This window comes from Paeniglutamicibacter cryotolerans, assembly GCF_014190875.1.
GTDB lineage: Bacteria > Actinomycetota > Actinomycetes > Actinomycetales > Micrococcaceae > Paeniglutamicibacter > Paeniglutamicibacter cryotolerans.
This window is the reverse complement of sequence record NZ_JACHVS010000002.1, coordinates 977,948-1,035,618: the sequence shown is the minus strand read 5'-3', so window position 1 is coordinate 1,035,618 and position 57,671 is coordinate 977,948. Positions and strand designations below refer to the sequence as shown.

The window sequence follows — 57,671 nt, the reverse complement described above, 5'->3', positions numbered from 1 at the left end:
GGCCCCGAGCCTGGAGGGACCGGGTGAGGATCGTGGCGATGGACATGTCAGCCGAGTTCCGCAAGGCGGTGTGCGAGGCGCTGCCTGAAGCGGAGATCACGGTGGACCATTTCCACGTTGTTGCCTTGAGTAATCGGATGGTCACCGCGGTGCGTTTGCGCCGTTCCCACGAGACGGTAGGCCGCCGCGGACGGATGACCGAACCGTCATACAAGTACCGGAAGCTGCTGACCTGCAACGTGGAGAACATGAGCTCCAGACAGCAGGTGCGGTTGGAGGAAATCATCGCCGCCGATATTGAGCTCGGTGTCGTGTATGCGGTGAAGGAGAAGGTCCGCGAGCTGCTAAAAACCACCGATTTGGAGGCGTTCGGAACGGCTTGGGAGGCGCTGGAAGCCGGCGTGCAGGCGACCACGATGCCGGAGGCAAAATCGCTGCTGCGGACCCTGAAGTCGTGGAAGGCGGAGCTTCAGGTGTTCTGCGTGACCCGGTTGACCAATGCCCGTAGTGAGGCGGCGAACCTGACAGCGAAGAACATGAAACGGATCGGTCGGGGCTACCGGAATCACCGGAACTATCGGCTTCGTATACTGTTGTCCACGGCGGGCCTCCGGCCGTGCTGAACACCCGCACCACGTCCAAAGTTCAAGAGCCGAATATCAGGAGTGTTGCATGATCAGCACTGCAGCTGACTTTGCATTAATTATGTTGGATCCGGGCCGACCTGACAGATATCGGGCTCAGAGAAACCACGGGTTTCCGCGGTTTCTCTGAGCTGGAACTTGGGTACCTCAGGAGTCCTGAAGATGGCATGCGAACGGCTTCTGTTTGGTTCTGAGTCTTGACAACTAAGAATCAAGCAGAGGCCGTTCGTCTTTAACAAGTCGTGTCCATATCTTAAGACGACCTGGTCAGGTCATGGTTTCAGCGACTACGCAACAGCCCTGACTTCGCACCAAAAGAAAACCCCGGCTTTCCGGGGTTTTCTTTTGGTGCGAAGTGCATAGGACCGGAGCCCTGGAATTCGTCTCACATTTTAAGATTCGTGGCCATGGCCCGACTTTGCAGAAGCCCTGAGGTCAAGAGCCCTGTACATGAGAAATGAACTGAGCCAAAGCCGTCGCCTGATAGTCATCAACATTAAACTCCACAGAGCGTTGATGCGACCGACCAAGCTTGAGTCCGTCAATCAGGCCATTAACGGAATTTTCGACCAACGAACCAAGTCCGGAACCAAGAACACCACGACTCCCAACAATGTCTGTTGCCACCGTCGGGAGCCCCATCACAAGTGCTTCAAGAAGTACCATCGGCTGCCCCTCATGATCTGATGCCAGAATAAAAGCATCAGCTATAGTCATGATTGAAAATGGATTAGATCTGCGTCCTGCAATGAAAATATTTTTTTGTAGATTATTTTTTTGAACGAAGTAATCCAATTCTTGTCGCAGCGGACCGTCGCCCAACAACAATAATTTAGCATTAGTTTGGATCTTAATATGTTCTTTAAATGCCGTGAATAATTTTAGATGTGATTTCTCCGGAGATAGGCGACCTATCGTCAGCCATATCTCATCGCTATCTTTAATAAATTCCAAGATATCTGCGTCAATTACATCTTTAGACATCTCAATAATATCATTTGGTTGGAGAAGGTTGTCAGCGTGGACAAAACGCGACGAATCGAGATCAAAGTTACCTGACAATTCATTCATATTAAGATCTGAAGTTGTCTTTGAGACCGAAACAAATTTATCATACCAGGAAATAAGTGAAAATGTATTCTTAAGTTCGCCATATTTTGTTGACCATTCTTGCTTCATTCTATTATGCATGTAAATTATTCTATTGTTAACTAACTTATCTCCTGCCCCTAAAAGTGCGACCCAAAACGGTGCATAACCATCAAATTCAATAACTGAATCAAATTTGCTACACCCAAAAATTCTTTTAAATTCTCGCTGAAAACCTTTGCGATAGATATCTTCTTGCTCGCCACTCGACCACTCGCCTTGAGTGTTAAATTTATCAATCACCCACCGCTCCTCGAGTGAAACAAGTTGTGAACCAATGCGAGAAATTCTTTGAACATAATTTGGTAAAAGATTGAACTTATTCATCCGATCATTGTCATTAATTAATGATTGAGAATCAAAAAGAAATATAATACGAAATTGTAATGGGTCTAAATTATTTAATAAATTTAGAAAAGAGCTAGTTATTCCATTTGGCATCAGGCTTTGATGAATAAGGAGTATACATTTCTGATCCACGATCAGGTCTTTTCTGTGATCATGTGCCTCTGAGAAAAAATACCTGACAGCACGATCGGCCGCCTTACCATCCTCCATCGGCGTGAATTCAATCTTCGCTACCTCATACTTTTCTGCATCAGTAACCCCAGATACGAGCGCAGTAGACACACACCCAATAAGTTCATCAATTGACAAAGCAAGCGCTCCAGGCAAGCTTTCCATTTCAAAATAGAGCCCGCGTTCCTGGGTGTATGCGTCTAGGTCATAAGCGTAAAAGACCATAGGTTTTCCGGTGGCTAAGAAGTCAAATAGAAGACTAGAGTAGTCGGTGATCAAGACATCAGCAATTGCCAGAACGTCATACGTGTCGATTTCCGCGGGAACTACCTTTACGCCAAGCTTCAGGTTATAGAGTAAGGCCTCTGTGAGGTGATGGGCTCTGAAAAGCACATGAGCATCCAAAGCCTCCAATCGTGCTAGATCATCCACTAGACGCTTCTTATCAAAAGACTTCTCTCGATGAGAACCCCTCCACGTGGGCGCATAAAAAACTACAGCTTTTCCATCATCGGGAATGCCCAAGGTGGCTCGAAGCTTGCCGCAGGACTCCGGCGAGGCATTCAGGGTCTTGTCCAGCCTGGGTGACCCCACTCGCGCCACAGTTCCAGTGTAAAGGCCTTCTATTTCATACCTAGAAATAAGAGTGTCTTGTGTGTGTTGATTAGGTGCAAGCATGTGAGTCGCCTGTAAGAAATTACGACTGACATTTGCGTGTTCCATGAATCCAGTTTGGATATCTCGGCCAAGGGTCTTGAGCGGAGTGCCGTGCCACGTATTAAGATAGTTTTGGCCATCTCTACGAGTGAAGAAGCTAGGGAAGGTCACGTTATTGATCAAATACTTTGCAGTCGCAAGGTACTTTCGATATAACGTTGATCCTCGGAGGACTAAGGCGACACGAGGGTCATTCGCGACGTCACTTGGCACACTTGTTCCAGGCGTAATCACCCAAACATGCAAGAAATCTACATATTTTGGATTATTTCTCATTTCACGATAGATCGCAGCCGGGTTGCAATCAATTTTTGTTCCAAAATAGCTCTCGTAGAGGACGACATTGGAACGTACCGGAAGCGTTTCTAAGAACTCCACATATTCCATCGATTCATACTGCCATTTATGCTTAAAGTACTGATCTGTTGTGATCCCATCTGGACGGGGGAAGGAACTTGTGCTGAGGAATGCACGAATCGCATCTTCGTTCCTGCCCAATGCCATATATGTCACGGCCAAACGGAAGAATCCCAGAGGGCGTTGGCGACTATCGCGAACCACAGCGGTTTCAAATCCGCAGAGAGCTAGCTCAAACTGGCCGAGCTTTAGTAGAGCAGATGCCCGTTCGAACAGCAGGCTTGCATCTTGCATCTGGCATGCATATTCAAGGTTTTCCCGAAGAAGTTCTGATTCGTATGGGGTTAGGTGTTCGTCACCAGATTGTTCCACCCATTTAAGCGAATCATCATTCGGAAACAGCTGGCGAAACACTTGCAACGCAAGTTCGACTTTGTTCGCTTTCTGTAAGCAAAATCCCCAACGGTACACCCAATTCTGTTGTGGCTTATCCGAACGGCGTACAGCGACGCCGTATGAGTCTGCCGCAGATTCATAGAGCCCCTGGCGCTCTCTGGCTAGCCCGAGACGGTAGTGCCATGAAGCAGCTTCAGGTCGTGCAATAACCGCTTGCCTCAAGTAACGTTCGGCGGATGGCCAATCGTAGGTACGATCACATGCCAATCCTGCTCGGTACCGAAGCTCGGCCGAAAATGGGTTTTCGCCTAATGACTCCTGGTAAGAATATGCTGCTGGCTGCCACTGACCACGGCTTTGAAAATATGCTCCGGGGCCCAGCTCCTTTGTGCGGAATTTGACGTCAACTTCGACACCCGCCTCAAGAGCTTCCTTTGCTTCTTTTATTTGGCTTCCAGCAAGCCTCAAAGAAAGACCAAGTTTAAAAGCAATTTCTGGATTGTTTTTATCAATTTTATGTGCATAATTGTATGATTTTGCAGCATCGTTAAATTGACCAAGTTCCGTATACGCGTTTCCTAAAGCTGTGTACCAAGTGCTTTTCTGACTATTTTTTGCTATCGCAAAGTTAAGAACTTCAATTCTCTGCCATGTTGGTGCCGACTTAAGAACTGCGTCAACGTAATCAGCCAGAATTTCAGAACTATTGTCATCATATTCAAGTAGGGCCCGAAGAGTCCGACTTGCATCCTGGTGTTTCTTATTCCGAACCTGAGCACTCGCTAAGCGCTTCAACCAGTCCGCGTTACGTGACCCTTTGGCAATAGCAAATTCATAGCACTGAATTGCGGCATCATCCCGATTTAGACGCTCGTATAGCGAACCAAGCCGTATATGCCACTCCGGATTCGAGCCATCAAGTCCCACCGCAGCCTCGGTAGATTTCAGCGACTTTGCATAGTTACCAAGCTGAAATTGCGCGTTGCCCAAAAGATAAAGCGCCCGGGCATTTCGTGCTTCAGTAAAGTCCACGGCACGCCGAAACGCTTTCTCTGCATCCACCCAATTCCCACTGCGGGCAAGCAATCTACCGGTTTGTAGGTTGGCGTCAGATTTGAGTGAGCGTTTATTCATTGAAATGTTTTTTCCTATCGTGTTCCCTACTCACCATCAATACAGCGAGCCTATACCCGATTTGTCGGCGCGATTTCCCTCCCGAAGAAACGCAATACCGATAGATTCGCTGTCGTATATGCAACAGTTGACAACCGGTCACTATGCATTATGAGGCCGTTCAAATCGTGTCAATTCTATCTCACTTACCATCGCCAACACATCAAATCGTTGTGATAGATCTATTCGATGCTACTCTTAGCGCAGTCCCAGGGCCGGGTGGCTGGAGGGGATTTCACCCTCCGGCTCCCACAGATCCCGGCGTGACAGTCTCCCGTCACCGGGCTCTTCTCAACCTCTTCACCACGCTGTGGTGACCCAGGGCTAATGCAAAGTCGCTGACGGGGCGATGAACCCGATGCGTTCCAGCGGCAGGGCTGATGCAAAGTCGTGGGCGGCCTGCCACGAACGATTCTTCCGACACGACCCAACGGTCCTTTTGATGACGAAGTGTGATGTCTCAAGACACCGGTGACAGTTCTGTACCAACACATCGGTGACACTCGGTGTCTCAAGACATCGGTAACACTCACCCCATTTCTGGTGGGTTCTGGAATTTCGCTGTGGCATGCTTCAAGCTCAGATACGTGACGCCGTCTGGGAATGGATAATCGTATTTCGTGATCAATTCACCGTCCATTGAGATCACCATCAAATCCGCCTGATCCCAGAGGACCTTCACCATGGTGCTGCGGAGCAGTTTGCCCAAATAGAGCTCCACGCCAGCAACCCGCAGGCACCTGTTCTTATTGACCCGCATCAACTGACTGCCCGTTGCCGCCATGTGCTCGGTCCGCAGCGTGGCAGTGAGCTTGGCCGGCTCCGGGGTTGAACCGTTCTGTGGCGTTGGTGATTGCTCTTCACCCGGCGGTACGGCCAGGACAGCCTCGCCGACGCCCGGAGCGGGCTTGGTGCTGAGCTTCACCCATTCCCCAGGCGCGAGATGCTCAGCGACCGGTGTGGCATCCCAAGCCTCCTGCGGTGTCATCCGATCCTCCAAGGACTGATGACCACGCTGCGTGTTGTAGGCCTGGTCAAAGACCTCAACCTGCGCTTGCAATTCAGCGAGGTCCTTGGCGAAAGGCTGCTTCTTCAACCACTTGAACAACGTCGAATGAAACCGCTCATTCTTCCCCTGAGTCGTGGGCTTATACGGCTTGCCGGTCATCGTGGCCACTCCCAGACTGTTGGCGTACGCGACCAATTCGCTGATCACGCCCCGACGGATGGGGTTCAGGGCATCGCCATTGTCGCTGAGCAAGCGCTGTGGCATCCCGCGGGCGGCGACACCCATGCGGAAAACCTTCACCGCATCCGGACCGTTCTCCGTCCTGGCCGCTAAAGAAGCCACGGCCACGCGGGAATGGTCATCCAGCAGCTGGAAGATCACGCATTTGCGACCGCCTTCCAACACGTATTCGGTAGCATCCAGCTGCCAGCAGGCGTTGGGCATCGGATAGCGGAAGGAGCGGTACGAGGAGCGGGGACGCTTCTGCGGGGCCGGGATGACCAGGCCACGTTCGCTGAAGATCCTGGCCAGGGAAGCAATTGAAGGGGTTTGCATGCCCAGCTTGCGCATCTGGTCGTGCACGCTGATCGGTCCATGGTCCCAGCCAGCGGCTTCCATGGACTTGCGCATGGCGACGGCTTGGTCGTTGAGGGTTTCGCTGGTGGAGCTGGGCGAGGTTTTCGGGCGGCGCGAGCGGGGTTCGAGTGCGGCTACCTGTCCTTCGGTGCGGGCTCGTTTGAGGATTTGGTAGAACGTTTTGCGGCTGAGGTGGTGCTCGGTACAGAACGCGGTGACAGCTCCTCTGGGTGCGTCTTGTGGCCATCGGGCGATGGCGAGGCGTATCGTCGGGTCAACTGGATCATTTTTCACACTTTCCAGTTCATCAGCCCGCCTGCTGGCCTTCGTGCCGGCGGCGGGCGGCGAATTCTAGGGGTCGATGCAACACCCGTGGTTATGTCGTGACCAGTAAATCACGTAGACGCTCGGCCGGGGTGTCCCAATCCAACGTTTTACGTGGCCGGCTGTTGAGCTCCTGGGCGACATGCTCCAGATCCTCCAGCCCATAAACACCTAAATCGGTGCTCTTGGGGAAGTACTGACGCAGCAGCCCGTTGGTGTTCTCGGTGGACCCGCGCTGCCAGGGGCTATGTGGATCGCAGAAGTAGACATCCATGTCGGTCGCGTCGCTGAAAGCCAGGTGTTTGGCCATCTCCGACCCCTGATCCCACGTCAGCGAACCACGCAAGTGTTCGGGCAGGGTGAGCATTGCTTCGATGAGCCCGTCACGCACCGATGCGGCCGTGTGATCCACCGGTAGATGTATCAGCATCACGTAGCGGGTGGTGCGTTCCACCAGGGTCCCGATCGCCGAGCCACTGTGCGCCCCGATGATCAGGTCCCCTTCCCAATGCCCGGGCACGGCACGGTCCTCAACCTCTGCCGGGCGCTCAGAAATATTGACCATGGGATCCCGGAAACGCTCCGTACGCTCCCGGGGATTCTTGTGCTTTTTGCGTCGGGTGCGCCCGGTACGCAGGGCCGATTTCACCTCCAGGCTTAGCCCACCACGGGCCTGAAGATAGAGGGCCTGATAGATCGTTTCGTGGCTCACGCGCATAGAGGGGTCATCGGGGAACTCCTTGATCAACAAGTTCGAAATCTGCTCCGGGGACCAGTGCTTACGTAGCTTGGCAAGCACGTAATCACGCAGTTCTCCCGGCGCTGCCAGCTTACTGGGCTTGGGCCGCTGGCGCTGGGCGGTGGAGGTTCGCTGGGCGGTGTAGGGGCGGTATCCCAACACAGGGTGGGAGTTGCGCTTGATCTCCCGGCCAATCGAGCTGGGGCTACGCCCCAGCTCCCGGGCGATGGCCCGCTGCGAGGCACCGGCTTGGAGCATGTCCCGAATCGTTTCGCGCTCGGGCAGCGACAGGTAGCGGGTGCTGTTCGTGGCTTCGAGGACCTCCAATGGAATCTCGGGGATCAGCGCAGGTTCCAGGTTCCCGGGGTCGAGGCTGGCCGGTGAATCGGGCACCCGAACCTCTAAAACGGGCAAGCAGGTTTCGAGCGCAGGTGTTTCGCAGACGAGTGTGGTCACCTCCTGTTTATACGCGTCTGATGAAAGGTTTGGGGTATCAAGACGATCTATGACCGGCATCAGTGCCTGTTCCCAGCGGGCTGCATTCTTCCGCTTTGCGCCCGTGGCGGCTACGGCTGTCTTCTGGGGCATGCCCTCACGGCGTAGTGCCAAGTATTGATCGCGTTGACCCGAGAGCCGGGGGATGTTGCGGATCCCGGCGGCCCTGGCCCAACTGGCGCCTTGGCTGGGTTCCACGCCCACCTCCCGGGCGGCGACGGTGACGCTTCCCACGCGCGCCAGTGTGGTGAGGAACCCCTCGCGCAAGGGTTTGAGTTCCTGTTCTCTGGCGCTCAGGGCGCGCTGGGGCCTGCGGGTGACCGCCTTGATGGAATAGGCCCAGTTGAATGCAGTTTGGACGTTGATCCCCAGCTGCCGTGCAGCATTGGCGACGTTGTTCAGGCGGTCGTGCAGGACGAAGAACTCCTCGCGCTGCGCGGGGGTGTATTCCTGTCCCGGGGGCTGGGCAGTGGTGCGGGACCACATGGTGCAAGTGGCACGGTTGAAGCCCAGTTCCCGGGCTGCGGCCGCGATGGTGCCCAGACGGTCCAGCGCCTCGAAGAACGCGGTCTTATCTTGGGGTGTGTGGCGCCGGTTGGGGCGCTTAGCCGGGGCCGGGGGTGTGGCGGCTGTTTTTCCCCTTAAGGAAGCATTATTTGATGGTGAGGGTGCGGTGTTCATGGTTGTTGCATCTCCCGAGGGATTCGGGGGTGTTGCAACGATCACTAGAACTCAAGGGCTGCGTGCTTTACGCGGTTAAAGGTGGGGTGAAGTGTTACCGCTTTAATCGTGGAAGTGTCACCGATGTCGTGAGGCAGAACTGTTACCGATGTCCCGAGAGAAAACACTTTTGATGACGAAGAACCCCTGTTAAAACTGGTGATTGTCTAGATCATCGTTCCAACAGGAGTTCCTCCATGCCATCTTCCCCCATCAGCATCCTCCACGGCCAACTGGAAGACATCCCCGAAGACCTCCACCACTTCGTGACACCGCAATCCATCTTCCAGGCACTCGCCTCATTCCCGGACCACCGCAAACGCCGCGGCATCCGCCACCGGCTGGGCTGGATCCTGGCCGTAGCCCTCTGCGCCGTGCTGGCCGGGGCGAAGTCCTTTGCAGCCATCGCGGACTGGTCAACGTACGCAGCCTCAACCTCCCTGCGCAACACCGGATTCACGGCACCGCACGTGACCACCTTCCAACGCGTTCTGGCCCACGTGGATGCCGAACCCTTCGACCAGGCCTTGGGCGCATGGATGCAAACCCAGGTCCAGGCGCAGGTCATCGCCGTTGACGGTAAGGAAGTCCGCGGAGCGAAAAACGGTGGGGCGGACCGTGTGCACCTCATGGCGGCGCTGGACCACGAAACCGGCACCGTGATCGGGCAGGTGGACGTGGGCGTGAAGACCAACGAGATCACCCGGCTCGATTCGCTCCTGGAAAGCCTCGGCGACCTGCAGGGAAGGATCATCACCATCGACGCACTACACACCCTGGGACGACACGCGGAGTTCCTGCATGCACGAGGGGCGCACTTCCTGCTGACGGTGAAAGGCAACCAACCCAAGCTGCTCAGGCAACTTCAAGCCCTGCCATGGAAAGAGGTCCCGCAAGGGAACCAGCAACGAGACACCGGGCACGGGCGCAGGAGCATCCGGCGGATCAAGGTCGCCACGCTCACCGGGGGAATCACGTTCCCCCACGCCCTTCAAGCTGCCCAACTGACCCGGAAAACACGACCGCTGAAGGGAACGAAGTGGTCCGTCGAGGTCGTTTACCTCATCACCTCGCTGCCGGCCCACCAGGCAAGCCCGAAGCAGTTGAACACCTGGATCCGGGGCCATTGGCGAATAGAGAATTCCCTCCATTGGTGCCGGGACGTCACGTTCCAGGAGGACGCGAGCCACGCCAGGACCGGGGTGGCGCCACGGGTGACGGCCAGCCTGCGAAACCTGGCCATCAGCCTGCACCGCCTGAACCACAGCAGCAACATCGCCAAATCAAGCCGCTACCTGTCCAAGCACCCCGCACGACCGCTGGAACGCATCGGGTTCATCGCCCCGTCAGCGACTTTGCATTAGCCCTGGGGCAGGGAAGAGCGCCGCCACCCTGGATCGCTTCTTCATCGAAATCGGTCCCGAAAACACGGCCTCGATCGAGGCCGTGAGCATGGACATGGGAGCAGCGTTCAGCAAATCGGTGCGGACCAACGCACCGGACGCGGTGATCTGCATCGACCCGTTCCACGTCGTCCAGCTCGGTACCAACGCGCTCGAAGTGGTGCGCCGGGACCAGTGGCAACGGGCCAGGGCACTGCCGGACCAGTCCTTCGCCAAGAAATACAAGGGCCACCGGTTCGCCCTGTTGAAAAACCCCGGAACCCTCACCGAAAAACAGTCAGCCACCCTGGATCACCTGCGCGAGGACGGCGGGACACTTTGGCGGGGGTACCTGCTCAAGGAATCCCTGCGTGAGATCTTTGCCGGGGACCTGAGCTCCGCTGAGGTCATGGCGATGATCCAGGACTGGTGCGATGCGGCCTCCGACAGCGGGCTGGGTCCGTTCATGAAGGCCGGGGCAACCCTGCGCGGGCACATCAACGGGATCCATGCCGCGGTGAGCCGGGGACTATCCAATGGCAAGCACGAGGGGCTGAACAATAAGATCCGCACCATGACCCGCCGCTCCTATGGATTCCATAGCCCGGAGGCGGCACTGGCCTTGATCATGCTCGCCTGCGGGCCGGTGGAGGTCAGGCTCCCGTATCAGAAATAGCGGGACCCACATTCACGTCAGGAGAACCCAATGTTTCTCCTCAAATAGTTGGTCAGCTTCCGACTCTTCAAGCACAGCATGAGCTAATGATTGATTGAAGCCGGGAATTAGATAAGCAGGATCACTCTGCGCTCTTCGTTTTCAGCGTGTGATACTTCAACTGATTTGGCGTAATCTGGTAACTCACTGTCATTCAAAAAGCGGTCATGTGAGCGTGCCACCAGCGCCCTCACCAGGGGGACTAATGAACAAGCCGTCAGGCCATAGGGGCGACTAGGTGCCGACTTTGAATTCACTTAAACCGCGCGCAAAACTCGTGGAAAAGGTCAATCGGGCGCTCGTCCGAGAACGTAAAAACCGTTGGCTGCAGTCCAAAATCGCACCTGGAACGGTGCTCTATGAATCATTTTCGGGCAAGGGCATGCTCTGTAACCCAGAGGCGCTATTTAGATACCTGCTCAACGAGCCGACGTTTTTGAAGCTGAGTCATATCTGGGTTCTGAACGATTTTGATCGGTTTGCGGCAACGATAGTTGAGTTCGCATCTCACTCGAATGTCACCTTCGTCCAGCATGGAACTCCCGACTACTTCAAAGCGCTCTCGACGTCGGAGTACTTAGTTAACAATGCGAGTTTTCCCGCAGAGTTTGTCAAGAGACCCGGGCAGATATATCTGAACACCTGGCATGGGGTGCCGCTCAAAAAAATGGGTTATGACGTCTCCGGTCACGTCGCCGATACCCGAAATGTTATGCGCAACTTCCTGAGCGCCGACTATCTCCTGTCGAATTCCAAGGCAATGACAGAATGCATGTATCTAGACGGGTTCAAGCTCCGAAACATCTTCCAAGGTGCGATCGTTGAAGAAGGTAGCCCACGGACCGATCGACAATTTAGTACTCGAGAATCTCGGCAGGAACTCGAGTCGCATCTCAGCTCAACAGATCTCCGCATTGATGACCGTGAAATCATCCTCTACGCACCCACCTGGAAGGGTGAGACCTACTTTAGTCCGCTCAATGATGCTGCCAACCTGAGTAATTTGGTCAGGCACCTTGAAGCTAGTGTGGACACTAGTCGTTTTCGAATCCTAGTTAAAGCGCACCATATTGTTTCGGATGGTTTGCATCGAGATGCGGAGCTGGCCGCGCATCTGATGCCAAACAGCGTGCCTACCAACGTTCTGCTTGGTGCAACCAGTATCTTGATCACCGATTATTCAAGTATTTTCTATGACTTCCTCGCACTGGACCGTCCGGTTTTGTTCTATGTTCCCGACATAGATGAGTATCGCCGATACCGTGATCTCTACGTTGAGCCGGAGGAGTTACCCGGTCCAGTTATCAGGGAGCTTGATCACCTTGGCGAACAGATTTCAAAGATATGTGTTGGGTTCCCCGGCAGCTGGACAGCGTCGCCCCAGCACAAAGCGACGCGCGAAACATTCGCGCCGTATGAAGATGGCCAGGTATGTAAACGTATCGCCGACATTGTCTTCCGGAAGAACGAAGATGCGCACCGCGTCCGACGAGGTTTTGCGGACGGACGTAAGCGCATTCTTCTCTATGCGGGTGGGATGGCACCGAACGGAATCACGACATCGGCGCTGAACCTGTTGGACAATATTGATTACACACGTTTTGACGTCACCGTCTTGACCCCGTATTCAACTGAGCCGGCAAAGACACATAACCACGCTCAGGTCAATTCGAATGCACGACTGATGTTCCGCTTTGGTTCTTTCAATGGTGGTCATCTGGCCAACCTCCTGAGAAGAAGGGCCCTGAGCAAGGGTAAACGTTCGTATGTATCCGACCAGGCGAGTGTACGCCGGCTCTGGGATCTGGAATGGACCAGATGTCTCGGAAACGCAGAATTCGATCACATGGTTGATTTCAGCGGATATTCAGCATTCTGGGGAACCCTGTTTCTGAGCGGTCCGGTGGCCACCAGATCAATCTGGTTACACAATGACCTTGCGGCCGATGCTCACCGTTCTATTGCTGGGGAGACGCCTCTGAAGCACGGGCTTCATGCGACGTTTGATATTTATCGTCACTTCGACAATCTGGTGTCTGTGTCGGAGGGCCTTAGTGACATTAATCGGGAATCGCTAAGCAGCTGGGCGCCGTCGACTAACTTTACCTGGGCATCGAACACTATTAACGCGCGCAAGATCCGTAAGCTTGCGGGACCCGAGCGAGCAGCAAGCCGGCGAGGCGCTGCCCGAACGTCGGAACTGAGTTTTGATGAATTGGGTCGAATGGTTCACAACATGTTGAATCCCGATGAGAAACGGATTCGACCGATCAAGAACAGCGGGAAAGACCACGAAGCAGTCGAGAGCCCGACGTTTTTCAACTTCATTTCAGTTGGCAGGCTGTCTCCGGAGAAGAACCATGCAAGATTGATCGCAGCATTCGCACAGGTCCACCGGGAGGAGCCATTGTCGCGGCTTGTTATTGCTGGAAATGGTCCGTTGCGAGGTGACCTTGAGGCTCAGATACATTGCCTCGGGCTCGGGTCCTCGGTCAAGTTGGTCGGGCACACCAAGAACCCCTTCAAATTGATGGTGCATTCGGATGTTTTTGTTCTTTCAAGTGACTATGAAGGACAGCCCATGGTCCTCTTGGAAGCGCTCGTTCTAGGGCTTCCGGTGATCACGACGTCATTCGGTTCGGTCTCTGGCGCACTTCCACCAAACGTCGGCACCATCGTGGACCCTAGCGTGGAGGCCCTGGCCAACGCCATGCTCGCGGCTATGTCGGTCTCCGGAGAGACTGTGAAATTCGATGATGATGCCTACAACCGACGGGCAATTTCTGAGTTTGAGAGAATCATTGATTCCTAACGCATCGAATGAATGCAGGGTTTCAGGTGTCCATCTGGACTGAAGATTTGCCTTTAATTCCCAACATGTGAGACGCCTTGCTCACATGTTGGGATGATTGATTAGAATCGGCTCATGAGTGAATCCCTGAATATTGCCGTTATTCCGGGCGATGGAATCGGTCCCGAAGTCATCGCCGAAGCAGTCAAGGTCCTGAAGAAGGCCACCGAGGCAGAGCCCGTCAAGCTGGTCCTCACCGATTACAAGCTCGGTGCCGAGCACTGGCTGCGGACCGGCGAGACCCTGCCCGAGGAGACGCTCGAGGCGCTGCGCAGCCACGACGCCATCCTCTTTGGCGCCGTCGGAGCCGCTCCGGGCGACACCCGGATTCCTTCCGGCCTGATCGAGCGCGAGATGTTGCTCAAGCTGCGCTTCGCGCTGGACCACTTCGTGAACCTGCGCCCCTCGCGCCTCTACCCGGGAGTGCCCAGCCCGCTGGCCGAGCCGGGCGACATCGACTTCATTGTCGTGCGCGAAGGAACCGAGGGGCCCTACGTCGGCAACGGCGGGGCCCTGCGCGTGGGAACCGAGCATGAGATCGCCACCGAGGTCTCGGTGAACACCGCCCACGGCGTCCGACGCGTCGTCCGTGACGCCTTCCGTCGGGCCAACGACCGCCCGCGCAAGAAGGTCACGCTGGTCCACAAGCACAACGTGCTGGTCCACGCCGGCCACCTGTGGCGCCGCACGGTGGAGGAGATCGCCACCGAATTCCCGGAGGTTACCCACGATTACCTGCACATCGATGCGGCGACGATCTTCATGACCACCAACCCGTCGCGCTTCGACGTAATCGTCACCGACAACCTGTTCGGCGACATCCTCACCGACCAGGCCGGCGCCATTACCGGCGGCATCGGGCTGGCGGCATCGGGCAACATCAACATGGACCGCACGGCTCCGTCCATGTTCGAACCGGTGCACGGCTCGGCTCCGGATATCGCCGGACAGCAGAAGGCCGACCCGACGGCGGCCATCCTGTCCGTGGCACTGCTGCTTGACCACGTCGGACTCTCCAAAGCGGCACGTCGCGTGGAACTGGCGGTGGAAACCGACATCGCCTCGCGCGACGAGCTCACCGATGAGCGCGCCACCTCGGAGATCGGCGATGCGATAGCGGCCGCGCTGTCATAAGCTAAGTAAGGTCCGCATGGCGGACACCGCGAGGTCCTGCCGTCACGAGGCCGGGCCCGACCCGACGAAGAAGGAAGCCTGTCGGCATCATGGAATTCAATCAGCAGCAGTCCCAGCACCCCAAGAGCGCTGAAGAGCGCGCCGCAATCCTGGCCAATCCGGGCTTCGGTGACTACTTCACCGACCACACGGCGGTGATCGACTGGACTGCAGGTGAAAACGGTGTCGGTGGGCAATGGCATGATGCGCGGATCGAGCCCTACGGCCCGATCGCCCTGGACCCGGCTGCCTCGGTGCTGCACTACGGGCAGGAGATTTTCGAGGGGCTCAAGGCCTACCGCCACGCCGACGGCTCGGTGTGGACGTTTCGTCCGTACGCCAATGCGGCGCGGCTGAACAAGTCAGCGGCCCGGTTGGCGCTTCCGCAGCTGGACCAGGACGCCTTCGTCGAATCTCTGCGCCGGATCGTGGCCATCGACCAGCAGTGGGTCCCGACCGGCGACGGCGAGGCGTTGTACCTGCGACCGTTCATGATCGCCACCGAGGCGTTCCTCGGGGTGCGGGCCGCCCGCAAGGTCTCCTACCGCGTCATCGCCTCCCCGGCCGGCAACTATTTCGGCGGCGAGCTGAAGCCGGTGGGCATCTGGGTTACCCATGCCTATGCCCGTGCCGGGCGCGGGGGTACCGGGGCAGCTAAATGTGGCGGCAACTATGCTGCATCGTTGATCGCCCAGCTCGAGGCGGAGGAAAACGGCTGCAAGCAGGTGCTCTTCCTTGACCCGTTCAATAACGAGGCCGTCGAGGAACTAGGTGGAATGAATGTCTTCTTCGTCACTTCGGCGGGCAAGCTGATGACCCCTGCGCTGACCGGCACGATCCTTGAGGGTGTCACCCGCTCCTCGATCATCCAGCTGGCCAAGGACCGCGGCATGGAGGTCGAGGAACGCACCATCACCCTCGATGAATGGCGCCAAGGCATTGCCAGCGGGGACATCGCCGAGGTCTTCGCATGCGGCACTGCCGCCGTGATCACACCGATTGGGCTGCTGAAGAACGGCGAGGAGACCATCGGCGATCCCGACGCCGTCGCCGGTGAGGTCACCATGGCACTGCGTGCCGAGCTGCTGGGCATCCAGACCGGCACGGTCGAGGACCGCCACGGCTGGCTCGAGCGACTGGCCTAACCGCAACACCGTGCACAGAAATGGCCCCGGACATTGTTCGGGGCCATTCTTGTGACTGGAAAATGCGTACTACGATGGATGCTCGGCGTTCCGCTTCGGCGAGAGTACGCAAAATCGTAGGTGAAGGCCACCGAACGGTGGCTTGGCGTGGAAAGAGGCGGTAGTGCGACTGAAGTCGTGGGCGATCGGGAAAGCTCGTAAGGCAGTACGTACCAAGACCGGGATCAAGGTTCGCAACGCCCTCGGTCTGACGCAGACCCCGAGCGGAAACCACGAATTGGATGCGGTGCCCATCCCCGGGCAGATCGTTGTCTACTTCAGCGACGTCTCCACCAAGGCCTATCAGCTGCGCCAGTGGCTGCCCGTGTTGGAACGCCTCCACCAGGAGCGGCCCGTGCTGCTGGTTTTCCGCAAGGTGGCGACCATGCGTCATTTCGCGGACCTGACGACCCTGCCCAAGATCTACGTCCGCAGGCTCGAAGACCTCGTTACCCTCTACGATGCGAACGACTTCTCACTGTGCCTGTACGTCAACAACGGCGTGGCCAACTTCCAGTCGCTGAGCAGCTCGCGGCTCGTCCACGTGCACATCAACCACGGTGAGAGCGACAAGCTTTCGATGGTCTCGAACCAGGCCAAGGCATATGACTACGTGATGATCGCGGGAAACGCGGCATTGGAGCGCCACCGTGCCGTGCTGATGGACTTCGACGAACGTCGGCTGCTGCCCGTCGGCCGCCCCCAGCTGGATGTCGACTACGCCTCGATCCTGCCGGCCTTCGAGGGGCGCACCGTGATGTACGCGCCGACCTGGGAGGGTGAAAACAGCGCCAACAACTACACGTCGATGGATCTCTATGGCGCTCAGGTCATCGAGCGGCTCCTGGCCGAGCCCGCAACGCGCGTCATCTACAAGCCGCACCCGCGGATCCGGAATTCCACGGATGCGGGCGTCAAGAACGCCCACCTCTCGATCCTGGCGTCCCTGGAGGAGGCTAATGCCCACGGCGGGGAGCACGTGGTTGCCCTGACGGAGGACATCCTTGCCCTGTTCGGTGATGTCGATGCCCTGGTCGCCGATGTTTCCAGCGTTGGCCTCGACTTCCTTTATCTGCGCCCGGAGCGTCCGTTGATCCTGACCGATCGCCGCAACGACCGCGAGGCGATGAACCGCGATGCGCCCATCAGTGGCGCCTGCCCGGTCATCGACGGGCAGCCGGGCAATGACGTCGTCGAACTCCTGATCGAGCTCATCGACCAGGACGCGTTCAAGGAACAGCGCCTGGCCATGCGCGAGCACTATTTCGGGCAGCGGGACAAGGGCGAGTCCACGGCCGAGTTCATCAGGGCCATCGGTGAGCTTATCGACGGGCGGCGGGCGCAGCTGGTGGGACACCCCTACTATGCGAACGCAGTGGAGTCCGCAGACTAGAATCGGACCACTTCCACACGAAGGAGCCAATCAGTAAGGCTCCTGTACCTCTGAACTGCTCCCCGAAAGCATGGACCTGAATTATTCAGTCCAACTTTCGGGGAGCAGTTCACTTTTGCTTGGTCGCAGATAGTGGTTCCAAGACTTCTTTGCCGAGGAGGCTTTCACAGTGGCGACATGCACATCGCTGACCCACCCGGTGCGTTTGGCGTCTTTTACCCGGTACCAACCGGTAGCGGCAGCTGGTTGCCTGGCTGCCAGGGCGCGGCGCCGTGCCTTGTGGGCTGGCGAGCCGATTGCTACCGGCATAACAGCCAGAATGCAGGTCGAGGGCCACTGTGGCGAAGGGGCGCGCGACATGGGGGCGGGGGGCTGCAGGCGGTGCAATGGCCTGGATGCTGGGCGGCGAATCTGGAAGAGTTGCTGCTGGAGTGGTGAGAACGGGTGTGGGACCGGCAAGCACCAGAGCTAAAGCCAGCGAAGCCGTCACCATCATCCAGGAGGCGCCACGGCCAATGCTTGCGAGGTACGGATTGCGCAAGCGGAACACTCAAGAACCTGATGGCCGAATGCCTATTCTGCCAGTTGCCGCATGCCGCAAGCCATCCTTCGGCAGGTCACACCAAGGTGGTGGCCAGAGCGGCGTCTGGCATCGGCAGAGCCGTCTCCGATTCCCGGGTGCGTTACTCGCAGGACATGCGAAAGGCCGGTGGTGGCTTCCCCCCTGCGAAGGAATCCAGCACCGGCCGCGCCAATGGAAGAGTTACTTCTTGACGACCTTTGACGTTGATCCCGTGACAGTTGTGGTCTTCGGGAAGGTCAAGCGGAACTGAGCCGCCTTCGAGGACTTCAGTGTGGCCGTGGTGGTTGCCTTACCCTTTGAGAACTTGACGGTCTTCAACGTGACCCACTTGGATCCCTTCTTGACCTGGATTTTGGCTGACTTCGGATTGTATGCGAGATTGGTGTATTTCTTGGTGCTGTAGTACTTTGCGGCGGACTGGAAAGTTACCTTTTTGCCGCTCCGCTTGGCCAGGAGGCTGGCGTAGCCCTTGCCCCGGACGTAGAACGTCTTGGTGGTGCCGTCGGTCTTGTTCATCCAGGAGTATCGGTAGTCACCGCTGTAGGCGGAGATCTTGGACTTACCGATCACGAATTTTCCGGTGCCCTGGAACGGACAGGTTTGAAGTTTCTCCACGTTCTTTTTGGTGCGGTCGCTGAAGAACAAGGTGGTGAGGAGTTTGCCGTTCCTGGTGACGGGGGCCTGCACGCTGTAGTACTTGTAGGCGGAGGACTTCTTGATGGTGGCCTTGACCGGGGTTTGTGTGCACCCGAGCTGGCCCTTGGTATAGGTGACGTCCGAGATCGTGTACTTGGTCACGTCGACCGGACGACTTGCAGCCTGTGCGGGGGCGCCCATGAGCGTCAAGCCCAGCGCCGCGGTCATGGCAGTTGCTGCAAGCGTCTGCAGCAGTGATTTTTTCATCATGGTCTCCCTGGGGGTTTCGAGTTTTAAAGCAGATCGACCGATTTCGGAGCCATGATTCATGGATTTCCGGTTAGTCGGTGCTCCGTTCAAGGGAAGACATTACGGGCGAGAAAAGTGATCATCAACCGAATGTTCGAAAGGCGGCACGTGAAAATGAGATATGCGTCACATAAATTCAGGTGCGAAGCCAATGTGTGCCGCGTGGCTGCTGGATTTGTACTTTGCTGTTCGCGTCCGCACTGCGGCATGGGGAGAACTGCCCGGTCTGGGCTAGCTTTCGTCCTGGGTATCCGTGGTAATCGGGTGCGAATCATCGCGGAATTTCCAGCCGATGCCTGGAATCCGGGTGCAGTTCCGCGGTGACGGGATCCTGCAGGTCCAAGGCACCCCTGCCGCGTGGGAGCGCGGGACAAAGAGGCGAACCAGCAAGGCGCTTTGCACTGGTTGGCCGAGCCAAAGCCCTGGCAGGCAACTGCGCCGAAGAGCCGTCCAGGATTCCCGAACGCACCTAGCCAATGAATGCAAGGGTGTGGGTCGATCACTAGGTGTGTGGGTCGGTAGTCGGGGGCCGGGCTCAAATGATTCTTAAAACGCCGAGGAATTAACCAGGGCCGCAAAGGGGTCGCTGGAAGAATGAGGGGTATGAACTCCCCTTCTTCTTCCATCCCGCAGGACGGCTTGTTCGACGCATCCCTGGTGGAGCGCCTCGAGCCCGTTGATGACGGGCTGATGGATGCCAACGGCGGGGAGCGGAAGCGGTTCAGGGCCTTTGAACCCGATGCGGTGATGCTGGTGCCACCCTCCCTGGAGGAGTGGCTGCCCGAGGGGCACCTGGCCCGGTTCATCGCCGAACTGGTCGAGAACGAGCTGGACCTGACCCGGTTCTACGCCTCCCACAAAAAGGCCAAGGGCCAGCCGCCGTACGACCCGCGGCTGATGCTGCGCATCGTGCTCTACGGCTACTGCACCGGGGTCCGCTCCTCCCGCCAGCTGGAGCGCGCATGCACGGACGTGGTGGCGTTGCGCTGGCTGGCTGCCCAACAGGCCCCGGATTTCCGATCCATCGGCCGCTTCCGCCAACGCCACCTGGCCGCCTTGGCCAACGTGTTCCTGCAGGCGCTAGAACTCTGCCGGGCCGCGGGCATGGTCAAACTCGGGATGGTCGCGCTGGACGGAACGAAGCTGCGGGCCAACGCCTCTCGGCACCAGGCGATGTCCTACGCGCGGCTGACCGAAAAGCAGAAGGTCCTGGCCCAGGAGATCAGCGATCTGATGGCGGAGGCCAAGACCGTGGACGAGTCCGAGGATGCGAAGTTCGGTCCCGGTAAGCGCGGGGACGAGCTGCCGGTGGAACTGGCCAACCGGCAGGCCCGGTCCAAGGCCATGGCCGCCGCGCGGGCTTCCTTGGAGCAGGAGGCCGCGGACAAGGCACGGGTAGAAGCCGAAGAGAAGGCCGCCAAGCGCGGGGATGACGATGATGAGATCACCGGTGCCGGTGACACCGCAGCCCGGGAATCGGAACCGAGGCCCACGGCGCAACGGAATTTCACGGATCCGGAAGCGCGGATCATGAAGACCGCCGACGGGTCCTATCACTATTGCTATAACGCGCAGGCGGTGGTGGACGCCGGGCATCAGGTCATTGTTGCCGCCGAGTTGGGCCAAGGGGCCAACGATTACGGACAGCTGGTCCCCATGGTCGAGCGGGTCCAGGAAAACCTGGGCATGATGCCCAAAACGTTGAGCGCCGATGCCGGGTACTGCTCGAAGGCGAACCTGGTGGAGGCGGGGCGGATGGAGGCGGAGCATGGGACCGGGTTCTTCATCTCCACCGCCCGGGTGAAGCACTCCACCCCGATCCCGGAGTCCCCGCGGGGCCGGATCCCGGCCAACGCCACCTTGGGTGAGCGGATGGCCCGGAAGCTGAAGACCAAGCCCGGAAAGAAGATCTACTCGCGCCGGAAGGTCATCGTGGAACCGGTGTTCGGGCAGATCAAAACCCGTCAGGGTAAGCACTTGTTGTTGCGCGGACTTCAGAACGCGCAGGCGGAGTGGAAGTTGTTGGCGGCAGGGCATAACCTGCTCAAGTTGCATGCGTTCCGGGCCCAGGGTGCCGGATAGCCAGGGTCGGAGGTGGGCCCTGGCGCTGCGCGCCAGAACCCACTGGTCCGGTTTGAGGGCCCCGGGGAAGGGCGGATGCGCCCGAAGGCCTTTTTCTCCGTGGTGTGACCCTGCGGCGGCCGGGCCGGGCCGGTATTCCTTCGTGGGTGGTGCCGTTGGTCAAACGACTACCGACCCACGCACCTAGGATATACATATGCGCATTCTCGTTACCGGCGGCGCCGGCTATATCGGTTCACATACAGTCCTGCTCCTGCTCGAGGAGGGGCATGAGGTCCATGTGCTTGATAATTTCTCGAACTCGTCGCCTGAGGCGCTGGAGCGTGTTGCGGAGATCACCGGCAGCCGAGCCCTGATGCACGAGGCGGACCTGCTGGACACCGAGGCCATGGACGCTGTCTTCGCCGAGGCTCGGCCGGAGGCAGTGATCCACTTTGCCGGACTCAAATCGGTGGGGGAGTCCGTGGCCCAGCCGCTGAACTACTACCGCAACAACGTCGTCGGTACGCTCAATCTGCTCGAGGCCATGGAAGCCCATCAGGTCCGCACCCTGGTCTTCAGCTCCTCGGCCACCGTTTACGGGGACACCGAAGTCCTGCCCATCACCGAGGACACCGCCCTCTCGGCGACCAACCCCTATGGGCGGACCAAGCTGCACATAGAATTCATGCTCAATGACTTGGCGGCTTCGGACCCTCGCTGGGCTATCGCCAAGCTTCGCTATTTCAACCCGGTCGGAGCGCACGAGTCGGGTCGGATCGGCGAGGATCCGCAGGGGATCCCCAATAACCTGATGCCGTACATCGCGCAGGTGGCAGTGGGGCGCCGCGAAAAGGTCAACGTCTTCGGCAGCGACTACAACACCCCAGACGGCACCGGCGTACGCGACTACATCCACGTCCTGGACCTCGGTGCCGGACACCTGGCCGCGCTTGAATACCTGCGCGTGCACGGCGGGCTGCATGCCTGGAACCTGGGCACCGGAAACGGCTCCTCGGTGCTTGAAGTCATCGCCGCCTTCGCCCGCGCCTCCGAGAAGGGGATCCCGTACGAGATTGCCGACCGCCGCCCCGGCGACGTGGCGGCCTCCTATGCGGACCCGACGCTGGCCCGGGAGCAGATCGGCTGGAAGTCCGAACGCGGGCTCGAGCAGATGGTCACCGACATGTGGCGCTGGCAGTCGGGCAACCCCGAGGGCTACCCGGTAAGCGAGCCGTCCGAGGAGCTCCCCGACCAGGACCTGCCGGCTAAGCCGGCGGCGGACGCTGCGGGGGACGACGAAGAAACCAGTAAGCTGTAGTCCATGCGTATTGCTCGATTTGTACTCGATGGTGACCCCCTTTATGGCGTAGTGGAAGACGATGAGGTGGCCGTGATCTCCGGCGACCCCTTCTTCCAGGGCGTCCGGCCCACCGGCGTCCGCCATGCCCTGGAGGACGTGCGTCTCCTGGCCCCGATCATTCCCCGCTCCAAGGTCGTCTGCTTCGGCCGGACCTATGCCGACCATGCCAAGGAGCTCGGCAACGAGGTCCCGGCCGCCCCGTTGATGTTCCTGAAACCAAACACCGCCGTTGTCGGTTCGGGGGATCCGGTCACGCTTCCCTCCTTCTCCGAGGAGATCTCCTACGAGGGCGAACTGGCAGTGGTCATCGGTCGGATCTGCAAGGACGTGCCGGCGGAAAAGGTCGACGAGGTCATCTTCGGCTTCACTTGCGCCAATGACCTGACGGCCCGCGATGCCCAGCGCAGCGATGGCCAGTGGGCCCGCGCCAAGGGCTGGGACGGCTCCTGCCCGCTGGGTCCGTGGATCGAAACCGAGCTGGATTACGACGACACCGAGATCACCTCCCGGCTCGACGGGAAGATCGTCCAAGAAGGCAACACCTCGCAGCTGGTGTGGGGCGTACGTGAACTCGTATCGCTCGCATCCCAGGCCTTTACGCTGCTGCCGGGCGACGTCATCCTGACCGGCACGCCGGCCGGCGTCGGCCTGCTCACCGAGGGGCAACGCTTCGAGGTCGAGATCGAGGGCATCGGAACGCTATCCAATACGTTCCGGCGCTAGGCCTTTCGGAACCTCACCGGATCGGCTCCTGAAGGGAGGCGCCGGGTTGCCGCGGATCACCGCAGGCACCCCGGCGCCTCCTTCGCTTTTGCCGGGAACCGGGGAAACGCAGATCCGACATAGAATGGTTTCATCATGACTGACGCAGCCCTCATTCCCACAGTGACCGATGAAACCCCAGTGCGCGTGCGCTTCTGCCCGTCCCCGACCGGCACCCCGCACGTTGGACTGATCCGCACAGCCCTGTTCAACTGGGCCTACGCCCGCCACACGGGCGGCAAAATGATTTTCCGCATCGAAGACACGGATGCGAAGCGCGACTCCGAGGAAAGCTACAACCAGCTGCTCGACGCGCTGGACTGGCTCGGCATCACCTGGGATGAGGGCGTCAATGTCGGCGGCCCGCACGAGCCCTACCGCCAGTCACAGCGCAGTGACATCTACCAGGATGTCATCGCCAAGCTCAAGGTGGCGGGCCACCTCTACGAGTCCTACTCCACCCCGGAAGAGGTCGAGGCCCGCCACCGGGCCGCCGGCCGCGACCCGAAGCTCGGCTACGACAACTTCGACCGGGACCTTTCCGAGGAGCTGCTGGCCGCCTACCGCGCGGAGGGCCGCGAGCCGGTACTGCGCGTGCGCATGCCCGACACGGATCTGACCTTCACGGACCTGGTCCGCGGCGAAATCACCTTCAAGGCCGGAACGGTGCCGGACTTCGTGGTGGTCCGGGCCAACGGCCAACCGCTCTATACGCTGGTCAACCCGGTGGACGACGCGCTGATGGGCATCACCCACGTGCTGCGCGGCGAGGACCTGCTCTCTTCCACCCCGCGCCAGATCGCACTGTACCTCGCGCTGATCGACATCGGCGTCGCGAAGTACATGCCGCTGTTCGGACACCTGCCTTACGTCATGGGCCAGGGCAACAAGAAGCTTTCCAAGCGCGATCCCGAGTCAAGCCTCTTCCTGCACCGCGACCGCGGCTTCATCCCCGAGGGGCTGCTCAACTACCTGGCCCTGCTCGGCTGGTCGCTGAGTGCCGACGAGGACATTTTCAGCCGCGAGACGCTGGTGGAGAAGTTCGACGTGAAAAACGTGCTCTCCAACCCCGCCCGCTTCGACCTGAAGAAGGCAGAGGCCATCAACGGCACCCACGTGCGTTTGCTCGAGCCCGCGGACTTCCGCGAACGCCTTATTCCCTACCTGCGGGCCGCCGGCCTCGTCGGGGCGGAACTTACCGAGCGCGAGCACGAGGTCCTCACCGAGGCGGCTCCTCTGGTCCAGGAGCGCATCACCTTGCTGGGCGAGGCTCCCGACATGCTCGAATTCCTCTTCCAGGCCGATGGCGACGTCGAACCCGCTGCCGATTCGCTGAAGGGCCTTCCGGAGAACACGGCAGAGGTGCTGGATGCCGGTATTGCCGCCCTGGAAGCGGCTCCCGAGTGGAGCACCGAGGCCATCCAGGCAGCCCTGCGGGACGCGCTGGTCGAGGGCATGGGCATCAAGCCCCGCCACGCCTTCGGCCCGATCCGCACCGGGGTATCGGGGAAGAAGATTTCCCCGCCGCTCTTTGAGTCGATGGTGATCCTGGGCAGGGAATCATCGTTGGCCCGGCTGCGCGCCTTCCGGGCCACCCGCTAACGGACGGGCGCCAACACCAATGAGCAGCAAAGAGAACGCCCCCGATCTGGCGGCCACCCTCCACCTGGCGGGGGTCACGAGGATCGGGGGTGTCCTCTTTGATATCGACGACACACTGGTTGACCTGCGCTCTGCAGCGCTGGCTGGATTCCACCGGCAGACCGCCACCGACTTCGCCGGCGTGCGGGCGCAGGACCGGAACGCGGCCGCCGACGACTACGCCCGGGATGGCGGGGGGCACTATGAGCGCTATATGGCCGGGGAGCTTTCCTTCATCGGCCAGCGCATCGAACGCATCCACCGCGCCTACGCCATGGTTGGCGTCCCCTCCCCGGAGGCGGCTGGGTTGGAAACCTGGAGCTCGGACTACGAGAAAGCCATCCGCGCCTCCTGGGCGCCGTTCGACGACGTGCACGCCTGCCTGGACGAACTGGACGCCCTGGGCATTCCCTACGGCGCGGTGAGCAACAACGTCGAGGAATACCAGCGCGGCAAGCTCAAGGCCGCCGGCCTTGAACGCATTACCGTGCTGGTCGGCTCCGATACGGCCGGGGCCCCGAAGCCGGATCCTCGTCCATTCCTTGCCGGGGCGGCCTTGTTGGGCACCGCTCCCAGCGAAACCCTTTATGTGGGGGACAACCCGATCAACGATGTGCAGGGAGCTAAGGCTGCGGGGTTGCCTGCCCTACTGCTTGAGCGTGACCCAGATCTCAAAATAAACGTCTTCGGAACCCTGTCTGACCTGACCTTTCTGGGCCTCATGATCCGCGGAATTCAGGGGTTTTAGTGCAGCCCTAAGGTGGGGGAGGACCCGATTTGTGGTTTCCCGGAAAGCTCTGTAAAGTTATTTCTCGTGCTGAGGCGCAGGAAAGCTTTCGAAAAGAAAGCCGGAGAGCAGATCAGCGCTGTGGGGTATGGTGTAATTGGCAACACACTGGTTTCTGGTACCAACATTCTAGGTTCGAGTCCTGGTACCCCAGCGCTACGGTCTTCGCGAAAGCGAAGGCCGGTCTGCTTGGGGGGTGAAAGCCCTTCGAGCAGAGCATACGGTCCCATCGTATAGCGGCCTAGTACGCTGCCCTCTCACGGCGGTAACGCGGGTTCGAATCCCGCTGGGATCACGATTCATTTGAATCGGGCTGCAATAGCCCTAAAACATTGTCAGTATCAAGGTCCCATCGTATAGCGGCCTAGTACGCTGCCCTCTCACGGCGGTAACGCGGGTTCGAATCCCGCTGGGATCACATAAAAAAGGTTTCGGATATTTTCCGGGACCTTTTTGCCATGCCCGGGATGAATGATCCTGCGGACCAGACCGAATGCCGGATTCATTTGGCATGATGTAACAGTGACTACTGCACATGGCGCCGACCCGGGCGCGACCCCGGAGACCGCGCCGGCCGACCAGAGGGCCCTCGCGCTGCTCGCGGACGTGAGGGCCTCACTTGCCAGGATTTCGCTGCCACTGGCTGTTCCCGGCGTTGCCGAGGCCCGGCGGGCGGCTGCTGCCGCACTGGAACAGCTCGACGACTACATCCTTCCCCGCTACGCATCACTGGAGGCCCCGTTGTTGGCCGTGGTGGGAGGATCCACCGGCTCGGGGAAGTCGACCTTGGTCAATGCGCTGGTTGGACGCCCGGTCACCCGGGCCGGTGCCATCAGACCCACGACCCGCCAGCCCGTCCTGCTGCACCACCCCTCCGATGCCCGTTGGCTCACTGACGGACGCATCCTGCCCAGCCTGGCCCGCGTCACCGACCCGCCGCAACCAGGCGGTGCGCCGCTGCCCGCCGACCGCGTCGGGGCGAACCCGGACACCGGCGCCATCGGCTCGCTGATCCTGATCGCCGATTCGGAGGTCCCTGCGGGCATAGCGCTTCTGGATGCGCCGGACATCGACTCGGTGTCCGATGAGAACCGCCGCCTGGCCAACCAGCTGCTGGCGGCGGCCGACCTGTGGATCTTCGTGACCACGGCCAACCGCTACGCTGATGCCGTGCCCTGGAAGCTGCTGGCCGAGGCGGCGCGGCGCCGGATCATGGTCTCCGTGGTGCTTGATCGGATCCCCGCAGGAGTTGAGTCCGAAATCACCGCCGACCTGCGTTCAATGCTTCGATGCGAGGGACTGGGCGAGGCGCGGATTTTCGCCGTTGCCGAGGCCGAACTCGATGGATTGGACATGCTCCCCGCCACCAGCGCGATTGAGCTCAAGTCCTGGCTGGATGGACTGGCGGCCGATGCCGGGGCCCGCCGCTGCGTCGCCCGGCAGACACTCGCCGGAACAGTGGCAGGGCTGGCAGGCACGGCGGCGGCCATCAGCGAGGCCCTCTCCGGCCAGGAGGCGGCGCGCCGCGACCTGGCCAGGGTGGTCGATGCCGCCTTCGACGTCGCGGGGGAAACGATCGTTGCTGCCACCACCGACGGCACGTTGCTGCGTGGTGAGGTCCTGGCCCGATGGCAGGACTTTGTGGGAACCGGGGAATTCTTCCGGTCACTGGAAACGGGAATCGGTCGGATGCGGGACCGCATCGGCGCGTTTTTCAGCGGCAAACCCAAACCTGCAGCCACCGTGGGCGAAGCCATCGAGACCGGGCTGCACGCGGTGATCGTCGAGGCGAACGCCAATGCCTGCGAGGAAGCGGCCCGGCACTGGCGGTCCGATCCCGCTGGACGCCGCCTGCTGGAGGCCGTCGATCTGGCGGCCCCGGACGAGGGATTCGGTCCCCGTGCGGCAGCGGAAATACGTGCCTGGCAAAAGGACCTGATGGACGTCATTGCCGCCGAAGGCGCCGACAAACGCAAACATGCCCGCATGGTCTCCTTCGGCATCAACGGTGTTGCGGCGGCCCTGATGATCGTGGTCTTCGCCTCGACCGCCGGGCTCACCGGCCTGGAGGTCGGCATCGCCGGGGGTTCGGCGGTGGTCGGACAGAAGCTGCTGGAGGCGATCTTCGGAGAGGACGCGGTGCGACGACTCTCCACGCGAGCCAGGCAGTCGCTCGAAGAGCGTACGCAGGCACTGCTCGACACGGAGGCCGAGCGCTTCCGGAAGCTGCTTTTGCCGCCGCCCGGTGCGCCGACGGCGGCCGATTTCGACAGCTACTCCGGGCAGTTGGAAAAACTCTCCTCGGGGGAGCGCGCATGAGCCGGCGGCGTCGGGAAGCGCCCGACACGCCCCTGGTCCAGCGTCTCGAGGCGCTGGAAGCGGCCCATGCCCTGGGCGAGGGGCGGATCGCCGAGGTCGATGCAGATGCTGTGCTCGAATTATTGGAACGGGCTTCGACCCGGCGCTCGCTCTCCGGGGAGCACACGGTGGTCGGGTTCTTCGGTGCCACGGGCAGCGGAAAGTCCTCGCTGTTCAATGCCGTGGCCGGCGCCGAACTGGCCCGTGTCGGCGTCATACGACCCACCACCTCCGAGGCCAGGGCAGCGATCTGGGGACCGATCGGCAGCGAACCGATCCTGGACTGGCTGCGCGTGGCTCAGCGCCACGTGATTGCCGATCCGTTGCTGCTGCGCAAGGGCGGCTTCTTCGGCGGGGACCGCGAGGTCGGCGGGCTGATCCTGCTGGACCTCCCGGACTTCGACTCCACCGCCGCCGAGCACCGTGAAACGGCGCAGCGCCTGGCCGGACAGGTCGACGTGCTGGTGTGGGTGTTGGACCCGCAGAAATACGCCGACGCCGCCATCCACCGCGGTTTCATCGCGCCGCTGGCATCCCATGGCGCCGTGACGCTGGTGGCGCTGAACCAGATCGATCGGTTGCGCGATCACCAACGGCAACCGGTGCTCGACTCCCTGGCCGACATCCTTGCGGCTGACGGGCTGGACGGAGTCCGGGTCATCCCGACATCGACCACGACAGGAAACGGCATCGATGTGCTGCGTTCGACCATCGCAGCCGTGACAGCCGAACGCACTGCCTCCACCGCTCGGTTGCTGGCCGATGTGGGGGACAGCGCCGCAAGGATCGGCCGCGGTGTGGCTGATCCGCCGGTCCTGCATACGGCGCCGGGCACCGGGGCCGAGAAGCTGTTGGCCAGCGAGCTCGGCGAGGCTGCGGGCATCGGGACCGTGACGGATGCCGTGGCGAAGTCCTACCGGATGGACGCGGCGGCACGGACCGGGTGGCCGGTGACCCGTTGGCTCGGGCGGATCCGGCCGGATCCGTTGCGCCGGCTCAACCTCAAGGCTGCCGGGGTGAACCCCGAGGTCAACCGGACCTCGCTTCCGGCACCGGGCGCGGCGGCGAACGCGCGCAGGGACGCGACGGTACGTGGTTATGCCGACGCGGCGGCACGCACCGCGCCGGAGGCCTGGGCGCCGGCGATCCGCGCCGCTGCACGCTCACATGCGCGTTCGCTTCCCGGGGACCTGGACCGGGCCATCGCCGGCACCCCAATCGGTGCCGGCCGGGGATCCTGGTGGTGGCCGGTGGCCTCGGTGATCCAGTGGCTCTCGCTGCTGGCCGCCCTCGGCGGTGCCCTTTGGCTCGGCGCCTATGCCGTCGCCGGGTTCCTGCAGGTAAAGCTGCCCGACGTCCCAGCGGTTCAGGGATTCCCGGTGCCCACGCTTATGCTGGTGGGCGGCGTGCTGCTGGGAATCATGCTGGGCATCCTCACCGGATTCGCAGCACGGATTTCGGCTGCGGCGCGTGCCCGTGCGGCGCACAAGAAACTTGAAGCATCCATCGGGCTGGTAGCCCTGCAGGATATCATCCTGCCCGTGAAGGAAGAGATAGAACGCCTCAATGAGTTCCAACAGGCAGTGGCCCGTGCCCGCGGATGAGCAGTCGACCGTCGGAAAACTGGGTGAATCGGGGCTCCTGGCCCGCATCCTGCCGCGCCTGCGCGGGGCGCAGGCGCTCCTGGGCCCCGGTGACGATGCGGCAATGATCGGTGCACCCGACGGCCGATTCGTCTTCAGCGTCGACACCCTGGTCCAGGACCAGGATTTCCGGCTCACGTGGGCCTCGGGCTACTCCAGCAGCGGATACGACGTGGGCTGGAAGTCAGCAGCGCAGAACCTCTCGGACATCAATGCCATGGGGGCCGTTGCCACGGCGGCGGTGATCAGCCTGACGCTGCCCCACGAAACCCCGGTTGGCTGGGTCGAGGACCTCGCCGATGGATTCAGTGCGGCGGTGCGCGAGCTGGGAGCGATGCGCTGCGCGATCGCCGGGGGAGACCTCGGCCGTGGACGGGAAATCTCCATCACAGCCGCTGTGACCGGTGACCTGGCGGGCGCGGCGCCGCTGCTGCGCTCCGGTGCGCGTCCCGGCGACGTGGTGGCCGTCTGCGGGATCCTGGGCGCCGGCGCGGCTGGGCTCGCGCTGCTCGAATCCTCCCGGGGGCCCGGTGGCTGGAATGAACAGGAGGCGCGGCTCGTGGGCCTGCAGGCCCGTCCGCGTCCACCGCTGGCAGCGGGACCAGCTGCCGCAGCGGCCGGTGCCACGGCGATGATGGACCTCTCGGACGGGCTGGGCCGCGATGGGGCCCGGCTCGCTGCGGCCAGCGGTGTCGTCCTGGCCCTGGAATCGGCGGCGTTGGCCCCCGATGCCCTGGCCCTGGAACCGGTGGCCGGGGGCCTGGGCGTGGAGGCCCTGACGTGGGTGCTCGGCGGGGGAGAGGACCACGGGCTGCTGGCCACCTTCGGCCGGGACGTTGAATTGCCTTCCGGGTTCAGGCAAATCGGAGATGTGGTGGCAGGAACGGCCGGTGGCTGCACCATCGATGGGGCGCCGCTGGGTGCGTTCCTGGGCTACGACCACTTCGGCGGCTAGCAGCCGCGCCGATCCGCCTATTCGCTGGACTTCTTCAACGCCTCCGAGAGCGTGTTGGCCGTCTGCACGACGACCTCCTGGTGCACGCGGCCCGGCTGCCGGGAGAGTCGCTCGATGGGACCGGAGATCGACACGGCGGCAATGACCCGGCCGGAGGGCCCGCGGACGGGGGCCGAGACCGAGGCGACGCCCGGTTCGCGTTCGCCCAGGGACTGGGCCCACCCGCGCCGGCGCACACCGGCCAGGATGGTGGGGGTGAAGCGGGCGCCGGTCAGTCCGTCGAGCAGCCGCTCGTGGTCCTCCCAGGCAAGAAGCACCTGGGCGGCGGAGCCGGCCTTCATGGAGAGCTGGGTTCCGACGGGGATGGTGTCGCGCAGGCCCACGGGCCGTTCGGCGGAGGCGACGCAGACGCGGAAGTCGCCTTGGCGGCGGAAGACCTGGGTGCTTTCGCCCGTGGCGTCGCGCAGGGCGATGAGCAGCGGTGCAGCTGCGGCGATGAGCCGGTCCTCCCCGGCCGCGGAGGCTAGTTCGACCAGGCGGCTGCCGAGCACGAAGCGGCCGTGGATGTCCTTGCCGACCAGCCGGTGGTGGGCAAGCGCCTGCGCCAGCCGGTGCACCGTGGGCCGTGAAATGCCGGTGGCAGCCACGAGCTGAGCCAATGTCGTGGGTCCGGCCTCGAGTGCGTTGAGCACGAGGGCCGCCTTGTCGATCACGCCGACTCCGCTTGAAGTGTCCATACTATGATATTGCCGTCTCATTATTTGAGATGCAAGTCTGCGTGTTGGATATTACGCCCGCCTCGGTGGTTTGCTTGAGGCAAGAGGATGTCTACCCAAGGAGGGAGTCGGTTATGGCCGCTCATCAGGCAGCGCAAACGTTGGCCGAAAAGGTATGGGGTGCACACGTGGTGCGCCAGGGCGAGGGCTCCGGAGAGGCGCGCCAGCCCGACCTGATCTACATCGACCTGCACTTGGTGCATGAAGTCACCTCGCCGCAGGCGTTCGAGGGCCTGCGCTTGGCCGGTCGCGGGCTGCGCCGCCCCGACCTCACCATCGCCACCGAGGACCACAACACCCCCACGCTGGACATCGACAAGCCGATTGCCGACCTGACCAGCCGTACGCAGATCGAAACCCTGCGCAAGAACTGCGCCGAGTTCGGCGTGCGCCTGCACTCCCTGGGCGACAAGGAACAGGGCATCGTCCACGTGGTCGGCCCGCAGCTGGGTCTGACCCAGCCGGGCATGACGGTGGTCTGCGGCGACTCCCACACCTCCACCCATGGAGCCTTTGGTGCCCTGGCTTTCGGCATCGGCACCTCCGAGGTCGAGCACGTCATGGCCACCCAGTCGCTCTCGCTGAAGCCCTTCAAGACCATGGCCATCAATGTCGAGGGCGCGCTGAAGCCCGGCGTCAGTGCCAAGGACATCATCCTGGCGGTCATCGCCAAGATCGGTACCGGCGGCGGCCAGGGCTATGTGCTCGAATACCGCGGTTCGGCGATCCGCGCGCTGTCGATGGAGGCGCGCATGACCATCTGCAACATGTCCATCGAGGCTGGCGCCCGCGCCGGCATGGTGGCCCCGGACCAGATCACCTTCGACTACCTGCAGGGCCGTCCGCACGCGCCCCGGGGTTCCGACTGGGATGCCGCCCTCACCGACTGGAAGGCGCTGCACACCGATGCGGATGCCGTCTTCGACGCCGAGGTCTACCTCGACGCCGATAAGCTGGAGCCGTTCGTCACCTGGGGCACCAACCCGGGCCAGGGTGTCTCGCTCTCGGAGAAGGTCCCCTCGCCCCAGGACTTCGATGACGAGAATGCCCGCGCGGCCTGCGAACGCGCGCTGGAGTACATGGGCCTGAGCGCCGGTACCCCGATGAAGGACATCCGCGTCGACACGGTCTTCCTGGGTTCCTGTACCAATAGCCGCATGGAAGACCTGCGCGCCGCAGCTGCCATCATCAAGGGCCGCGAAAAGGACCCGGCAATCCGCATGATCGTGGTTCCGGGCTCCGCCCGCGTCCGCCTCGAGGCCGAGGCCGAGGGCCTGGATAAGGTCTTCAAGGACTTCGGTGCCGAGTGGCGCTTTGCCGGCTGCTCGATGTGCCTGGGCATGAACCCGGACCAGCTGGCCGAGCGCGAACGCTGTGCCTCGACCTCGAACCGCAACTTCGAGGGACGCCAGGGCAAGGGTGGACGCACCCACCTGGTCTCCCCGCAGGTCGCTGCCGCCACTGCGGTGCGCGGCACGCTCTCTTCCCCGTCCGACCTGTCCATTCCCGTAGCAGTCTAAGGATCACCGCCATGGAGAAATTCACCAGCCACACGGGAACCGGCGTTCCCCTGCGCCAGAGCAACATCGATACCGACCAGATCATCCCCGCCGTATACCTGAAGCGGATCACCCGCACCGGGTTCGAGGACGCACTGTTCGCCGGATGGCGCAAGGACCCCTCGTTCATCCTGAACACCGAACCGTTCAGCACCGGCTCGGTGCTGGTCGCAGGACCGGACTTCGGCACCGGCTCCTCGCGCGAGCACGCCGTCTGGGCGCTGAAGGACTACGGCTTCAAGGCCGTGCTCTCCTCGCGCTTCGCCGACATCTTCCGCGGCAACTCCGGCAAGCAGGGACTGGTCGCCGCCGAGGTGGCGCAGTCCGACATCGAGCTGATCTGGAAGGAGATCGAAAACCACCCGGGCACGCAGGTCACCGTGGACTTGACCTCACGCACCGTCACCTGCGGTTCGATCATCGCCCCGTTCCAGATCGACGACTACACCCGCTGGCGCCTGCTGGAGGGCCTGGATGACATCGGCCTGACCCTGAAGCATGAGGGCGACATCACCGAATTCGAGGCGCACCGGCCTGGGTACAAGCCGCTGACGCTGCCGGTACGCGACTAGCGCGTGAGCAGAACCACGCCATCGGCGTGTTGACCGGGCCACGGCCCGCCGCGACGCCGGTTCCGGGCCTTGAGCCCGGGGCCGGCGGGAGCGCCGCGGCCTTCGTCGAAGGCGGGATCCGGCCTCCGCCAATGGCGGGGGCTGTATGCTTACTAGGTCTAACCCCCGGAACCCGGGGCCAATACAAGCGGTGAGGTTCATAAGTTCATGGGCAAAGTCCTAACGATTCATGGCGGCGTTCCGCTCAAGGGCAAAGTGACAGTTCGAGGTGCGAAAAACCTCGTGCCCAAGGCCATGGTCGCGGCGCTGCTCGGCGATTCCCCCTCGGTGCTGCGCAACGTGCCCGAGATCAAGGATGTCGCGGTCGTGACCAGCCTGCTCAAGATCCACGGTGTGCTCGTGTCCAAGGACGAGGCCACCGGTGACCTGACCCTGGATCCGACCGCTGCAAAGACGGCGCCGTCGAACGAAATCGACGCCCATGCCGGTGACTCCCGCATCCCGATCCTCTTCTGCGGTCCGCTGATCCACAGCATCGGCGAGGCCTTCATTCCCGATCTGGGCGGCTGCCGCATCGGCGACCGCCCGATCGACTACCACCTGAACGTGCTGCGCCAGTTTGGAGCGATCGTCGACAAGCGCCCCGGTGGCATTGCCATTTCGGCTCCCGAGGGCCTGAAGGGCGCGAAGGTCTCACTGCCCTACCCGAGCGTCGGTGCCACCGAACAGGTGCTGCTCACCGCCGTCCGCGCCGCGGGCACCACCGAACTCGTCGGTGCCGCCGTGGAGCCTGAAATCCTTGACTTGATTGCGCTGCTGCAGAAGATGGGCGCGATCATCGTCGTCCAGAACGACCGCACCATCCGCATCGAGGGCGTCCCCACGCTCAAGGGCTACAACCACAAGGCCCTGCCGGACCGCAACGAGTCGGCCTCCTGGGCCTCTGCCGCCCTGGTCACCAAGGGCGACATCTTCGTCGAGGGTGCGGTCCAGCGCGACCTTACCGCGTTCCTGAACACCTACCGCAAGATCGGCGGCGAGTTCGAGGTCACCGACGACGGCATCCGCTTCTTCCACCCTGGCGGGCCGCTGAACCCGCTGGTGCTGGAGACCGACGTCCACCCGGGCTTCATGACCGACTGGCAGCAGCCGCTGGTCGTGGCGCTGACCCAGGCCGACGGCGTGTCGATCGTGCATGAAACCGTCTACGAGAACCGGTTCGGCTTCACCGATGCCCTGGTCACCATGGGCGCCTCGGTGCAGCTGCACCGCGAATGCCTCGGTGCCATCCCGTGCCGGTTCGGCCAGCGCAACTTCCAGCACTCGGCGATCATCTCCGGACCCGTGAAGCTCAAGGGCGCGGACATCGACGTGCCGGACCTGCGCGGCGGCTTCTCGCACTTGATCGCCGCCCTCGCGGCGGAGGGGACCAGCCACGTGACGGGCATCGAGCTGATCAACCGCGGCTACGAGAAGTTCATGGAGAAGCTGATCGGCCTGGGCGCCCGGGTCGAACTCGCCGAGCTGGCCAAAACCGCCTAGGACCCAGATGACCAAGGAAACAGCGGGAACCCGGTTCGCCTTTGCCCTGGCGGCCGGCGTGGTGCGGCCCATCATGAACGTGCTCCTGGGCCGCACCTGGCAGGGCTTCGACACGTTGCCCGCCGGCGGCGTGATCGTGTGCCCGAACCATGTGACGGAGATTGATCCGCTGGTGGTCGGCCACGCGGTCTACTCCAACGGGCGCTACCCGCGTTACCTGGCCAAGGAATCGCTTTTCACGGTGCCCGTGCTCGGAGCCGTGCTGCGCGGCACCCGGCAGATCCCGGTGGAGCGTTCCTCCGCCGGGGCCAGCCGCTCGCTGGTCGCGGCCCGCGAGGCGCTCGACGCGAACGGGGTCATCATCATCTACCCCGAGGGCACGCTGACCCGGGATCCGGAGCTCTGGCCCATGCGCGGGCATACCGGCGCGGCGCGACTTGCCCTGCAGACCGGTGCCCCCGTGGTGCCGATGGCCCATTGGGGTGCCCAGGAACTGCTGCCGCGCTATGCCAAGAAACTCCACCCGTTCCCGCGCAAGCGGGTCACGGTCAAAGTCGGATCCCCGGTGGACCTCGAGGACCTGCGCGGCGGACCCCTGACCCGCAGCGTGCTCGATGAGGCAACCGGCCGGATCATCGCGGCGCTCACCGCCGAGATGGCCCTGCTGCGCGGGCAACAGCCCCCGGCCGAGGTGTGGGATCCGGCCAAGCACGGACAATCCGGACAGGGAAGGGACTTCGAGTCCGGTAAGAATAAGAATCAATCCAAACAGGCCGGCAACGGCGAAGATAAACCAGGAGACAACTAGATGAGGCCAGCGCCTAAGAAGATCGCGGTATTGGGTGCTGGAAGTTGGGGCACCACCTTCGCCAAGGTGATGGCCGATGCCGGCGCCCCGCACGGGACCGGCATCCAGCTTTGGGCCAGGCGTGCCGAGGTGGCTACGGAAATCAACACCCGCCATACGAACACCCGCTACCTGCGTGACACCCTGCTGCCGGGAAACATCACCGCCTCCGCGGACCTGGCGCAGGTGCTCGGCGGAGCCCAGATCGTGGTGCTCGCCGTCCCCGCCCAGTCGCTGCGCGAACAGCTGCGTGCCTGCCGGGAGCTGATCCCGGCCGATGCGGTGCTTGTCTCGCTGATGAAGGGCCTGGAACGCGGAACCGACATGCGCATGAGCGAGGTCATCGCCCAGGAGCTCGGCGCCGATCCGGCATCCATCGCCGTGCTCTCCGGGCCGAACCTCGCCATGGAGATCGCCCGCTGCCAGCCCACCGCCTCCGTGGTGGCCTGCAGCGACGAGGACACTGCCGCCTGGATCGCGCAGGCCTGCTCGGCCAGCTACTTCCGTCCCTACACGAATTGCGATGTCATCGGCGTGGAGCTCGGAGGCATCGTCAAGAACATCATCGCCCTGGCCGTGGGCATTTGCGACGGCATGGGCATGGGAGACAACACCAAGTCGTCGGTGATCACCCGCGGCCTGGCCGAAACCACCCGGCTGGCCCTGGCCCTGGGCGGCAAGCTGGAGACGCTCTCGGGCCTCGCCGGGCTCGGGGACCTCGTGGCAACCTGCTCGTCCTCGCTCTCGCGCAACAACACGGCAGGCCGACTGCTCGGCCAGGGCCTGACCCTGCACGAGGTCAACGAGCGCATGACGCAGACGGCCGAGGGGATCAAATCGGCCCGTGCGGTCCTCGACCTGGCCCAGGCCCGCGGCGTCGAGGTGCCCATTGCCGAGGCCGTGGTCATGGTGCTCGAGGGCGCGCTGAGCGTGGAGAACATGGCAGCACGGCTCCTGGGCCGGGAATTGAAATCTGAAGGAGAAACCAAGTGAGCGATACCGCCACCAGCAAACCCCGCATCGTCCTGCTCTTCGGCGGCCGCTCCTCCGAACACCCGGTCAGCTGCGTGACGGCAGCCGGCGTCATGCAGGCGATCGACCGCGACAAGTACGAGGTGGTGCCCGTGGGCATCACCCGCACGGGGGAGTGGACCCTGGTTGGCGCCGATCCGGCTGCCTGGTCGCTGCGTTCCGGCGCCGCACCGGAGGTCGCGCGCGGAGAGGAGCTGCTGCGCATCTCGGCCGAGGCCGGAACGGCAGAACTGCTCTCCAGCAACGCCGATCACGCGGTACGCAGCCTGGGCTCCGTGGACCTGGTCTTCCCGCTGCTGCACGGCCCGTTCGGCGAGGACGGATCACTCCAAGGCATGCTCGAACTGGCCGATGTCCCCTATGTGGGCTCCGGCATCGCCGCCAGCGCCATCGGCATGGACAAGCACTTCATGAAGGTCGTCTTCGAGGCGGCCGGCTTCGAGGTCGGCCCCTACGTGGTGATCACCGACAAGCAATGGCAGCGCGACCGCGCGGCCGCACTGGCTTCGGCCGCGCACCTGGCCTACCCGCTGTTCGTGAAGCCGGCCCGGGCCGGCTCATCGGTGGGCATCAGCATGGTCCAGGATCCGGCCGGGCTGGAGGCGGCCATCGAAGCCGCTCGGATCCACGACCCCAAGGTGGTCATCGAATCCGGGATCGTCGGCCGCGAAATCGAATGCGGCGTGCTCGAGGGCCGCGGCGCGCTGCCCGCACGTTCATCGCTGCCCGGTGAGATCGCGGTGGCCGAGGGTGGCCATGGCTTCTACGACTTCGAGGCCAAGTACGTCGACGGGAATGCCGCGCAGCTCAGCTGCCCGGCCGCCCTGCCCGAGGATGCCATCGCGGAATTGCGCGAACTCGCCGTGAGGGCGTTCGACGCGGTGAACGCCGAGGGCCTGTCGCGGGTCGACTTCTTCTACACCCCGGACGGCCGCTGGGTGATCAATGAGATCAACACCATGCCCGGCTTCACGCCCTCGAGCATGTACCCGCACATGTGGGAGCAGACGGGCATCGGTTACGCGGAACTGATCGACGAGCTGATCTGGCTCGGACTGAACCGCAAGACCGGCCTGCGCTAGAAACGCCAGCAAGCGGCCCCGGGCCGCCTTGGAACCGGCAGTGCATCCAGGGCATGCCCGGGGTTTTCGTGCGGCACGAGGACTTCCGGGGTGCCTCGTCCCTGCCGTGTCGATGCCGCATGGCTCGCGTGAGGGACGCAGGTGCCATTGGCGTGGCGGCCAGTGACCGGTCAGGGAACGTCTACCGTCTTTTCCACGTTGGAGCACTGGCGCTGGGCGGGGATCTTGGCTGCGGCGCCGGAAAGGGTTGCCAGCACGGTGCTGGAGGGGATCTGCTGCGGGTCGAAGAGCAGCTCGGTGGCAGGCGTCCGCCCGTAGGTGGTCAGCGTCCACGTCCTTTCACCGTCCTTGGCCAATTTACCCTCCTTGGCCAGCCAGTCGACCCCGTTGACGCTCACGCAGGGATCGCTCGAGGGTGCCGGGGGCACTACGCCGCAGCGCAGCACCAGCTGGGAGGGTTCGCCCCAGACGGCTGTGGCCTGGCTGTTTGTCTTGCGCAGCGCCTGCCCGGAGATCTCCTGCGGGAGCTGCACCATCATCTGCGCACAGAGCGGGTTCGCCGCGTCGTCGGCCGGTTGAACCGTGGCGATGGGCGCGCAGGCGGTCATGGACAGCAGCGCCGCGGCCAGCGCGGCGATCGCCACGGGGCGGGCGAATCGGGGCCGGATTCGCGGGTCGGTACTTCCGGATTCTTCGGGGGAGACGTTCTCGTCGATCAATCTTGGCACTTAAACAGCTTACCGGTCGTCCTACATGACTAGGATGTGTAAGGCATGTCGAACAACGAAGAGGAATTCATGAGCTACGAGGGCTACCAGGGCTACGAGCAAGAAGAGCAGTATGAGGACGAACCGAAGAAGCGTCGTCCCGTGAGGATGATCATCTTCGGGGCCATCGCCCTGGTGCTCATTGCCGCTTTGGCCGCCGGCGGCTACCTCTTCTCGTTGGCTCGTTCCTTCGACGGACAGTCGCAGAAGATCCATGATGCCTTCCCGGCCGAGGAAAACCGTCCGCAGTCGACCGGCGCCGTGAACATCCTGCTGCTGGGCAACGACACCCGGGCAGCCAATGCCCCGGGGGAGAACCTGGCGAGCATCCCCAACGGCGGACGCTCGGACACCATGATGCTCGTGCACATTCCGAAGAACCGCAAGGGCGTCTACGTCACCTCGATCATGCGTGACACCTGGCTGAACATCCCGGGCAAGGGCGAGCATAAGATCAACGCCGCCTTCGCCCTCGGCGGCGTGCCGTTGGCGGTGCAGACCCTCGAGGAACTGCTCGGAACCAGGATCGACCACGTGGCGTCCATCGACTTCGAGAGCTTCAAGGGGCTGACCGATGCGCTCGGCGGCGTGATGATCGACAACCCGATTCCGTTCAACTCCGATCAGCTCCACGGGCAGCACTTTGCCAAGGGTCCGCAGCTGATGGACGGCAAGGAGGCGCTGGCCTTCGTGCGTGAACGCCATGCGTTCAAGGACGGCGACTACCAGCGCGTGCGCAACCAGCAGCAGTTCATCAAGTCGGTGCTCGGTGAGCTGCTGGCCAAGGACACGCTGTTGAACCCGGGCCGGATTTCCGACGTGGTCTCCGAGATTTCCCCGTACATCGCCGTGGACGATTCGCTGGATGCGCTGAAGATCGGCCAGATCGCCGCCTCCATGGGCGGCGTGCGCCCCGGCTCCATGCACTTCTTCACGCTTCCCACCAAGGGCACCGGCCGCTCGCCCGACGGTGTACAGTCCATCGTGGTTCCCGACATGAACGCCATCGATGACATGGCCAAGGCCCTGAAGAATGACAACATGGCGGCGTTCCTCAAGAGCCACGACCTCTAACAAGGATTGGTGCCTCAGCCCCGATGAGTTTGAAGATCCATACGAATGCGGAAGCGATGGCCCAGTGGCTTGAGCGGTGTGTCAAGGCGCTGGGCAACCACAGCGACCGCCTCAACGCCATCAACATCTTCCCCGTTGCGGACGGTGATACCGGTAGCAACCTGTATCTGACGGCCCGCACCGCGCAGGATGCGGTATCGCGTTGGGAAACCAACGACGTGGGCGAACTGCTGACCCTGGCGTCGCGAGCCGCCATGGAATCTGCCCGCGGCAACTCCGGGACCCTGCTGGCGGTCTTCCTGGCCGGCTTTGCCGAGCCGTTGATGGGCCACGAGCGCCTCGGTGCGGCGGTCCTGGCCCAGGCCCTGGAACGGGCCAAGGTCAGGGCCTGGTCGGCTCTCAGCGAGCCGGTGCCCGGCACCATGCTCTCGGTCTTTGCCGCAGCTGCCCAGGCGGCGGCACGGGTCGCCCGTGCCCCGGGCTCGGATATCTCCTCCAAGGCCGCGCTGATCGAGGTGCTCGAGGCGGTCCGCATCGCCTCGCGCGCCGCGGTTATCTCCACCGAGGCCCTGCTCGACCCGCTCACCCGCGCCAAAGTGGTCGATGCCGGGGCGGTGGGCATGCTGATCATGCTCGACGAGCTCCACGCGGTGGTAACGGGCACAGTGGTCGATGCCGACGCGTATTCCGGGCTGCACGGCTATGGCATCCAGGACCCGCACATCCACGCCACGGCCTTGCCGGTGGAGGGCGTCGAAGTCATGTGCACCATCACGCTCGATCCGCTCGAGGCCGCCACCCTGCGCGGCCAGCTCGACGCGGTGGGCGACTCGGTGATCATGAGCCCGGTCAACCCCACGGAAAACGGCTACCGCTGGCGGGTCCACGTGCACACCCCGGTCGCCGAGCATGCGCTGGAGGTCATTCGGAAACACGGCTCACCGGTCAACATATCGGTCACGGACCTCTGCTCGCACGATGGCTGAACAGTTTGACATCACCCCCGAAACCCCGCTCGAGCGGGTCATCGGTGCGGCCTCGGCGCGCAAGGTCGAGCAGGCCTTCGGCTACACCCTGTGCGGTGAGATGCTCGGGCACTACCCGCGCCGGTACCTGGACGTCGGGGAACTCTCGCATATCGCCTCGCTGCCGTTCGGCGAGGAGGTGACCATCGTCGCCGAGGTCGAATCGGTCAGCGAAAGGCGCATGCACAGCCGCCGCGGCTTCCTCATTGAAGTCGTCGTCAAGGACGCGCTGGGACCCGAACAGGGCCGGATCCGGATGACCTTCTTCAACGGCTACGACGCGCGCAAGCAGCTTGTTCCCGGCACCGTTGCGATGTTCAACGGCAAGGTCGGGCATTTCCAGCAGCACCTCGAACTGGCCCAACCGGACTTTTCGGTGCTCGAACAGGCGCAGGACGCCGACCCGAAACCGATCCCGATCTACCCGGCAACGGCGAAGCTGCCGAACAAGAAGATCCGCGACGTGCTGGAGATCCTGCTTGACGGGGTCACCGAGGCAGGCTTCCCCGAAATGATTCCCGGCGCCGTGCTCAAGCGCCACGGCCTGCTGGGACGGTGCGAGGCGCTGCGGACCATCCACCGTCCGGCGCAGGTCCCGGACGCGATGCGGGCACGGCACCGCTTCGTCTTCGAGGAGGCGCTGCACCTGCAGTTGGCCCTGGTCGCGCGCCGGGCCTACCGGCATGAACAGGAGGCGGTGAACCGGCAGGGGAGACCCGATGGCCTGCTTGCCCGCTTCGATGAGCAGCTCCCGTTCGAGCTCACCGACGGGCAGCTGCTCGCCGGCAGGGAGATCGCCGATGACCTGGTCCGCGGCTACCCGATGAACCGGCTGCTGCAGGGTGAGGTCGGCTCCGGCAAGACCTTCGTGGCGGTACGCGCCATGCTGCAGGTCATCGACTCCGGTGGACAGGCGGCTCTGCTGGCCCCGACGGAGGTCCTGGCCCAGCAGCACTACCATTCGATCCGCCGTGCCCTGGGCCCGATGGCCGAGCCGGGGATGCTCGGCTCGGCGGAACAGGGCACCCGGGTGGACCTGCTCACCGGGTCGATGACCGCCTCGAAGAAGAAGGAAGTGCTGCTGCGTGCGGCCAGCGGCGAGACCGGGATCCTGGTGGGCACCCATGCGCTGCTCTCGGACACGGTGTCCTTCGCCGACCTCGGGCTGATAGTGGTCGACGAGCAGCACCGCTTCGGCGTCGAGCAGCGCGACGTGCTGCGCAACAAGGCGCTGAACCCGCCGCACATGCTCGTGATGACGGCAACGCCGATCCCGCGCACCGTGGCCATGACGGTGTTCGGCGACCTGGAGGTCAGCCTGATGCGCGGGCTCCCGTTCGGGCGGGCGCCGATCACCACCCACCTGGTCCCGCTGAATGATGAGCGCTTCAGGTCCCGGATGTTCGGGCTGATGCGAGAGGTCGTCTCCCACGGCCACCAGGTCTACGTGGTGTGCCCGCGCATCACCGAGGTGGCCCTGGAAGAGGATGCCGAGCTGCTGGACCCCGACGCCGAACCACCGGTGACCGGCAGGAAGCCGGCGCCCAAGAGCGATAAGCCTCCCTCGATGACGGTCGAGAAGATGCTCGAGTTGCTCAAGGGCAATTCGGCCTTCGACGGGGTGGGCATCGGGGTGCTCCACGGCAAGCTGCCGGCCGATGCCAAACGCGCGGCCATGGTGGACTTCGAACAGGCGCGGACGCAGATCCTGGTGTCCACGACGGTGATCGAGGTCGGCGTGGATGTTCCCAACGCCACGCTGATGGTCGTGGTGGATGCCGATTCGTTCGGGATTTCCCAGCTGCACCAGCTGCGTGGGCGCATCGGTCGTGGCCAGAACGCCGGAACCTGCCTGCTGGCCAGCTGGCTGCCGACGGACCACCCCTCGATGGCCAGGCTCAATGCCGTCCAGTCGACCACCGACGGGTTCGAGCTGGCCGAGGCGGACCTGGAGGAACGCCGGGAGGGAGACATCCTGGGCGCGAGCCAGTCGGGCAGCAAATCGACGTTGCGGCTGCTGCGCGTGATGAAACACGCAAAGACCATTGCCAAGGCCCGCGCCGAGGCCGAATCCCTGATCGCCGGGGACCGGGAACTGAGCAGGTATCCCGCGCTGGCCCGCTCGGTCGGCGAATGGGTGGACGAAGACATGCAGGCATTTTTGGAAAGAGGCTAGCGGAATGACCCGAATCATTGCAGGGGCATTGGGCGGACAGACGCTCACATCCGTGCCCGGAGACGCCACGCGTCCCACCACGGACCGGGTCAAGGAGGCGCTCTTTTCTCGGCTCGAAAGCTACGATGCACTCCAGGGCGCCCGCGTCCTTGACCTTTTCGCCGGGTCCGGTTCGCTGGGCGCCGAGGCGGCGAGCCGCGGCGCACGCAGCGTGCTGCTGGTGGAACTGGCACCCAAGGCCGCTGCCGTGTGCCAGCTCAATGCGACCGGTGTGAACAAGGGCCTGAAGGCGGAGGTCGTATCAGTGCGCAAGGGCAGCGTCGATGCGGTGCTCGAGTCGTTCGCCCCGGTGCCCGGCGGAAGCCGGGGCCGCAGCTGGGACCTGGTCTTCATGGACCCGCCGTACCCGCTGACAGAGGACCAGCTGGCCGAGTCGCTGAAGCGGCTGTCCCTGCTGCTGGAGCAGGGGGCCACCGTCGTCGTGGAGCGTTCCTCCCGCTCGGCCGAACCGGCATGGCCCGAAACCATGGTCCGGTTCGCCGAGAAGAAGTACGGGGAAACGCGGCTATGGTTTGCCGAACCGGTCGAGATCGGCGCCGACTAGCACGGTGCCCGGGTGCGGACCGAGGCTGGCCAGCCGGGCCAGCGCATCGGCCGGCCAGGATGCGTTGGTGCCCATCAGGATCATGTTGCCCGGGTAGCGCCGGCTGAACAGCTCGGGCGCCGCGGCGGAGCTCACCTGGGCAAAGACCTCGGAGACCGCACTGATTTGCGCATCGGCGAAGGTCAGTGGGGGATCGTCTCCCACATTGATCAGCACAATGCCCGCAGGATCAAGGAGCGCCGCCATCTCGGCGTAGAAATCGGGCCCGGTCAGGTGGTCCGGCGCATCCCAGCCGCTGAAGATGTCCAGCACGATCACGTCGAACACCTCGGTGGCCAGTTTGCCGCCGAGCACGCCGCGGGCATCGCCGATGAGCACCTGGCAGTCCGTGCCCGGGGCCAGCGGCAGCGCGTCAAGGACGAAGCCGAGCAGCTCGCGTTCGGAATCCACAGCCACCTGGTGGCTGCCCGGTCGGGTGGCCTGGATGTAGCGGGCCAGCGTCAGTGCGCCGGCGCCCAGGTGCAGGACGCGCAGCGGCGTCCCCGGCTCGGCGAACACGTCAATGTGGTTGGCCAACCGGCGCAGGTATTCATAGAAGATCTCCCCGGGGTGCTCGAGGTTCACATGGGATTGCTCGGCATCGCCGATGGACAGGACCCAGGCCCCTTCGACGAACGAGTCAGGTTCGAGCGTTGCGTGGGAACCGAACCCGGAGAGCCAACGCTTCATGGGCTTGGCCATCTCAGGCACCCACCAGGTCGCTGAGCCGCGACAACCGGCGCGAGGCCTCGATCAGGACGTCTTCGCGCTTGCAGAAGGCAAAGCGCATCAGTGAGCGGGTACGGTCCGCTCCCTCCGGGTGGCAGAAGACCGAAAGCGGGATTCCGGCGACGCCGATCAGTTCCGGCATGGAGCGGGCCAGCACCGCCGCGTCAGTGAAGCCCAGTGGTGCCACGTCGGCGACGATGAAGTAGGTTCCCCGTGGCCGGTAGACGGTCATCCCGGCTTGGTCCAGGCCCGTGGCAAGGATTTCACCGCGGGCGCCGAGATCGGCGGCAAAGCCGGTGAAGAAACCGGTCGGCAGGCGCAGTGCTGCTGCGACCGCTGGTTGGAAGGCCGGACCGGAGCTGTAGCTCAGGAATTGCTTGACGGTGCGCAGCGCGGCGACCAGATGCGCCGGGCCGGTAGCCCAGCCGACCTTCCATCCGGTGAAGGAGAAGGTCTTGCCGGCCGAGGACAGGGTCAGCGTCCGGTCACCGGCGCCCTCCAGCGTGGAAACCGGGATGTGCTCGACGCCGAAGGTCAGGTGCTCGTACACCTCGTCGGAGAGGATCAGCGCATCGTGCTTGATGGCCAGCGCAACGATATGCTCGAGCACCTCGCGGCCGAAGACGGCGCCGGTCGGGTTGTGCGGGTTGTTCAGGATGATCATCCGGGTCCTGTCCGACACGACGGAGGACAACTGCTCCGGGTCGGGCTGGAAGTCCGGCGCCAACAGCGGGACGGTGCGGTGTACGCCGCCGGACAGGGCGATGGTCGCACCATAGGAGTCGTAGAACGGCTCGAAGGTCACGACCTCGTCTCCGGAAGAGACGAAGGCCAGCACGGCTGCCGCTATGCCTTCGGTGGCCCCGGTGGTGATCACCACCTCGGTGTCCGGGTCGAGGACCTGCCCGTGGAAGCGGGCCTGGTGCTCGGCGACCGCCGTGCGCAGGTCGGGGCTGCCCGACCCCGGGGCGTACTGGTTCAGTCCGTCGGAGATGGCCTGTTTGGCGATCTCGGCAATGGCAGCGGGGCCCTCGGTATCGGGGAAGCCCTGGCCCAGGTTGATGGCCCCATGGCGGTTGGCCAGGGTGGTGATCTCCTCGAAGATCGTGACGCCCAATTGGTTGTCTGCTGACAGGAGATTGGCGCCGGCGGCCGTGCGTTGCCACGGAGAAAGGATAGACATGCACCAAGTATCCCAAGCCCGGGTGTCCGGCAGGCGCATTATCGGTGTCCCGTTCGACACGAATTTGCCTTCGAGGTGCTGGAACGCCGCCGTTCGTCCCGGATGTTGATAGATTGCGAAGCATGCGTCGCGCCGTCTGCCCCGGATCCTTTGACCCCATTCACAATGGCCATGTGGAAATCATCGCCCGTGCCAGTAACCTCTTCGACGAGGTGATCGTTGCCGTGTCGACCAACTACTCGAAGGCGTACCGCTTCGCGGAGGAGGAGCGCCTGGCCATGGTCCGCGAGACGGTCAGCGGACTGCGCGGAATCAGTGTGGAGCCGATGGGTGGCGGCCTCTTGGCCGACTTCTGCCGATCCCACGGCGCCGATGCCATCGTGAAGGGACTGCGCTCAACCATCGACTACCAGTACGAGGCGCCGATGGCTGCCATGAACAGGCATTTGACGGGCGTGGAAACCGTGTACCTCACGGCGGACAGTCGTTATTCCCATTTGTCATCCAGCCTGCTCAAGGAAGTCCAGGCGCTGGGTGGAGACGTGGCGGACTACCTTCCGCGCAGCGTGATGAAAAGACTTGAATATAAAGGCTGAAAAACCGAAAGAAGTCGAACGATCGGGTTTTCTCAAGTAAAGTCACATTCATGATTCAGAACAAACGCGTCACAAAGGCCGTGATTCCCGCCGCCGGCCTCGGAACCCGCTTCCTTCCGGCCACCAAGGCCATGCCGAAGGAAATGCTCCCCGTGGTCGACCAGCCGGCCATCCAGTACGTCGTGCAGGAAGCCGCGAAGGCGGGTCTCGATGACATCCTGATGATTACCGGACGCAACAAGCGTGCGCTCGAGGACCACTTTGACCGCGTGCCTACCCTCGAAGCGACGCTTGAGGCAAAGGGTGATCTGGAAAAGCTGCAGCGGATTCAGGAAGCCACGGATATCGGCGACATGCATTACATCCGACAAGGCGATCCCAAGGGCCTGGGGCACGCTGTCCTGTGTGCCAAGCGGCACGTTGGAAACGAGCCCTTTGCCGTCTTACTCGGCGACGACCTGATCGATGCGCGCGATGTCCTGCTCGAGACGATGATCGACGTGCAGGCAAAGACCGGCGGATCGGTCATTGCCGTCATGGAAGTCGACCCGCAACAGATCAGCGCCTACGGTTGTGCCGATGTCACTGCCATCGAAGGCGAGGACTATGTTGCAGTCCGCGCGCTGGTGGAAAAGCCGAACGTCGAAGAAGCCCCGTCGAACCTGGCTGTCATCGGACGCTATGTCTTGTCCCCGGCAGTGTTCGAGGTGCTTGAACGCACGGCTCCGGGCCGGGGCGGGGAAATCCAGCTCACCGATGCGCTGCAGGAACTTGCCACGATGGAGGGCCCGGGCGGGGGAGTTCATGCCGTGGTTTTCCGCGGTCGCCGCTATGATACCGGGGATAAACTCAGCTACATCCAGGCTGTCATTACGCTCGCTGCCGAGCGCGAAGACCTCGGACCAGACCTTGTTCCCTGGCTGAAGGAATTTGTCTCAGGTCTTTAATGCCAGTGTGAAAAGCCCAGCTTTCACACAGCATGAGAAGTTATGGTGGAGCGTCATGTGCCCTGCGCATGACGCTCAACGACCTTGTTTGAGCGTCAGTAATAGTCTGGCGGTTTTGGAGACCCTGATTGACTAAGAACCTCGAATTTGGCGACGGCTACATGCCGCGCCGCTTGACGCGCCCCAAACGCAACCGCGTCAGGACCATCATTATCGTGGCACTGGTCATGGTGCTGGCCGCCGGGCTGACCTCCGGGGGATATGTCCTGAATCTGGCCAACACCTTCAATAAGCAGACCCAGCAGTTGACGAACGCCTTCCCCGAAGAGGAGACCCGACCCGTCAAGGACCCCTCGGACGGGTCGATCAACATGTTGCTCATGGGTATCGACAGTGGCACTGGCAAGCAGGCTCCCACCGAACTGCTGTCCCACGGCGGTACCGGGCAGCGTTCGGACTCCCTGATGTTCGTCCATATCCCGGGGGATCGATCGGGAGTCTATGTCATGTCGATCGTTCGTGACATGTGGACCGAAATCCCCGGACACGGAATGAACAAGATCAACGCAGCCATGTCGTTCGGAGGCGTGCCGCTGGTTGTCCAGACCGTCGAGGGCCTCTTCGATACCAAGATCGACCACGTGGCCTTGATCGACTTCCAGGGATTCCGGGATCTGAGTACCGCCCTGGGCGGGGTCACGGTGAAGAACGAGATCCCATTTACGGCAAACGACACGGATTACTTCTATCCGGTCGGAGATCTCACTCTCGAGGGTGACAGGGCCCTGCGGTTCGTCCGTGAACGCAAGTCCTTCGTCAACGGCGACTACCAGCGGGTCCAAAACCAGCAGAAATTCATCAAGGCAGTCATTGCCAAGATGCTCGCTGCCGATACGTTGACGAATCCCACCAAGATCTTCGAGGTCATCGACAAGGTGTCGCCGTATCTCACGCTGGACAGCGGCCTTGATGCCTCTGCGGCTGCGGGAATCGGCTTGCAGCTCAAGGGATTGCGGCCCAAGGACGTGAAAATGTTCACGCTACCCACCCTGGGTAGCGGGAAATCCGCCGACGGCCAATCCATAGAACTGAAGGACTCGGCGGCCATAGATGCCATCGGAAAGGCCATGCGGACCGATTCGCTGACCAAGTACCTGGCAGATAACCCGCCGAAATAATTGGCCATAGGATTTAATGATCGGTGGCGCCCGCGGAAGGGGTCGCAGGTCGGATCAACTAGAATCAACTGGGCCCCAGGATCCTCTGGGCCGGTCTCAATAGCAATTAATGAGGTACAGCCTGACATGAGTGCTGCGGAATATGCGGCGCGCAACAACCTAGCAAGGGTTGGTGCGCGTCCGCCGCTAATGACCTACCTGAGGCAGGCCTGGGAACGTCGCGATTTCGCTTATGAGCTCGCGCGCAGCCGTGTTCAGGCGATGAATGAACGAAACCGCCTCGGCATGTTGTGGATCGTGCTTAAGCCGACGATGAATGCGCTCATGTACGGGTTCATTTTCGGTGTGCTGCAGGGCGGCCGCAGGCCCGAGGACTTCCCGGTCTTCGTAGTCATCGGCGTTTTCCTCTTTGAGTTCTTCAGCGCCAGCATGACTGATGGGGCGAGGGCCATCACCGGAAACTCGGCATTGGTCCAGTCCCTGAGTTTTCCCAGGATCACCCTGCCGATCTCCACAGTGCTCAAGCAATTCATGATGCTGGTGCCCATGCTCGGTGTGATGGCGGTCTACTGCATGATCCTGGGGACCATGCCGCGCTGGTCCTGGTTGCTGATCATTCCGCTGGTAGCTATCTTCTCCGTTTTCAATACGGGGATTGCCTTGATTTGTGCACGGCTCACGGTCCACGTCCGTGACCTCACACAGCTTCTACCCCTGGTCAACCGCATGCTCTTCTACACGTCCGGTGTGTTGTTCAGTGTGGATCGCGTCCTGAACGCGTTTCCTGGACTCGTGGTCATCTTCGACTACCACCCGATCTACCAGACGCTGTCGATTGCCCGCGGAGTCATGATGGATGGAGCCGAGTATGCCTATCCGCCGATCTATTGGCTATCGCTGTCGATCATCGCGATCGTGACACTCATTGCCGGTGTCGTTTTCTTCTGGAAGGCTGAGGAGCGGTATGGCCGTGCAAACTGATTTCGACGACATCATCAACCCCAAGCTCTACCCCCGCCATGAGCCTCTTCAGATAGGCGAGGCAGGGAACTCGAATGAAACGGCACCGACCAGCGAATCGGTCGAAGCCGTTGGCTCCGGTACCCGCAAGCCCGTCGTGGTGGTCGATGACCTGCACGTCAAATACCAGATTTTTGCCGGTGGGAAGGCGGCCGGTGCCGCTGCCGGCCGGCAGCTCCTGACCAAGGCCCGCGGATTGCGTGAAGTGCATGCCATCAAGGGTGTTTCATTCGTTGCCTATGAGAATGAGTCAATCGGGGTCATCGGCTCCAACGGCTCGGGCAAGTCAACCCTCATGCGGAGCATCGTGGGGCTCACGCCTCCGAGCTCCGGATCCGTGTATGCCTCGTCCAGGCCGAACTTGTTGGGCGTTGGCGCGGCCCTGATCCCGGATCTGTCCGGAGATAAGAACATCATGCTCGGTGGCCTGGCCCTGGGGTATTCACGCAAGGAAGTGCTGGAAATGCGGAAGGAGATCATTGCGTTCTCCGAACTCGAGGAATTCATTGATCTGCCCATGCGCACCTATTCATCCGGCATGTCGGCACGGTTGAAATTTGCGATTGCCGCATCGAAGCAACACGAGATTCTTATCGTCGACGAGGCGCTTGCTGTAGGCGATGCCCGATTCCGCAAACGCAGCGAGGCCAAAATTCGTTCGATCAAGGATAACGCAGGAACCGTCTTCCTTGTCTCGCACTCCATGAACTCGATCCTCGATACCTGTGAGCGCGTTATCTGGATCAACAAGGGCGTTCTGCAGATGGACGGCGACGCGCGATCCGTGGTCAAGGAATACAAAGCTTCGAGGCTGAATAAATGACGCTTGTCGAACCATCTCCCGGAGTTTCATACGTTATGCCGGTCCTGAACGAAGAACCCTATTTGAGGGCCGCAGTTCAGAGCGTATTGGCACAGGAATATCAGGGATCCAAGGAAATAGTGCTGGCCGTGGGTCCTTCTACCGACGGTACCGAGGAGCTCGTTGCGCAGCTTTGTGCGGAAGACTCTCGGATTAAGGCGGTTCCCAACCCCCAGGGTCGGACGCCGATCGGCCTGAATCTTGCTATCCGCGCCTCGTCCCACGAGGTGGTCATCCGGGTTGATGCCCACAGTGAATTGGAACCGGACTACACGTCACGCGGAGTGCAGACGCTCCTGCGCACCGGCGCACACGACGTCGGTGGCCTGATGGATGCCCGTGGTCGGAGCCCGTTCCAGCGGGCCGTGGCAGCCGCCTACCATTCCCCCCTAGGGCTTGGTGGAGCCGCCTACCATAGCAGTGCTCCCGAAGGCCCCGCCGAATCCGCATACCTTGGCATCTTCCAGCGGAGCGTATTCGACGAGGTCGGTTACTTCGATGAGACGCTGTGGCGCGGACAGGACTGGGAAATGTGCCTGCGTATTCGCCAGGCCGGACTCACCGTGTGGTTCGACCCCGAACTGCGCACCGGATACTTCCCACGGGAGAGCTTCAGGAAGCTCTCTGCGCAGTCGTACGCATCTGGAGTGTGGCGGGGTGAGCTGGCCAAGCGGTACTCCGAGGGAAAATCGATGAGGCACCAGCTTCCGCCACTGATGGTGGCCGGGACGACCCTGGGCCTTGCAGCACTTCTCATCGACGCACTGCTAGGGAAATCCATTCCGACGGTTCCGCGAAGGCTCATGAAACTGGCCAAGCTCGCACCCGTTGCCTATGTGGGGTTGTTGGCCGTGGCCATAGCTAAGACAAATGAAGGTCCGGCGCGTGAACGACTCCTGCTTCTTGGTGTGCTGCCGAGCATCCATTTCCCCTGGGCCTTTGGATTTGTCAAGGGCAGGGTCCGCGGAGCAAATGGAACGCTCGATAAGGGAAGGGTGCGTTAGTGACCACCGGGCATGAACGGCCTGCACGTCCGACGCTTGAACAGCTTCGTGTCGTGTGCCAACCGCCGGAGGTCCGTGCACGGCGCAATGCCGAGCATTGGACAGCTGAGCTCTACCTGCGCCATATTTCCATCTACCTGACCGCAGTGCTCGTGCGGACCCGCATCTCGGCCAACGGCGTGACGGGTCTGATGATCCTCGCCGGCTGGCTAATGTCGGCAGCGCTCCTGATCCCAGGTATCTGGGGCCCCCTTCTTGCCGTTGTCCTGTCGCAGGTTCAGCTCTACTTCGACTGCAGCGACGGCGAAGTCGCACGTTGGCGGAACTCGCAGTCTCCCCGTGGCATCTTCATCGACATGGTGGGGCATCACACCACTGAGGCGCTGTTGCCCATAGCCCTGGGCTACCGGGTGTTTATTGAACTGCAGGAACAGTCTTCGCCCCATGCCTGGCCGATGCTCTCCCTCGCCGCAGTCGTTTCGGTACTGTTGGTCCTGAACAGGTCGCTGAGCCTCATGGTCCACGCTGCTCGAGGCATAGCAGGGTTGCCGAAGCTTCCTGACACGGCCGAGGCCCGGGCCGTGCCCCCGACTGGTTTTGTGGGAAAGCTCCGCTCGGCGGCACGCTTCCTCCCGTTTCACAGGATGCTTCACGCGGTGGAGCTGAGCATGCTCATCCTGTTGATGTCGATCCTGTCGGCGCTTATTGGGACACCAGGGGTGGCCGAAGCATGGATGCTAATCGTGCTGCTTCCGGCAACCCTGCTGGTCAATGTGGGACACTTTGTTGCCTGCATGGCATCGGCCAGGCTCAGGTAGCGGCCAGATGGGTGAAACGAGCCGGCAGCCGTCGATAGGTGTCGTTGTCCTGACCATGGGAAACAGACCCGATGAACTCCAACGTGCCCTGTCCACCTTGATGTCCCAGGACGCGGTGGACCTCGACGTGGTGGTCGTTGGCAACGGCTGGGACCCGATCGGGCTTCCCTCTGGGGTCCGTGGCCTCTTCCTCGAGGAGAACATTGGCATCCCTGCCGGAAGAAATGCCGGGGTGCCCAATGTATCCGGGGAGTTCCTGTGTTTTCTTGACGATGATTCGTGGTTCCTTGACGCCGGTTTCCTGGCCGATGCCGTTTCGCGGTTCAGGCGGCATCCGCAGATGGGAATGCTGCAACCGCGTATCACCGATCCTGCGAACGAAACTGATCCGCGCAGATGGATCCCCCGTCTGAATAAACGAACAGCCGAGGAATCAAGCAGGGTCTTTCACGTTGGAGAAACATGCCTAGTCATGGCGCGAGCCACCTTCGAAGCGACCGGCGGCTGGGCCGGAGGCTTCTGGTACGCCCACGAGGGCATCGAGCTGGCCTGGCGGGTGTGGGACACCGGGCACCATGTCTGGTACGCCGGTGACATGCGCATCGGCCACCCGGTGGTCGACCCCCGGCGGCACGAGGAGTTCTACCGGCTGAATGCCAGAAACCGGGTGTGGTTGGCCAGGCGCAACCTGCATTGGCCCTTCAGCTGGATCTACGTCAGCAGCTGGGTGCTCATCGACTGCGTGCGACTGCGCCGGGAACCGGCTAGCGTGCGCCAGTACCTGAGCGGATGGAAGGCCGGGTGGCAGGGAAACCCCTGGTACTCGGCGCCGCGGCCCAAACTCAAATGGCGGACGCACCTGCGCATGGCACTTGCCGGGCGTCCGCCCATCGTCTGATTGATCCCCCCATCACTCTTCAGCCTCATCCACTTCACAGGAGACCACTATGACAAGAACAGTTCTCACTTACGGAACCTTCGACCTTTTCCACATCGGACACCTGAACATCCTCAAGCGACTCAAGGAAAAGGGCGACCGCCTGATCGTCGGAGTCTCCACGGACGAATTCAACGCGGTCAAGGGCAAGAAACCCATCGTTCCGTTCGAGCAGCGGTTGGAGATCGTACAGGCCATCCAATACGTTGACGAGGCAATTCCCGAGGACAACTGGGACCAGAAGCGTTTGGACATCGCCAAGTACGATGTCGACGTCTTTGGCATCGGTGAGGACTGGAAAGGCAAGTTCGACGATCTCGGTGACAAAGTCGAGGTCGTCTACTTGCCGCGCACCTCGGGAATCTCCACCACCGAAATGAAGCGCGTGCTCAGTGCTTTTGACGAACGGCACGTCGACGAGCTGAAGCGCACCCTCGACTCACTGAGCCAGATCGTCAAGGAACTGAGCTAGATACCCGGAGGGGGAGTCAGTTCCCGACCCGGGGTAATGGCCCGATGGTTGGCGGGATTGTTCCCCACGTCCAGTACCTTCAAACAGGCGCCAAAGGCGGCCTCCCGATGCGGTTGGCCGCCTTCAGCGTCTGCCTTGCATCTAGAACAGTTATCCGGTGGGGAGCGCCGGATGCAGCTCGTCGGCGGACTCGACGACCTCATCGAACCAGTCGATGAAGGGATAAGCCGAGCGGATCTCGCCTGCGCTCAGACAAGTTGAATCGTCCGCCGGTAGAGCCAGTCCTAGGACCCGGTGCCCGATTCCCCGGTCCGGAGCGCCGAGCAGCTGCGAGCCGAAGCCATCACGCAGCTCGAGTTGAGTGGCAACGTCGAAGTCGGCAGTACCGAAGACCCGGCGGCACTCGCGCGCAAAGGCCTTGCGGGTCAGTGCTTCCTGCTCTGGGCTGGGCCAATGCCTATTCATGTTGAACTGGTTCAAGGTCCACCGTTCCTCGACCGATACGACATGTGAACCGGCCCGGACAAGCCGCTGCACATGTTCCGGGAGACGGGCGAGGTTCGCCACCCGTTCCGGGAACGGATACACCGACGAACGGTCGAACTGGACCACGATGCGGTGTAGTAACGGATCCAGCCCGCGAGCGAATTCCAGGAACGCCTCGGTGACTGGACCCGGTGCAAAGTCGTGCCTGAACAGCGACACCTTGCGTCCGTCGTCGGGCGAGTCAAGCACGAACTCGTCCGAGTCGTCGAAGAAGAACTCGATGCTGCGGCGGGCAGCGTTACCGTGTTCAGCCGGGGCGAACCTTTCGAGGGCCCCGCCGTGCTTGCTCTGGTCCTGGATCCCGCTCTCAATGGCCCTCCCGATGCATTCCAGCAGCTCGCCGATGGTCTGGCGATTTCCCCGGGCATGTCCTCCAAGGCGAAGTAGAGTCCCCGCTCGGCGCGGTACTCTTCGAGGTCGTAGGCGTAGAAGATAATCGGTTTGCGGCGTGGCAGGAAATCGAAGAAGATCCTCGAATAATCGGTGACCAGGACATCAGTGATACCCAGGACCTCGTAAGTGTCGATGGCGGCCGGAACAAGGTTCACTTCCAGCTTCATGTCCCTGATGAGCGCCTCGGTCAGGTGATGGGCGCGGAAGACGACATGTGAATCACGGGTGGCCAGGGCCTTCAGGTCGGCGGCCAGTCCCCTCGCATCGAAATGCTTAGAGCTGGTAGTTCCCCGCCAGGTCGGCGTGTAGAAGACCGCCGACCGTCCGTCATCGACAAGACCCAGGCGTGCGAATACACCGGCGCGGATGGCCGGATCCGCATCGAGCATCCGATCGATCCGGGGGCTTCCCAGCTGGGCGGTCTTACCTCTGAACAGGCCATCGGTTTCGTAGGGGACCACTAGACTGTCGGGGGTGTGTTCGTTGGGGGCGAGCAGGTGTGTGGCGTGGAGCAGGTTTCGGCTGACGTTGCCGTGCTGCATGAAACCGGAGGTGATGTCCCTGCCCAGTGCCTTCAAAGGCGTGCCGTGTGGGCTGCTCTGGATATTTCGGACAGTGGAGCCCCATGAAATGATGGGGACTACCGGAATGAGGAATCACCGAAATGTCATCAACACGTCGCAGGTTCAGCCAGGAATTCAAGGATTAACTGTGCCGCGAAGTCATCGACTCGTCCAAGGCCATCAAGGTCGTCGCCACCGAATACGGGGTTGGCGCTGAGACGTTGCGCAGTTGGCTGAAGAAGAACCGGCAAGCCAACGGAAGCCCCACCACCGAGCCGGAACCGGAGCTGAACGTCGCTGACCGTGCCCGGCTCAGGGAGCTGGAACGTGAAAACCAGTAGCTGGAAGCCGAGGCCGCGTTCCTAAAAGGCGGCTGCATACTTCGCACGGGAGCCACGGTAGTGGCGAAGTAAGAATTCATCGACTCCTACGCCGCCGCGTCCCGGAAGGCTCCGGCAGTGCTGAAGATGTGCCTCTGGTTGGAGGTCTCCCGCTCGGGTTTTTACCACTGGCGTTCCCGCCCGGTCTCGGCCACCGCAGCCCGCAGAACGGCCCTGGCTGCCCGGGTGCATCACTTCTTGTCAGGAATCCGAGGGGACCTACGGGTATCGCCGAATCCACGCGGACCTTCAGGCCGAGGGCACCGAATGCTCCGAAGGAGCTGGCGCGCCAGATCATGCGCCAGGAGCATCTGGTTCCGTGCCAACCACGGCCCTTCCGCACCACCACGGTCGCCGATGCCGAGGCGGCCGCGGCGATGCCAGATCTGGTGAAACGGGACTTCACCGCAGACCGCCCAGGCGTCAAGTTCGTCGGATATCACCTACATCCACACGTGGCAGGGGTTCATCTACCTGGCCACGGTCATAGACTGCTACTGGCAAGAAGGTCGTTGGCTGGGCGATCGAGGACCATATGAGTGCCGAGCTCGTGGAGAAGGCCCTGCGCAATGCCGCTGAAACGACTCGGATCGAACTCAACGCGATCACCCACAGAGACAGAGGAAGCGTGTATACCTCGGCCTCATATCGGGGGCTGGTCACCGGTTTGGGGATGCGCTCATCCATGGGGAAAACCGGGATTTGCTGGGACAACAGCCAGGCAGAAACTTTTTTCTCGGCCCTGAAAAACGAGCGGGTCTACCGCACGACCTACGCCACAAAGGAACGTGCCCGTGCGGACATCATCCGCTACATCGAGGGCTTCTACAACAGCCGCAGACGCCATTCGGCGCTCGGTTACCGGCGACCGAATGACGTCCACTATAGTTACCAGCAGCCGGCGACGGCAGCGTAGAGTAACCACTAATCCGCTGTCCGAAAAGTCCTAAGCAGCCCACCCGGTACTCGGTCAGGTACACCGTTCCGTCGGGTTGCGTGAAGAAGATCTGCTCGGGAATGCCGAACACCGGGTTCAACACGGTCAAGCTGAACGGCTTTCCCTCTTCGTCGAACTCCCAGATGCCGTCGGTTGCGGCTGCCGGATCCATCCGGGGGGGCTTCCGGGGCCGTGCCGCGGGAGCGGATATCCTCATGGAAACTCAACATGCGCACCGATTCGGGGATGCGCCCATCGCTTACCAGCCGGGCCTTGACCCGCTTGTAGCTTGGCCGGGCCTCAACGGTCAGGATCGTTGTCGGTACCCCGGCAACGTCGACAAATACCCTGGCCCGCTCCAGCATGGCCGAGGTCAACCCACCGAAGGAGGCGGTAATCGCCATGGTGGACATGTAATAGTGTCCGGTGGGCAAAGCCGTATTTCTGAGACCTATAAGCATTGACTCAGCATATCCGTTGGGCTGTCGGAACCTCCGGGCCGTGCACGGCGGGCCGGTTCATCAGGAGGCGGGTTCCCGAACCGATCCCTCACCCAGCAGCTCCCGTGAAGCAAGAATGAAGCGCTGCGTGCCGGTGCCGCGACATCTTTCGCCAAAGACATGATCGCGGAACGCGGCCTGCTGCTCCGGTTCGCCGCCGTTCGCGAGAGCGACGATGAGGTCGGCCGCCTCGGCTGGAACGCCATGCCATGCCGGCACGTAATCAAGGATCCGGTGCTGTCCGGATGCCGGGCCGTTGGCCGGTGGAGCTGAGGGCAGGAGCAACACCGATGGCTTGCCGAGACCCACTGCATCCATAGCCATCGCCGAAACATCGGCGACGACGACATCAGCCGCCGCCAACAAGTCGATCGGGTCGGATGAGACGTCGGTGACCGAGGTCCGGGATGCCGAAGCAGCGGGGGCAGTGCGGATGAGGTGTTCGACCCGCTTCCTAGCCCGTGCATGGGCCGCCGAGAGGCTTCCGGTTTTCGGATGCGGGCGGAAGATCAATCGGATCCTTGGATCGGCTAGCAGTGCCTTGCAGAGTCCAACCCCGTGCTCTGCCAGCGAACCATATGCCATCTGGCTGCTGTCACCTTCCCACGTTGGCGCGTAGAGGACCGTCACTGCATCGGGGGACCGGTCGGCCCGCTGGGTGGCGAAGTCAAGCTGGGGCCGGCCGATCTCCACCAGGTGATGCGGATCGATGCGGCTGACCGCCGCCATGATGCGGGAACGTGACGCTTCTCCGGCGATAAAGGCAAAGTCATAGGCCTTGAGCTGGTTGGAAACCATCGAGGATTTTTCACTTTCCCCATGGCTGAGATGGACGTGAACCAGTCCGTTGAGTCGCAGGACGGTGAAGTTGGCTTGGTTGTTATTGACGTAGAAGAT

43 protein-coding genes, 3 tRNA genes and 3 pseudogenes (2 of these 49 running past the window's edge) are annotated in these 57,671 nt (G+C 62.0%); 38 read left to right on the top strand and 11 right to left on the bottom strand.

The features are described from left to right. A pseudogene (locus E9229_RS17870) lies at positions 1-623 on the top strand (ISL3 family transposase) (its annotated part extends 46 nt beyond the left edge of the window); the annotation flags it as partial. Between the two features lie 456 nt (positions 624-1,079). Here E9229_RS17870 and E9229_RS17865 read toward each other — a convergent pair. The 3 genes from E9229_RS17865 to E9229_RS17855 all read right to left on the bottom strand — a co-directional run bounded on the left by E9229_RS17865 (position 1,080) and on the right by E9229_RS17855 (position 8,191). After that, positions 1,080-4,916: a CDP-glycerol glycerophosphotransferase family protein gene (locus E9229_RS17865; RefSeq protein WP_183513009.1), complete on the bottom strand. Its 3,837-nt coding sequence runs from the start codon at positions 4,914-4,916 to the stop codon at positions 1,080-1,082. 568 nt (positions 4,917-5,484) lie between these two features. Beyond that, a complete protein-coding gene (locus tag E9229_RS17860) occupies positions 5,485-6,834 on the bottom strand; it encodes an integrase core domain-containing protein (protein WP_183510458.1) in 1,350 nt (449 codons plus the stop codon). Positions 6,835-6,916: 82 nt separating this feature from the next. Further along, positions 6,917-8,191 (bottom strand): IS30 family transposase, encoded by a 1,275-nt coding sequence (locus E9229_RS17855; RefSeq protein WP_456152393.1) that lies wholly within the window; start codon positions 8,189-8,191, stop codon positions 6,917-6,919. A gap of 824 nt (positions 8,192-9,015) precedes the next feature. Between E9229_RS17855 and E9229_RS17850 the strand changes: the two genes are divergently transcribed. The 6 genes from E9229_RS17850 (at position 9,016) to E9229_RS17825 (ending at position 17,516) form a co-directional block, all read left to right on the top strand. After that, on the top strand, positions 9,016-10,182 hold the full coding sequence (locus tag E9229_RS17850; protein WP_221184697.1) for an ISAs1 family transposase: 1,167 nt from the start codon (positions 9,016-9,018) through the stop codon (positions 10,180-10,182). Further along, entirely contained in the window at positions 10,178-10,876 is a 699-nt protein-coding gene (locus tag E9229_RS17845) for a transposase (RefSeq protein WP_183513148.1), read from the top strand. The genes E9229_RS17850 and E9229_RS17845 overlap by 5 nt, the downstream gene beginning before the upstream one ends. Positions 10,877-11,162: 286 nt before the next feature. After that, positions 11,163-13,727, top strand: coding sequence for a glycosyltransferase (locus tag E9229_RS17840; protein WP_183513008.1), 2,565 nt, complete (start codon positions 11,163-11,165; stop codon positions 13,725-13,727). Between the two features lie 114 nt (positions 13,728-13,841). After that, on the top strand, positions 13,842-14,900 hold the full coding sequence (locus E9229_RS17835) for a 3-isopropylmalate dehydrogenase (RefSeq protein ID WP_183513007.1): 1,059 nt from the start codon (positions 13,842-13,844) through the stop codon (positions 14,898-14,900). A gap of 89 nt (positions 14,901-14,989) precedes the next feature. Then, the gene (locus tag E9229_RS17830; protein WP_183513005.1) at positions 14,990-16,084 is read left to right on the top strand and encodes a branched-chain amino acid aminotransferase; all 1,095 of its coding nucleotides are present in this window, start codon (positions 14,990-14,992) and stop codon (positions 16,082-16,084) included. A gap of 163 nt (positions 16,085-16,247) precedes the next feature. Beyond that, entirely contained in the window at positions 16,248-17,516 is a 1,269-nt protein-coding gene (locus E9229_RS17825) for a CDP-glycerol glycerophosphotransferase family protein (protein WP_183513004.1), read from the top strand. A gap of 763 nt (positions 17,517-18,279) precedes the next feature. Here the strand turns inward: E9229_RS17825 and E9229_RS17820 are convergent. After that, complete coding sequence (locus tag E9229_RS17820; RefSeq protein WP_183513002.1) at positions 18,280-19,005, bottom strand: hypothetical protein; 726 nt, start codon at positions 19,003-19,005, stop codon at positions 18,280-18,282. A 729-nt stretch (positions 19,006-19,734) separates the two neighbouring features. On the opposite strand from E9229_RS17820, the gene E9229_RS17815 reads away from it, so the two are divergent. The 11 genes from E9229_RS17815 (at position 19,735) to thiL (ending at position 30,614) form a co-directional block, all read left to right on the top strand. Next, positions 19,735-21,126, top strand: a complete 1,392-nt coding sequence (locus E9229_RS17815) for an IS1182 family transposase (RefSeq protein WP_246380950.1) — start codon at positions 19,735-19,737, stop codon at positions 21,124-21,126. Positions 21,127-21,322: 196 nt separating this feature from the next. Then, entirely contained in the window at positions 21,323-22,426 is a 1,104-nt protein-coding gene (gene galE / locus E9229_RS17810) for a UDP-glucose 4-epimerase GalE (RefSeq protein ID WP_183513000.1), read from the top strand. A 3-nt stretch (positions 22,427-22,429) separates the two neighbouring features. Next, the gene (locus E9229_RS17805; RefSeq protein ID WP_183512999.1) at positions 22,430-23,191 is read left to right on the top strand and encodes a fumarylacetoacetate hydrolase family protein; all 762 of its coding nucleotides are present in this window, start codon (positions 22,430-22,432) and stop codon (positions 23,189-23,191) included. A gap of 135 nt (positions 23,192-23,326) precedes the next feature. Next, the gene (gltX, locus tag E9229_RS17800; protein WP_183512997.1) at positions 23,327-24,832 is read left to right on the top strand and encodes a glutamate--tRNA ligase; all 1,506 of its coding nucleotides are present in this window, start codon (positions 23,327-23,329) and stop codon (positions 24,830-24,832) included. A 19-nt stretch (positions 24,833-24,851) separates the two neighbouring features. Next, entirely contained in the window at positions 24,852-25,619 is a 768-nt protein-coding gene (locus E9229_RS17795; protein WP_183512996.1) for an HAD family hydrolase, read from the top strand. A gap of 121 nt (positions 25,620-25,740) precedes the next feature. Beyond that, positions 25,741-25,812 (top strand) — tRNA-Gln (locus E9229_RS17790). A gap of 68 nt (positions 25,813-25,880) precedes the next feature. Then, positions 25,881-25,953 (top strand) — tRNA-Glu (locus E9229_RS17785). Between the two features lie 50 nt (positions 25,954-26,003). Next, positions 26,004-26,076 (top strand) — tRNA-Glu (locus E9229_RS17780). Positions 26,077-26,129: 53 nt separating this feature from the next. Then, positions 26,130-27,977 carry a dynamin family protein gene (locus E9229_RS17775; protein ID WP_183512995.1) on the top strand — a complete coding sequence of 616 codons (1,848 nt, stop codon included), beginning with the start codon at positions 26,130-26,132 and terminating at the stop codon, positions 27,975-27,977. Beyond that, on the top strand, positions 27,974-29,620 hold the full coding sequence (locus E9229_RS17770; protein WP_183512993.1) for a GTPase family protein: 1,647 nt from the start codon (positions 27,974-27,976) through the stop codon (positions 29,618-29,620). Before E9229_RS17775 ends, E9229_RS17770 begins: the two co-directional genes overlap by 4 nt. Continuing rightward, a complete protein-coding gene (thiL, locus tag E9229_RS17765) occupies positions 29,583-30,614 on the top strand; it encodes a thiamine-phosphate kinase (RefSeq protein ID WP_183512992.1) in 1,032 nt (343 codons plus the stop codon). The genes E9229_RS17770 and thiL overlap by 38 nt, the downstream gene beginning before the upstream one ends. Positions 30,615-30,631: 17 nt before the next feature. Here thiL and E9229_RS17760 read toward each other — a convergent pair whose 3' ends face one another. Beyond that, on the bottom strand, positions 30,632-31,351 hold the full coding sequence (locus tag E9229_RS17760) for an IclR family transcriptional regulator (protein WP_183512991.1): 720 nt from the start codon (positions 31,349-31,351) through the stop codon (positions 30,632-30,634). Positions 31,352-31,464: 113 nt separating this feature from the next. On the opposite strand from E9229_RS17760, the gene leuC reads away from it, so the two are divergent. The 6 genes from leuC to E9229_RS17730 all read left to right on the top strand — a co-directional run bounded on the left by leuC (position 31,465) and on the right by E9229_RS17730 (position 38,024). Then, positions 31,465-32,910, top strand: coding sequence for a 3-isopropylmalate dehydratase large subunit (leuC, locus tag E9229_RS17755; protein ID WP_183512990.1), 1,446 nt, complete (start codon positions 31,465-31,467; stop codon positions 32,908-32,910). Positions 32,911-32,921: 11 nt separating this feature from the next. Further along, positions 32,922-33,521, top strand: coding sequence for a 3-isopropylmalate dehydratase small subunit (leuD, locus tag E9229_RS17750; protein WP_183512989.1), 600 nt, complete (start codon positions 32,922-32,924; stop codon positions 33,519-33,521). Between the two features lie 207 nt (positions 33,522-33,728). After that, on the top strand, positions 33,729-35,063 hold the full coding sequence (gene murA, locus E9229_RS17745; protein WP_183512988.1) for a UDP-N-acetylglucosamine 1-carboxyvinyltransferase: 1,335 nt from the start codon (positions 33,729-33,731) through the stop codon (positions 35,061-35,063). 7 nt (positions 35,064-35,070) lie between these two features. After that, positions 35,071-35,871 (top strand): lysophospholipid acyltransferase family protein, encoded by an 801-nt coding sequence (locus E9229_RS17740; RefSeq protein ID WP_183512986.1) that lies wholly within the window; start codon positions 35,071-35,073, stop codon positions 35,869-35,871. Beyond that, complete coding sequence (locus E9229_RS17735; protein ID WP_183512985.1) at positions 35,872-36,903, top strand: NAD(P)H-dependent glycerol-3-phosphate dehydrogenase; 1,032 nt, start codon at positions 35,872-35,874, stop codon at positions 36,901-36,903. Next, positions 36,900-38,024, top strand: a complete 1,125-nt coding sequence (locus E9229_RS17730) for a D-alanine--D-alanine ligase family protein (RefSeq protein WP_183512984.1) — start codon at positions 36,900-36,902, stop codon at positions 38,022-38,024. Before E9229_RS17735 ends, E9229_RS17730 begins: the two co-directional genes overlap by 4 nt. A 170-nt stretch (positions 38,025-38,194) precedes the next feature. Here the strand turns inward: E9229_RS17730 and E9229_RS17725 are convergent, their stop codons facing one another. Next, positions 38,195-38,692, bottom strand: a complete 498-nt coding sequence (locus tag E9229_RS17725; RefSeq protein ID WP_312855755.1) for a DUF3515 domain-containing protein — start codon at positions 38,690-38,692, stop codon at positions 38,195-38,197. Between the two features lie 105 nt (positions 38,693-38,797). Here E9229_RS17725 and E9229_RS17720 point away from each other — a divergent pair, with 105 nt between their 5' ends. From E9229_RS17720 to rsmD, 4 genes are read left to right on the top strand one after another with little or no spacing between them, the layout of a single operon-like run. Continuing rightward, entirely contained in the window at positions 38,798-39,865 is a 1,068-nt protein-coding gene (locus E9229_RS17720; protein WP_246380847.1) for an LCP family protein, read from the top strand. A gap of 23 nt (positions 39,866-39,888) precedes the next feature. Then, positions 39,889-40,851: a DAK2 domain-containing protein gene (locus tag E9229_RS17715; RefSeq protein ID WP_246380846.1), complete on the top strand. Its 963-nt coding sequence runs from the start codon at positions 39,889-39,891 to the stop codon at positions 40,849-40,851. Next, positions 40,844-43,066, top strand: a complete 2,223-nt coding sequence (locus E9229_RS17710) for an ATP-dependent DNA helicase RecG (RefSeq protein ID WP_183512983.1) — start codon at positions 40,844-40,846, stop codon at positions 43,064-43,066. The genes E9229_RS17715 and E9229_RS17710 overlap by 8 nt, the downstream gene beginning before the upstream one ends. 4 nt (positions 43,067-43,070) lie before the next feature. Then, on the top strand, positions 43,071-43,670 hold the full coding sequence (rsmD, locus tag E9229_RS17705) for a 16S rRNA (guanine(966)-N(2))-methyltransferase RsmD (protein WP_183512981.1): 600 nt from the start codon (positions 43,071-43,073) through the stop codon (positions 43,668-43,670). Here the strand turns inward: rsmD and E9229_RS17700 are convergent. Further along, positions 43,632-44,411: a spermidine synthase gene (locus E9229_RS17700; RefSeq protein WP_183512980.1), complete on the bottom strand. Its 780-nt coding sequence runs from the start codon at positions 44,409-44,411 to the stop codon at positions 43,632-43,634. The genes rsmD and E9229_RS17700 overlap by 39 nt on opposite strands. A 1-nt stretch (position 44,412) precedes the next feature. Then, positions 44,413-45,621: an aminotransferase class I/II-fold pyridoxal phosphate-dependent enzyme gene (locus E9229_RS17695; RefSeq protein ID WP_183512979.1), complete on the bottom strand. Its 1,209-nt coding sequence runs from the start codon at positions 45,619-45,621 to the stop codon at positions 44,413-44,415. A 122-nt stretch (positions 45,622-45,743) separates the two neighbouring features. Here E9229_RS17695 and coaD point away from each other — a divergent pair, with 122 nt between their 5' ends. The 9 genes from coaD (at position 45,744) to E9229_RS17650 (ending at position 53,455) form a co-directional block, all read left to right on the top strand. Then, positions 45,744-46,217 carry a pantetheine-phosphate adenylyltransferase gene (coaD, locus tag E9229_RS17690; protein ID WP_183512978.1) on the top strand — a complete coding sequence of 158 codons (474 nt, stop codon included), beginning with the start codon at positions 45,744-45,746 and terminating at the stop codon, positions 46,215-46,217. Positions 46,218-46,267: 50 nt separating this feature from the next. Beyond that, positions 46,268-47,164: a UTP--glucose-1-phosphate uridylyltransferase GalU gene (galU, locus tag E9229_RS17685; protein WP_183512977.1), complete on the top strand. Its 897-nt coding sequence runs from the start codon at positions 46,268-46,270 to the stop codon at positions 47,162-47,164. A 128-nt stretch (positions 47,165-47,292) separates the two neighbouring features. Beyond that, entirely contained in the window at positions 47,293-48,342 is a 1,050-nt protein-coding gene (locus E9229_RS17680; protein ID WP_246380845.1) for an LCP family protein, read from the top strand. A gap of 126 nt (positions 48,343-48,468) precedes the next feature. Beyond that, complete coding sequence (locus E9229_RS17675; protein WP_183512975.1) at positions 48,469-49,323, top strand: ABC transporter permease; 855 nt, start codon at positions 48,469-48,471, stop codon at positions 49,321-49,323. Next, positions 49,307-50,185, top strand: a complete 879-nt coding sequence (locus E9229_RS17670; RefSeq protein ID WP_183512974.1) for an ABC transporter ATP-binding protein — start codon at positions 49,307-49,309, stop codon at positions 50,183-50,185. Before E9229_RS17675 ends, E9229_RS17670 begins: the two co-directional genes overlap by 17 nt. Continuing rightward, positions 50,182-51,228 (top strand): glycosyltransferase family 2 protein, encoded by a 1,047-nt coding sequence (locus E9229_RS17665; RefSeq protein ID WP_183512973.1) that lies wholly within the window; start codon positions 50,182-50,184, stop codon positions 51,226-51,228. The genes E9229_RS17670 and E9229_RS17665 overlap by 4 nt, the downstream gene beginning before the upstream one ends. Continuing rightward, on the top strand, positions 51,228-52,046 hold the full coding sequence (locus E9229_RS17660; protein WP_183512971.1) for a CDP-alcohol phosphatidyltransferase family protein: 819 nt from the start codon (positions 51,228-51,230) through the stop codon (positions 52,044-52,046). Before E9229_RS17665 ends, E9229_RS17660 begins: the two co-directional genes overlap by 1 nt. A 7-nt stretch (positions 52,047-52,053) precedes the next feature. Further along, positions 52,054-52,944, top strand: a complete 891-nt coding sequence (locus E9229_RS17655) for a glycosyltransferase family 2 protein (protein ID WP_183512970.1) — start codon at positions 52,054-52,056, stop codon at positions 52,942-52,944. A 49-nt stretch (positions 52,945-52,993) separates the two neighbouring features. Next, positions 52,994-53,455 (top strand): adenylyltransferase/cytidyltransferase family protein, encoded by a 462-nt coding sequence (locus tag E9229_RS17650; protein ID WP_183512969.1) that lies wholly within the window; start codon positions 52,994-52,996, stop codon positions 53,453-53,455. Between the two features lie 150 nt (positions 53,456-53,605). Here E9229_RS17650 and E9229_RS19565 read toward each other — a convergent pair whose 3' ends face one another. Together E9229_RS19565 and E9229_RS20130 are read right to left on the bottom strand one after the other, a co-directional pair. Then, positions 53,606-54,190 carry a hypothetical protein gene (locus tag E9229_RS19565; RefSeq protein WP_246380843.1) on the bottom strand — a complete coding sequence of 195 codons (585 nt, stop codon included), beginning with the start codon at positions 54,188-54,190 and terminating at the stop codon, positions 53,606-53,608. A 212-nt stretch (positions 54,191-54,402) separates the two neighbouring features. After that, positions 54,403-54,936 (bottom strand): annotated as a pseudogene (locus tag E9229_RS20130) (CDP-glycerol glycerophosphotransferase family protein); the annotation flags it as partial. 167 nt (positions 54,937-55,103) lie between these two features. On the opposite strand from E9229_RS20130, the pseudogene E9229_RS17635 reads away from it, so the two are divergent. Further along, a pseudogene (locus E9229_RS17635) lies at positions 55,104-56,253 on the top strand (IS3 family transposase). Between the two features lie 542 nt (positions 56,254-56,795). On the opposite strand, the gene E9229_RS17630 reads toward E9229_RS17635, so the two are convergent. Continuing rightward, positions 56,796-57,671: the 3' portion of a CDP-glycerol glycerophosphotransferase family protein gene (locus E9229_RS17630; protein ID WP_183512965.1), read on the bottom strand. The gene runs 345 nt beyond the window's last position; 876 of the gene's 1,221 nt are visible here — the last part of the coding sequence; the start codon falls outside the window, past its right edge; its stop codon occupies positions 56,796-56,798.

Coding starts and splice junctions, on each gene's coding strand:
- E9229_RS17650 (WP_183512969.1), top strand. CDS start 52,994: ATGACAAGAACAGTTCTCACTTACGGAACCTTCGACCTTTTCCACATC.
- leuC (WP_183512990.1), top strand. CDS start 31,465: ATGGCCGCTCATCAGGCAGCGCAAACGTTGGCCGAAAAGGTATGGGGT.
- E9229_RS17675 (WP_183512975.1), top strand. CDS start 48,469: ATGAGTGCTGCGGAATATGCGGCGCGCAACAACCTAGCAAGGGTTGGT.
- E9229_RS17670 (WP_183512974.1), top strand. CDS start 49,307: ATGGCCGTGCAAACTGATTTCGACGACATCATCAACCCCAAGCTCTAC.
- coaD (WP_183512978.1), top strand. CDS start 45,744: ATGCGTCGCGCCGTCTGCCCCGGATCCTTTGACCCCATTCACAATGGC.
- E9229_RS17695 (WP_183512979.1), bottom strand. CDS start 45,621: ATGTCTATCCTTTCTCCGTGGCAACGCACGGCCGCCGGCGCCAATCTC.
- leuD (WP_183512989.1), top strand. CDS start 32,922: ATGGAGAAATTCACCAGCCACACGGGAACCGGCGTTCCCCTGCGCCAG.
- E9229_RS17735 (WP_183512985.1), top strand. CDS start 35,872: ATGAGGCCAGCGCCTAAGAAGATCGCGGTATTGGGTGCTGGAAGTTGG.
- E9229_RS17715 (WP_246380846.1), top strand. CDS start 39,889: ATGAGTTTGAAGATCCATACGAATGCGGAAGCGATGGCCCAGTGGCTT.
- E9229_RS17775 (WP_183512995.1), top strand. CDS start 26,130: ATGATCCTGCGGACCAGACCGAATGCCGGATTCATTTGGCATGATGTA.
- E9229_RS17820 (WP_183513002.1), bottom strand. CDS start 19,005: ATGATGAAAAAATCACTGCTGCAGACGCTTGCAGCAACTGCCATGACC.
- rsmD (WP_183512981.1), top strand. CDS start 43,071: ATGACCCGAATCATTGCAGGGGCATTGGGCGGACAGACGCTCACATCC.
- galE (WP_183513000.1), top strand. CDS start 21,323: ATGCGCATTCTCGTTACCGGCGGCGCCGGCTATATCGGTTCACATACA.
- E9229_RS17655 (WP_183512970.1), top strand. CDS start 52,054: ATGGGTGAAACGAGCCGGCAGCCGTCGATAGGTGTCGTTGTCCTGACC.
- E9229_RS17710 (WP_183512983.1), top strand. CDS start 40,844: ATGGCTGAACAGTTTGACATCACCCCCGAAACCCCGCTCGAGCGGGTC.
- gltX (WP_183512997.1), top strand. CDS start 23,327: ATGACTGACGCAGCCCTCATTCCCACAGTGACCGATGAAACCCCAGTG.
- E9229_RS17850 (WP_221184697.1), top strand. CDS start 9,016: ATGCCATCTTCCCCCATCAGCATCCTCCACGGCCAACTGGAAGACATC.
- thiL (WP_183512992.1), top strand. CDS start 29,583: ATGAGTTCCAACAGGCAGTGGCCCGTGCCCGCGGATGAGCAGTCGACC.
- E9229_RS17760 (WP_183512991.1), bottom strand. CDS start 31,351: ATGGACACTTCAAGCGGAGTCGGCGTGATCGACAAGGCGGCCCTCGTG.
- E9229_RS17805 (WP_183512999.1), top strand. CDS start 22,430: ATGCGTATTGCTCGATTTGTACTCGATGGTGACCCCCTTTATGGCGTA.
- E9229_RS17665 (WP_183512973.1), top strand. CDS start 50,182: ATGACGCTTGTCGAACCATCTCCCGGAGTTTCATACGTTATGCCGGTC.
- murA (WP_183512988.1), top strand. CDS start 33,729: ATGGGCAAAGTCCTAACGATTCATGGCGGCGTTCCGCTCAAGGGCAAA.
- E9229_RS17740 (WP_183512986.1), top strand. CDS start 35,071: ATGACCAAGGAAACAGCGGGAACCCGGTTCGCCTTTGCCCTGGCGGCC.
- E9229_RS17700 (WP_183512980.1), bottom strand. CDS start 44,411: ATGGCCAAGCCCATGAAGCGTTGGCTCTCCGGGTTCGGTTCCCACGCA.
- E9229_RS17795 (WP_183512996.1), top strand. CDS start 24,852: ATGAGCAGCAAAGAGAACGCCCCCGATCTGGCGGCCACCCTCCACCTG.
- galU (WP_183512977.1), top strand. CDS start 46,268: ATGATTCAGAACAAACGCGTCACAAAGGCCGTGATTCCCGCCGCCGGC.
- E9229_RS17865 (WP_183513009.1), bottom strand. CDS start 4,916: ATGAATAAACGCTCACTCAAATCTGACGCCAACCTACAAACCGGTAGA.
- E9229_RS17720 (WP_246380847.1), top strand. CDS start 38,798: ATGTCGAACAACGAAGAGGAATTCATGAGCTACGAGGGCTACCAGGGC.
- E9229_RS17815 (WP_246380950.1), top strand. CDS start 19,735: ATGGATGCCAACGGCGGGGAGCGGAAGCGGTTCAGGGCCTTTGAACCC.
- E9229_RS17855 (WP_456152393.1), bottom strand. CDS start 8,191: ATGCCCCAGAAGACAGCCGTAGCCGCCACGGGCGCAAAGCGGAAGAAT.
- E9229_RS17835 (WP_183513007.1), top strand. CDS start 13,842: ATGAGTGAATCCCTGAATATTGCCGTTATTCCGGGCGATGGAATCGGT.
- E9229_RS17830 (WP_183513005.1), top strand. CDS start 14,990: ATGGAATTCAATCAGCAGCAGTCCCAGCACCCCAAGAGCGCTGAAGAG.
- E9229_RS17770 (WP_183512993.1), top strand. CDS start 27,974: ATGAGCCGGCGGCGTCGGGAAGCGCCCGACACGCCCCTGGTCCAGCGT.